The organism is Sporomusa sp., assembly GCF_035561155.1.
Taxonomy (GTDB): domain Bacteria; phylum Bacillota; class Negativicutes; order Sporomusales; family Sporomusaceae; genus Sporomusa.
This window is the reverse complement of record NZ_DATMYD010000001.1, coordinates 1-57,671: the sequence shown is the minus strand read 5'-3', so window position 1 is coordinate 57,671 and position 57,671 is coordinate 1. Positions and strand designations below refer to the sequence as shown.

The window sequence follows — 57,671 nt, the reverse complement described above, 5'->3', positions numbered from 1 at the left end:
GGAATATAGAGAGGCTGACGGGCGGTCTTTTCAAGTTGTAAAGGGCGGCCAGGAACATAATTTGATAAGAGTTCATTAGAATAAACAACGCCTATTATGTCGTCTAAGCTGCCACGTGCCAGCGGAAAAAATAGATGATTAGCGTTTCTGATAATGCGGAGATTGTATTGGTCGTTATCCTCAATATCGAGCCATTTGATTTGGGTACGGGGAGTCATGAGCGCACCTACCCGCATATCGCCGAGCACAAAGATATTTTCAACCATTTCACGTTCGGACTTTTCAAAGACTCCGTGCTGTGCTCCCTGTCCGATTAACACTCTGACTTCTTCTTCCGTGACCGGCGGTTCTTCTGGCGGTTTAGCTCCTAACAGCTTCATCACCATATTAGTGGAAAGGCCTAAGAGATGAACCAGCGGCCGGTTGATACGCACAAACGCTGACATTGGTCTGGCGACGGCTGTAGCGATTTTCTCAGGATTATTAAGTGCCAGTTTCTTGGGGACCAATTCACCGATTATGAGTGACAGATAAGTGATGGTACCCACAACAAGAGCAAGACTGATGGCATTACTGTGACCACTAAGAAAGGGGATCGTATTCAATAGGGAAGCAAGAAACATTGATAATTTAGCGCCACCAAAAGCGCCTGTAAGAATACCAATTAGTGTAATGCCGATTTGCACGGCAGATAAAAGCGGTGTAGGTTCTTCAGTTAATTTGAGCGCTGCCTTGGCACCTTTACTGCCGCTAGCAGCCATGTTTTCTAAACGGCTCTTCCGGGAAGATACGATAGACATTTCAGTCAAAGCAAATAAACCGTTAGCAAAAATTAAAACCAGAATAATTATGATCTCGGTACTAATCGAGGCTATGTCCAAAATTACGATAACACTCTCCCTGTAATGAAATAATATGTACGATTACGATTATATCATATCCTTTTATACTGGGTATCAAACTCACGGCCAGTACATAATTATCACAACTACTCCTCCTTAAACAATTTGCCCGCTAGCTATAACAGCAGCGGGCAAACATTTTACAACTCATCTACCACGGTTTCCGTCTTTTTGCTTCTTTTCATAACATACGCAATTAGCCCTGCAACTGTTATAATTATGAGTGAGATAATCAGCAGATCATCCTTATGCTGTGTAAACATTTCTACAGCTCGGGGACCGAAATAGTAAATTAGTACCCCCTCAAGTAAAAAGCGTTTACCGCGTCCAACTAAAGAAATGATCAGAAATAGCGGCAGATTTATCTTTAGCGCCCCAGCTGTTATACTGACGAACTTGTATGGAATAGGGGTCAAAGAGGCTAAAAATACCGCCCAGAGAGCATTTTCTTTCACTGTACAATATATTTTATCCATATATCGTTCAGGTATAAACTTGCGAGCTGCTGGCAGCCCGATCTTTAGCCCCAGCATGTAGCCGATCAGACCGCCCAAGACCGAGATGAAAGTGGCTGCTAAGCCATAATATATAGCATTTTGCGGGTTGGCTAACGCTAAGGGGATGAGAAGCAGGTCAGGTAATACCGGAGAAATAAAAGACTCCGTGAATGCGGCAATTAAAAGACCGGTGAGACCCCATTCCAAAAGTATTTCTAAGATTGCTTCCATTGACACGCTCCCATCTGGCATAGTTTTCCTATCGCATGATTTTAATAACTAAAAAGCGAAACACTTTAGCATGGCATAGTGAATCCATACTAAAGGTCTCGCTTATTGGCATTTACCAATGGTAGGGCCAGGCAAAACGCCGGGTGTTGACCCTATCCTCACAAGTGTTGTACTTGCGAGCTACTCCCCTTTAGATCATAGCATGAGTTGATACTAGTTTATCCTACAGAGGTATATCAGTCAAGGTATTGTATGATGGTAAGATGGATTTAACCAAATAAAAAAAGAACTTGCATGCACGCAAGTCCTATTTTTATTTGGTGGAGATAAGCGGGATCGAACCGCTGGCCTCTTGAATGCCATTCAAGCGCTCTCCCAGCTGAGCTATATCCCCATAATCGAACTAAGTATATTACATTTGTAATTATACTTAGCCAGTGACATAATGTCAAGTATGGCTTTCTAAAATAGGTTTATAAAATATTCTGCCTTGATTTGGCAGGTACTTACAGTATTTATGCAGAATATTTCTGCATAATACTGTACCGTAGAAAGCGGTAATGGAAAGACCGTATATTGGCAGACTCAGATGCATTTTGTTTGGGACATAATGCATCATATTGAATACCGGCAGGAAAACGAAAAATTATCCTGTTCATGAAGAAATATGTGAAAGAAGGAACTTGATGGTATGCTCATAAAAGCCGGTTTATTGATTGATGGTACAGCTGGGCCAGCTCAATCAGCCTGTTACCTGGCTGTAAAAGACGGACTCATTGCCGGCGTAGGCAAAGCGGAAGAGTTTGCTGCTGATCAAGTAGCAGCAGCGGTTGATTACTCTGAGTACACAGTTATGCCTGGTCTTATTGATCCGCATGTGCATTTATTTTTGGAGGGCATCTCTGATCTAAAGGCCCGTACTTTGAGGTGGAAAGAAGACAAAGACACAACTCTTATCAGGGCGGTTAAAAACCTGGCTCTGACGCTTAAACAGGGTGTAACTACTGTCCGCGACTTGGGCGGGTCATATGAGATTAATTCGCTTTTAAAAAAAGCTGTTAAACAGGGAGTGGCTTCTGGTCCTCGGGTGCTGACTTCCCGTCAAGCTATCTCAATTACCGGCGGTCATTTCCATTATGCTGGCGGGCGGGAAGCTGACGGGCCGGAAGAAATGATCAAAGCAGTACGAGAGCAAGCCAAAGGCGGTGCTGACTGCATCAAAATTATGATGACAGGTTGTGTTAATTTTGTTCGCCAGGATGCTGGCATTGTTGAATTGTCGCTGGCCGAGGCTCAAGCGGTGGCAAATGAGGCGCGGCGCCTAAAAAAGCCGGTTGCTGTACATGCCAACGGCGTGGACGGTGTGCGTCAGGCGTTGGTTATAGGGGTAACCACTTTGGAGCATGGTGCGCTCATCGATGAAGTTACCGCGGATTTAATTTCGGAGAGCGGGGTGTACTGGATACCAACCTTGGTACCGTTTGAACGAATGCTAGATTATGGCCGAAAGCATCAGACCCAAACGCTCCCCCCTGGCGGTATTGAGGCCGTGCTCTCACGTCACCAGGCCATGGTCTTACGGGCATATCAGGCTGGAGCTAAAATTGTTGCAGGCACTGATGCCGGTGCACTTGGTGTTGAGCATGGCGATGTGTGGCGAGAAATTTGTTTGTTGGCCGACTGCGGTCTGCCGCCAGCAACTGCATTGCATGCAGCGACTGGCCTGGCGGCTGAGGCAGTGGGCATGGGTAAGGAACTAGGAACGCTTGAAGCAGGCAAACGCGCAGATTTCCTGGTACTGGCAGGTAACCCGTTAACAGACATAGCCTGTGTTCGGAAAATTGTAAAAGTGTTCAAAGATGGGAAGGAGTACTCTAATGATTGAATTTATTGGCAGCCTGGCCGGAATTCTTACTACAGTGTCTTTTTTTCCACAAGTGTACAAAACAATCAAAAGTAAATCGGCAGGAGATTTTTCGACTGCATGGATCGTCATGATGACTACTGGTGTGTTTTTTTGGATGGTGTACGGCTATTACATCAACAGCATGCCTGTATTTCTCGCTAATATTGTAACTTTTCTCTGTATGGCTGTATTGTCATGGATAAAGTTTTCTGGCAGCCAATGTGATAAGCTGCTAATTAAGCATAGTGATGGAGCTGGTGACAAGTGAATGAAGCAATTAATGAGTGTAAGGCTGGGTTAGCCGCCAACGGTTACCTAGCTGATGACAATTTGGCTGCAGCCCTGTATTTGGCGGAAAACCTTGAAAAACCACTGCTACTGGAAGGGCCGGCCGGTGTCGGCAAAACCGAGTTGGCGAAAGTGTGGGCTCGTTTGCGCGGTTGCCGGATGATTCGTCTGCAATGTTACGAAGGGCTTGATGAAAGTAAAGCGTTATATGAATGGAACTATCAAAAGCAGCTGCTTTATATCCAGATAGAAGCCTTGGCTGAGCGGGGGTGGGAGACTGGACGACAGCAGATTTTTGACCAGGAATTTTTACTGAAACGCCCGTTGTTAACAGCACTTACCTGCTCTGAGCCGGTTGTGCTGTTAATTGACGAAATTGACAAAAGTGACCAGGAATTTGAAAGTTTTCTTTTAGAGGCTCTCTCAGACTGGCAGGTAACTATTCCTGAACTTGGGACGATAAAAGCTGTTACCCGCCCACATGTTGTGCTGACCTCCAATAGCACCCGTGAACTGGGCGATGCTTTACGCCGGCGGTGTCTTCATTTTCATATTGATTATCCTGATTTCGAACGGGAAATCGCCATTGTCGAGCTCAATGCCCCGGAGGTTGACCGTAAATTTACCACCCAGCTTGTCGAATTTATCCAAAACATTCGTAAGCAACCGCTCAAAAAGCCGCCCAGCGTCACAGAAAGTATTGATTGGGTGCAGTCTATGAATCTGTTGGGCGGCGAGTTGACTGTTGAGGCAGTTCGTGTCACGTTAACTGCGTTGCTTAAATATACCAAAGATCGTGATCTTGTTGCAGACAAGCTGGCTTATTTAATAAAGCCATGAAGCAAATGATTGTTGACTTTGTCCGGCTATTGCGGGAAGCCGGTCTAACGGTAACGACAATGGAAGCAGCCGACGCTCTGAAGGCAGCCGAAATTACCGGTTTTTCCCCGTTGCTGTTACGGGGCGTGCTTGAGACAACACTTGTCAAAAGCATGTGGGAGCGTCCGGTATTTACCGCGTTGTTTGATTTGTATTTCGACCTTGCGCCGCCGCCGGAACTAGTCAAGCCTGAGCAGGAGGCGCTTACGATCAAGGGCGCGTCTGCCGATGGTAGCGGACTTAGTTCGGCTGGTGCCGGAGGAAGTGCCGACAGCTTACTGGAAACCATTGAAAACCTGCCGTCTGCCGTCTTAGAAGCTCTGGCAAGGCAAATTACGTCTGAAATGCCGCTTGATAATGCTCAGCCTGAGGAAATCTCAAGTAAACTGCGCCAGGTCCAGGTAAAGCTTAGATGGTTTGAGGCCATTAACAAGGTTGAACGCAGTTATGCCACCGGACAAATGAAAGAGAGCGCTTTTCAAAAGTGGCAGAAAACATTTGCCCAGTTAGAAGCACTTATTCGCAGAGAGCTTGAGCGCAAAGCCGTTAGGCAGTTTGGCCGGCAGCATATTATCAAGTTGGTAGAGTATGCCAATATCCGCCGCCGCGAATTCGATTGCCTGGCAACTGCCGAGATCGCAGCTGTCGAACAAGAGATTGCAAAATTGGCGAAAAAACTGGCCGAGCATCCTGGTATCCGTATGCGCCGTGCTAAACGCGGCAAAATTGATATTCGCCGTACCTTTCAGGAAGTGGTACGCACAGGTGGCTGCCCCTTGCGTCTCAAATACCGGGATAAGGTAAAAAGTAAAGTTGATTTATGGTTGTTATGCGATGTTTCTAACTCAGTAGAGCGGTTTAGCCGGTTTATGTTGCAATTAGTGCAGGCGGCGCACCGGCGCTACGCCAACATTCGTTCTTTTGTCTTTGTTGATGAGGCTGTGGAAGTTACTGAATGGTTTAAAACCCAGGATGTTAATGCCTTTTTACAGGCCAGACACCTCAGAGATCGCTTTAATCGCCGGGTAGGGCTGTCGCGTTATGATTTAGTGTTTGAGCAGATTGCCAGGTATGAGCTCGCCGCGATTACGGCTCGAACTAAGCTGATTATTTTGGGTGACGGCCGCAATAATTGGCATCCGGGGGGCTCTGAAGAACTAGCTAAAATTTCTGATAGAGCGCAAGCGGTGTATTGGCTGAACCCGTTGCCGGAGAATGACTGGCTTGAGGGTGACTGCCTGATGAAAGAATATCAGCGTTTTTGCAACCAAGTTTTTGAATGCCGCAATTTAGAGCAATTGACAGATGTAGCCAACCGGATTTTATAAATCCAGGTTGGCTACATCTGTCAGGCACAATTATTGAAAAGATGGTAATACTAAGATTGTTATAGAACAGCTATAATAAGTTCCAATAAAGATTTGCAAGTGTCTATAAATATAAACTTACAATAATAATGGAGGTGAAGCTGTGGACTGGGCAGTAGCACTCTTTAGTATTATTACTGTTAATCTGCTCTTAAGCGGCGACAATGCCTTGGTTATCGCTTTAGCCAGTCGCAAGCTGGCGCATGAACAACAAAGAAAAGCCATATTTTGGGGCGGTGCCGGGGCTATCGGACTAAGAATACTTCTAACTTTTGCGGCCATATTTTTGCTGCAGATTCCATACTTACAACTGATTGGCGGCTTGGCTCTACTTTGGATTGCTATTAAACTTTTGGCTGGCGAAGAAAGTCACGAAGAATTAGAAGCCAAAAACAGCTTGGGAGATGCTATCAAAACCATTATTGTTGCCGATATGGTGATGAGTATTGATAATGTTATTGCCATTGCTGCAGTTGCGAAAGGTAATATTACTTTACTGGTTGTCGGCCTGGCTATTAGTATCCCCATCATTATCTGGGGCAGCAAAGTAATCAATGCGCTTATGGAGCGCTGGCCGATAATTATTACTATCGGTGCGGCGTTTTTAGGCTGGACTGCTGGTGAGATGGCAACCTCTGATAAAAAAATTATGCCGCTATTAGAGCCATATCCTTGGACACATTGGGCAATACCTGCTGCTTTTGCGGTTAGTGTTGTCATTGTCGGATCGATACTTTCAAAATCAAAGCAGGCAAATCAAGAAAAAAACGACCTGTAGCCAAGGCACAGGCTAGTATTTTTGAACTCGGATTTGCTATTAAAACGTAAAGTCTCCGCCCATATACCAACCCTGCTGTACTTTAGTGGCATTTGTCCAAGTTATTGAAGAGCTGGTGTTTTCGGAACCCGTGTATAAGCTGTACTGCTGATAACGATAGCCTAGAGTAAGCGCGTTATCACGGTGCCCTGCCACACTATAGCGCAGGCCGATTTTTCCGTCCAGCATTTGGCCTGAGCCCAGATGTTCAAAATCTAGATTGCGCAGATTCCACCACCCATGGCCTTGCACCAGCATGAGCGGTGAGTAGCGGATACTCCCGACCAGCGCAAGCTTTGGCGCTAGTTGTTTCGTGCCAGTAAACCCGGCATGCAGTCCCTGATAAACAATAGAATAAGCCGAATTAAGATTAGGCAGAGACGTGGTTGTTCCAGCATAATCCATAATTGAATAATAGCCATCAGTCATCAGATAATGGCTATTTGAATATCCATACCCATAAAAAAATTCAGTATTAGGGCTGCTCGGTAGCCTGACATCGATATTAATAAAGGTGCTGCTGCCTTTTGTTTGAAAAACGCCATAATACCATAAATCCTGCGATTTTGAATAATCCCAGTCAGAATCACTGCCGGTTGCCGGTGTTATTGTGCCTAAAACGCCTGCTTCTACACTTAGCTTGTGTTTAGGGGATAGCTGTTCTTCATAATTGATAGTAGCGTAGTTGCCTGACTGTGGATAATGAAGCTCAGAAGTACCACTGTTGGCTTTTTGTGAATCAGGTAAGCCGGTAGCATAACCCGGGAAGGTAATTCGCCACATTTGCGAGCCGCTGGCTTGCCAGTTACTGATTGATAAAGCCGAGGCTGCTGCTCCAAGAGGCTGTGATAGCATAAGCGTTGCCACCATCAGGGCGACACTTATCGGTTTAAGCACAATGTCACTCCTTACTTTACATAATACATGATAATCAGTAATTCGCCAGGAATGAATAATCCCCTTTTAGCAGTAAGCAGGTAGTTTATGTTAGCTATACTAGACTCTGTTTAGGGCAAGCAGCAACACACTTTTCGCATTTTAGGCAGTCACTATGGGTAAAACCGGTCGCTGTCCCTTTTGCATTATAAGGAGCTAGGTCAAAAGGACATGCTTTGGTACACAAATTGCAGCTGACGCAAGTGTTGTTTACAGTAAGTGGCTTAGAGCTTTTTCGGCTAAACCAATAAATAAGCCCTAGCAGGATACCGACAACGGTGGTGATGAAGATGATGCGCAAAAATACTAAACCATTTCGTCTAAATTGCCCCAAGCGTAGTACATCTGAATGCCGAATACCGACATGATTAACGCTACCATAAAAGTACGGAAACCTGGTGTGCGGAAGGCCGGGATAGGTTTATTCGGTGAAAATTTAGATAGAATATTATCGTACAGGCTACCGCGAGGGCAATAATTACCGCACCAGTAACGGCCTTTAAACGGAGCTATCAGTATAGGCGCCAGCATACAGATAAGGGCAACTAAACCGGCGGCCGGATAAAAATAACCAACTGCTAAATAAGCTAAAAATACTCAGTACATTTTTATGGGTACCTCTTTATTTTAATACCCCCTCCCCTGGGGGGGTCATTATAAACAATAATTGCGTTCAAGGCAAGCAGAAAGTAAAAAAATTGAGATTGCTGCACTACGTTTGCAGTGACAGGAAAGGGTTCATTCTCTCCCAGTCTGTCATTGCGAACGCTGTGAAGCAATCTCAGCTCTAGCACGGTATTTTAATTTTTCGCCCATAAGTCTGAATATATGAATCGCACGGCTGTTCATCATGCCCATAAATAATTGTAGCGCTATGCAGGAAGCCTTGGTTAAAAAAGTAGCGTAAATCATAAATGCGCACATGTTTTGCATGTTGATCAGTATCCTGATATTCGGTAAAGTAGCTGAATGGCGTAAATGATGAAAAAAATTCTCCTAAGACAGTTTTTTGTGCTCCCTGTAGAGCAGGGGATAATGTTTGTTTCAGTAGTTCGGTGTGGAGGGTTAAAACTGGCTGAAGCGCACCAATTTGGCCAACATAATAGTGATTTGCCGTCTCAATGACGAAGTCCCAGCAAAATACGCTTCTAAGCGATGGCATAACCAGGATGCGACTAATTCCGCTGTTAATAAAGTGTTGCCTAAGTAAAATAGTCGCCCTTAGTTTAAGCAGATACCTTAGCAGGGTATATAGCCCGACAGATGCAAAAAATAGCAGCGAGGTTTCACGAGGCGTCAGCCCTTGCAAAAATACCGTAAGCATAATTGTTAAAAGGAATGGGTCAAAAACATTGAGCAGACTGAAACTTTTGCGTTCCCGGCTAAAAGGAAACAAAATCGCTGCTCCGTGAGCATTGAAAAAGTCAATGCAGATATGAGACAGGCCGCCTAAAAATGACCAGATAAAAACCTGAGCAAGCGGTGTGTCTGGCATACATAAGAAAAAACCGGCGGTAATTAAACCTGACCACATGACAAGACCCGGTATCGAATGAGAAAAGGCCCGGTGTTGTCTGAGGTAGGAAAAATTGCCGCGGATTTGTGCAATTATATCAAAATCAGGCGCTTGTGCGCCGATAATACTTGCTAAGTAAAGAGGATCGCCAAAACTTAACGGATGCCCTGATAATCCAGCAACGGCAATGCCCACTAAGGCATGAGACAAAGTATCCATAAAGAGAAAGGCCTCCCTATCTAGGTGACATAACATATCGATACTCGATTATTATATCACACCAGATGGGGAGGCGGTCTATTGGTAATTGGTGGACTACTAACGCATAGGTAGTGAACTGTTATTTTGTATTTTTTTATCAAGAAATAGCCGGTAATAAGCGTAGATGGCAGCCAAAATAGGGAAACCGGTATAGATGACAATACGTTGGGCTTCGTCAAAATACAAGCTGACAATTACGACCAGATTAAGAACAAATGCGAGAATAGGAACTAGCGGATAGAAGGGTGTTTTAAAGCCAAGAGCCTCAATTTTTCCGCCCAGTTTTGTATATTCGCGGCGGAAGTTAATCTGACACCAGGCAATAATCATCCAAATTAAACAGCCTGTCAAACCCGTACTGGACATAAGCCAAAGGTATACCGTATCAGCGGCAAATCTCTCAGTAAGGAGCGACATGCAGGCCAGTACCAGTGTTATCAGTACACCATTATAGGGGACGCCGCTGGCATTTAGCTTCCCGAGCCAGGAGGGTGCCTGATTATCTTGTGCCATCGACCAGAGCAGCCGTGAGCAGGCATACAGTGCTGAGTTACCTGCCGATAAGGCCGAGGTTAGTACCACAAAGCTCATAATATCTTTGGCAAAGGGAATACCTGTTTTTCCGAAAACATAAGCAAACGGGCTTTCTAACACACTTGCTTCAGAAGCAGGAATGTTACCGGCAAGTACAATCATGGCCAGAACGTAGAACATAATGATGCGGACAGAAATTCCTTTAATAACCCGAGGTACGTTTTTTCCCGGTTCTTTGCATTCGCCAGCGGCAATGCCGACAAGCTCAGCTCCCTGAAAGGAGTAAATAACAGCAATCATGGTCAGAAATACTGCTCCAAACCCGTTGGGGAATAGACCACTGCCAGTATCAAAATTAGAAAACCCCAGCCCGGCTTGTCCACTGCTAAACCCAAAAATGAGCCCTGAGCCTGCAATAATAAATGATAAAATAGCAGCAACCTTAATGCTGGCAAACCAAAACTCGGTTTCTCCGTAAGCTTTAACAGACACCAAGTTGAGACCGGCCAGTGCTATAGCAAATACGGTGCACCAGATCCAAACCGCGACATCGGGAAACCAGTTATGCATAATAATGCCGGCAGCCGTAAAATCGGCGGCAATACATATCGCCCAGTTAATCCAGTATAGCCAGCCGGTGGTAAAGCCGGCACCCGGTGAAATAAAGCGGGTAGCATAGCTTTGGAAAGAACCGGATACTGGCATGGCGACAGTTAGTTCAGCAAGGCATAACAACACTAAATACATGATAAGGCCGCCGACCATATACGCCAAAATCGCACCAAATGCTCCGGCTTGGTTAATAGTTTGGCCTGAGCCCATAAATAGTCCGGTGCCGATAGTACCGCCAATAGATATCATGAGCAAGTGGCGGGATTTCATATCACGCTTGAGGCCTTGCTTTTCGGGACATAAGTTAGCCAAATTAACAGGTTGGCTTGACATTGAGAACTTCCTCCTTTAGAGATCAATTTTAAATAATGTCCTCTACCATAATACTCTATCACCCTTTGATTAGCAAGAATTATTAGACAGTACTGGTAATATTACTACATAGTAAATTGTATTGACTGGATACAATTTCTATAATATGATAAAACTAATTAAATACTAATGTAAACCCTAAGGGGGAGTAACTGACAGACACAGTCAACAATCCTGCACCCTGTGCATGGCTGTGTCGTTGGAGCAGTCCAATAGTGAGACCTTTAGTATATCGCCTAATATATACTACACCAAGGTCTTATTGCTATTTAGTTAGGAAAGGACCTTACCGTTGCTGACGGGAAGGTCCTTAATTATTGAGAGGGGGAGTTGACAAAAATTACTTAGTAAGTTTGAATAACTAGAATATCATCAAGCAACATATTTTTGAGGGGGTTATTTCGATGGAACTATTGATAGCGTTAGGCAGTATTACGCTCATTAACCTAATACTAAGTGGTGATAACGCTGTTGTCATAGCTCTGGCTAGTAGAAACCTGCCCCATGATCAGCGTAAGAAAGCTGTACTATGGGGAAGCGCCGGGGCTGTTATACTGAGAATTTTACTGACTATGGTTGCCGCGCTCTTGCTTAAAATTCCCTATGTACAGTTTCTTGGTGGAGTGGCCTTGGTATATATTGCGGTCAATTTGCTTGGTGACGAACATAAGGAAGTTTCCTGTGAAGGTGCCAACAGCTTTTGGGAAGCGTTAAAGGTTATTATTTTTGCTGATTTAATAATGAGTCTGGATAATGTATTAGCTATTGCCGGTGTAGCTGACGGCCACTTAGGATTATTAATTTTTGGTCTTGCATTAAGCATACCGCTAGTGGTATTCGGCAGCCAGATGTTAATGACGCTTATGGATAAATACCCAATTATTATTTATGTGGGTGCAGCCATTCTTGGCTGGACAGCCGCCAAGATGATGGTTGCCGATGCCGTACTTGGCGTGTGGTTTAAACCATATGCGCTCTTGCTTGAGGCCGGAGTAACCTTATTTGTCTTGGCTGTTGGTTATTGGCGTAAAAAACGCGCCGACGAGGCTTGTAAAGAAGTCACAGCCAAGTCCGGTGAGGAGAACCATGGAGCTTGATCCGAGGTTTGCCCAGTCGCTTGTTGATATTGTTGCGGCAGAACTTAATAAAAATGTAAATATTACCGATAATCATGGCGTCATTATTGCCTCATTCAGTAAAGAGCGTGTGTCTCATATTCATGAGGCAGCTGCCCGCATGCTGATAAGCGGCCCTATTCGGGAATTTTCGGTGACAGCTGATGAAGAGTCACAGCTTAAGGGCGTAAGGCAAGGATTTAATGTACCTATTATGTTTGGTGATGGTTGTGTCGGAGTAATAGGTGTTTCCGGCGCCCCTGATACGGCGGCGCCCTATGCCCGGCTGGCAGCCAAATTTGTCGAAGCAGCTTTAGAATCTAATGCCAGGCAGGAAAAATTGGTGCGGGCACTTAAGGAAAAAGAAGAGCTTCAATCCATTCTTTTGAACAAAATAATTAGTGTCCAGGAAGAAGAGCGTAAAAAGATTTCGCGGGAACTTCATGACGAAACCAGCCAGGCACTGACATCAATCATTGTTGGCCTGAGGGTATTATCTGAGCATGTTCATAGTGAAGGCGAACGGGAAAAAATCTTGGAAATGCGGGATTTAGCAGTAAAAACGCTGGAAGATGTTCATCATCTGGCTGTACAGCTTAGACCTGCTCTGTTAGATGATCTGGGGTTGGTAGCGGCTGCGCAAAAGTATGCAGAAAATTATTCCCGGCAATACAATATTGCAGTAGAGCTTAATGTACTCAACCTGTCACGCCAACGGTTTTTACCTGAAATCGAAATTACGTTATACCGTATTTTGCAGGAAGCATTAACCAATATCGCCAAACACGCCAAAGCGACACAGGTCAGAGTGATGCTTAAGAAGCAACGCGCTAAACTAATACTAACTGTCAAAGATAATGGGATTGGTTTCAATGCCGATATTTTAAGCGGTGTTGGCAGTGATACTTGCCTTGGGATTCATGGCATGCACGAGCGAATCGCCTTGCTGTCAGGTGATTTTTATATTGATTCGGCCGAAGGGGAAGGTACAGTAATCACTGTAGAGATACCACTTGGCCGCCGTAAAAAAACAGAAAGCGGTTTGGGCCAAGCCCATTAACCGCTTTCTGTTTTTCATTGAGTGTGAGATTGCCATATTATTGCTTGTGATGACTGTGGGGGTGAGTCAGACCATCCAATATCATCACAAGCATAGATGAAGTAAATATTACTTCTTTTGGCCTGCTTTATAAGCCTTATCCAAAAGTTGAATCACATGGACAACATTTTGGTCCATGTTGTTTTGGACAAGACCGTCAATAATATGCATTCGGCAGGTACCGCAGCTTGTGGCTACCGTATCGGCCTTGGTTGCAGCAATATTGGTGATTTTACGGTCATTAATTTTACGCGAGATCTCATAGTTTGCAAGGCTGAATGAGCCTCCCGATCCGCAACAGCGGTCAGCTTCTTTCATTTCTATGAAATTTAATCCAGGAATTGATTTTAATATTTGGCGCGGTTGAGCTGTTACTTTGATACCGCGTGCCATATGGCACGGGTCGTGCATAGTTACATTGGCGTTAACCGGGCCTAGTTTATTTTTGTCAATTTTGACAACGTCAATTAAGAACTCGCTGATTTCATAGGTTTTTCTCGCAAGTTTTTCTGCGCGAGCCTTCATGGCCGGATCGTCATGGAACAGTTCGACAAATTCGATCTTCCATGCTTCGGTGCATGAACCGCAGGCTGCAATGATATATTCAACATTATACTGTTCGAAAACCTCAATGTTGTGTTTTGCCAAGAGCTTTGCGGATTCCACATCGCCGGACATGTATATCGGAGTACCACAGCAGTGTTGCAGGGCAGGCATAACGATTTCAATGTTGTTAGCCTTAAGGACGTCAATGACAGCTTGGCCAACATCAGTGTAAATATAGTTGAGTGTGCAGCCAGTAAAGAAACCAACTTTCATTTTAGGTTTGTCAACTTTAATGACTTCAGGGTGCTGAGTTCTTAAAGGCGATGCGGCAAAGGGGGCTATTACGCGGCGTTTATCAAGACCAGGCATTGGGAAGCGGGCCACTGCCGCCATAGGGCGGGGCAGTTTTTTAAAGCTCAGCGGGCCGAAGAGGCCGGCCATCCTAAGTGCTAAATCAAACATAGCCCGGTTTTTTAGCAAGTTAAATACTTGTTTCTTAATCGGATGCAGACCACGCGCTTTTACGGCAGCCTGGCGGCCGCGTACAATGAGTTCGTCGGCCGGTACACCGCAAGGGCATTTTACCGTACATGCTTTGCACGATACACATTTGGTCATCCATTTATCAAAGTTTTCACTAATAGGAATCTTGCCGCTTAATACGGCCTCCATAAGCGCCAGCTTACCTCTGGCAACAGCGGTTTCGGTGCCCAATTCCTTATAGATCGGGCACACCTCCATACAGTTGCCGCACTTCATACAGTTGGCAAGCGCGTCTTGGAGATCAGCTAGCAACGCTTTATCGTGCTCATTAATAGCTTGCGCTGTAATAGGCTTATTGGTATCACTCATTTTAACACTCTCCCACTAGTTTACCAGGATTCAAAATGAGGTTAGGGTCAAGGGCGCGTTTGATACTCTTCATAGCTTCCATAGCAACCGGGCCAAACTGATCTTCCATATATTTAAGCTTGCCAAGACCGATGCCGTGCTCGCCTGAAAGGGTGCCGCCCAGCTTAATGGCAGTGCCGAAGATTTCGTCCATGGCTTTATACACACGATCCATCTCTTCTTTGTCGCGAATATCGCAAACAATTGTAGGATGCATATTGCCGTCGCCAGCATGGCCGAAGGTGCCAATAGTAACATTATATTTTTTAGCAATTTCATTCACGGCGCGAATCATATCAGGAACCTTGTTGCGAGGAACGGTAGCGTCTTCGACAAAGGTGGTGGGGCGGAGTTTCGCCAGAGCAGGGAGCGCAGCCCGGCGGGCAGCCCACAGCTTGTCACGATCGGCTGCATCTTTAGCCATCTTCACTTCGTCAGCATTATTGGTCTTTAACACTTCCATAACTTTAGCCGCTTCTTTGTCCACAACCTCAGGAATACCGTCAACCTCGATGAGGAGTACTGCCTCAGCGTCTGTCGGCAATCCTACTTTGGCATAATCTTCAACAGTACGGATTGTGGGGTTATCCATAATTTCCAGTGTTGCTGGAATAATCTTGGCAGCGATGATAGCAGCAATGGCATTTCCAGCATTGTCGAGGTTTTTAAAAATGGCCATCATGCTCTTTCTTGCCTCAGGAGCTGGTACCAGCTTAACAATAATCTTAGTAATTACGCCTAAGGTGCCTTCAGCACCGGTAAAGAGCTTGGTCATATCATAACCGGATACGTCTTTTACATTTTTTCCGCCGACATTCATAACCTGTCCGTTGGCCAGAACAACTTCAAGACCCATTACATAGTGTTTGGTTACACCATATTTGAGTCCACGCAGACCGCCGGCGTTTTCAGAAACAGTGCCACCTAACGTAGCAGTTGTTACTGTGCCAGGATCAGGCGGGTAAATGAGGCCATAAGGTTCAACTGCTTTATTAAGGTCAGACACAATGAGACCAGGTTCGGCAACAGCCACTAGGTTTTCAGTGTCGATTTCTATCAGTTTGCTCATTCGGGTCATGAGGAGCACAAGGCCGCCTTTGGTGGGGACAGTACCGGCGCTCAAGTTAGTGCCTGAGCCACGGGTATATACGGGTATTTTCTCAGCGTTGGCCAGTGCTAATACTTTGGCTATTTCTGCTGTAGTCGCGGGTTTGACAACTGCGTCAGGCATGTGAGAAAAACCGGGAGTAGCGTCATAAGAATAGCAGTGCAGGTCCTCCACGCTTGTCAGCACGTGTTCATCGCCAACAATTTTCTTGAGCGCGTCGATATGTTGCTTTTGCATTTGCTCATGCTCCTTTATTTTTTAAATTTTCACAACTTATAAGACGTAGTGCTTTTATCATTATTCTCGCTAAACTTTGCATAAAAGTAAATCAGGCACTTACCTTAAATTAGAGTAAGAAAGTGCCGTAAGTAATTGTAGGGAAAAACCTGACAAGAAGTACTAAGTTTCACATGTTGATCAGCTTGTATTGCAGGGCATAGTTAACAAGCTCTGATTTTTTTCGCACATTTAATTTATTCATGATTCGTGACCGGTAAGTGTCAACCGTCTTGGCGCTTAGCGACAATTGTTCAGCAATTTCGCTATTAGTATGCCCCTGCGCCAGTAGTCTAAGTACTTGTCGTTCCCGGCTGCTTAACAGGGTATATGGATCGCGCTGATCGCTTTTTTCGTCATTTACCCGCAGGAGACTGGTCAAAAGCGTTTGCGACATGGTTTCATTCAGATACTTTTTGCCTGAGTGAATTTTTATGATGCCTTCGACGAGTTCAGTGTCTGCCGATTTTTTTAAGACATAGCCGTCAGCGCCGGCCCGCATAACTTCTTTAATATACTCATCATCATCATACATCGTGAGGACAAGGATACGGCAGGAGAGACCACGGGACTTTATTTCTTTAATACAATCGACACCACTCATAACCGGCATAGATATGTCCAGAAGCAGCACATCAGGGCGAAGTTCCTCTACCATAGTAATCGCCTGTTGACCATCCCCGGCTTCACCAATCACTTCAAATAATGGCGAACAGTTCAGCAGTGCTTTAAGTCCGGAACGCAACACGGCGTGGTCATCAGCGATAACAATACGTATTTTTTCCATTGCGTATTCTCCCCTTTAAAATGCATAATATGTCAATTTTATGTAAAATTTTTAAGTTTTCCCCACACGCAAGTACATTATTATGTTACAATGATATAGTATGAAATATCAATTAATATTTGCCAGAACGGAGTCGGTTACAATGCTTGCCGAGTTATTATTGTATTTGTCGCTAGTTTCCTTTATCACAGGCGTACTGTCGCCATTTGTCACTAATAATAACAAAATAGTCAACTATGTTGCACATGGAATGGCAGCGCTGGGATGTCTGGCGGTCGTACTGTGTGCAATTTTTGTTTTTGATGGCGGCAAAGTCGCAGTAGTCACGCCGTGGGTTATGCCCACAGGGCCAGTGCATATTCGACTGGATTATCTGACTGCGTATTTTTTGCTGACCATCGGGATTATAGGCTGCGCGGCCAGCGTTTACGCTATTGGCTATAGCCGTGAATATTACGGGGATGGCCGGCGCTACCAGGTAATGGCGTCACTTTATTGCGCTTTTTTGTTATCGATGGTTTTAGTGGTTAGTGTCAGCCATGCAGCAGCATTTATTGTTGTGTGGGAGCTTATGGCAGTTACTTCTTTTTTTCTGGTTAACTATGAGCACGAACAGAGCGAAACCAGACGGGCAGCGTTTGTCTACATCGTTATGACACATGTAGGGACAGCTTTTATTATCACGGCTTTTTTCTTATTAGCGAACAAGGCTGGCAGTCTGGATTTCAACAGCTTGGCGCAAGGCGCAGGCAGTCTTGATGCTTGGACCAGGAATGTGGTGTTTTTATGCGCGCTTATTGGGTTCGGGGCCAAAGCAGGAATGATTCCCTTACATATCTGGCTGCCGCGGGCGCATCCGGCAGCGCCTAGCCATGTGTCAGCTTTGATGTCTGGGGTTATGATTAAGACAGCTATTTATGGGTTATGCCGCTTTTTCCTTGAGTTTCTGGGAGTGGGGCCGGTATGGTGGGGGACGCTTGTTCTGGTGTTGGCCATTGTCTCATCTGTGCTCGGGGTTTTATATGCACTCATGGAACATGATTTGAAACGTCTGTTAGCGTATTCCAGTGTGGAAAATATTGGCCTTATCCTTCTGGGAATAGGGGCCGGTCTAATATTTACAGCTAAAGGCCTGGGAATACTGGCGGCTCTGTCCTGGGCGGCCGCGCTATATCATGTACTTAACCACGCACTATTTAAGTCACTGCTGTTTATGGGGGCAGGGGCGGTGCTTCAGGCTACTCATACCAAAGATATTGAACATTTAGGCGGTCTTATAAAAAAGATGCCCTATACTGCATCCTGGTTTTTAGCCGGGGTTGCCGCTATTTCGGCGTTGCCGCCTTTAAACGGTTTTGTCAGCGAATGGCTGACCTTTCAGGCCATGTTTTATGTGCCACAGGCTTTAACCGGGGCATCAGGGAAGGTATTTGGCGCTGTTTTAGTCGCGCTGCTCGGTCTTACAGGGGCTTTGGCTGCCGCTTGTTTTGTCAAAGTATTTGGTATTACCTTTTTGGCTAAGGCACGCAGCATTCATGCTGAGCAAGCCCAAGAAGCGAGTAAGGCTATGCTTGCTCCCATGGCGATCCTCTCGGGGTTATGTGTTCTTCTCGGGCTATGGCCAGAACTGGTGATTAATATTCTCAAGAAAGTTTTGTTTGGTATTGCGGGGATTGACGTTGCGCAGGCCTTTAGGGGTACTGCGTGGCATGTAGCACAGGTCCAGACCGGTGGCGTCAATGCAAATCTGGAAATGCCTGTGGTGGTGGCAATTGCTTTTTTGGGCGGGGTAGCCGCAGTGGCGTTATATCGGCTGTATGGTAAGCCGCAGGTGTCTGAAGGAGAAACCTGGACTTGCGGTATTGTGCCAACAGCCAGGATGGAGTATACGGCTACCGGCTTTTCTAAACCGATCAGGCTGGCTTTTCGCGCTATTTTGCGACCACAGCGGGAAACACTTGCCGATTTGAGCCCGAACAGCTACTTTGGACGGCGGCTGAGTTATCATGTAAGCATTACCGATATCTTTAGCGCCATTTACCACCCTATTAATAAAGGCATCATTACTGCTGCTCAGTTCATGAAAGCAATCCAGGCCGGCAGCGTACAGCTCTATATCGGCTACATCACGGCAATTACCGTGTTGGCGCTCATCTTAACTACAGGGTGGTGAAAATATGGAACAAGTGGCTATAGTATTGGCCAATGCCGGTTATGCATTACTCATTCTGGCGGCGGCACCGCTGGTGGCCGGGATTGTTAAGGTGGTTAAGGCTGGTTTGCAAAATCGGCGCGGTCCAAGATTGCTGCAACTATATTTTGATTTGTTTAAGTTGTTGCAGAAAGACAGTGTAGTGTCGCCTACCACATCATGGATATTTATATTGGCGCCGTACATCTATTTTACCGGCGCTTTTGGCGCGGCTGCGTTTTTGTCGTCAGGTGATTTATTTGTACTTTTGTATCTTTTGGCTGCCGGGCGTTTTTTTCTGGCACTGGCTTCGCTTGACGCAGGGAGTGCTTTTGGCGGTATGGGCGGCTCACGGGAGATGTATATCAGTGTGTTAGTTGAGCCGGTACTGCTCTTGACGCTACTTACCATAGCCGTGCGAGCGGGATCGACAGGATTGGCTGCTATGGCAGGCGCTGCTGCGGTCACGCCGTTTTCGCTGCCGTATATTTTTGCCGCCATGGCCTTCTTAATTATATTAGTGGCCGAGACAGGACGAATTCCCGTAGATAACCCTGACACTCATCTTGAACTTACCATGATTCATGAAGGTATGGTGCTCGAATACTCCGGGCGTTGTTTAGGATTGGTTTTCTGGGCATCTGCTATCAAGCAGCTGGTATTTATCATTTTATTTGTTACGCTGTTTTTGCCTTGGCAGCCAGGTGGCTTATCCCCAGTCGCGTCAGTTCTTTGGATAGCCGGCAAGGTACTGCTGACTGCAGTTGCTCTGGCAGCCATTGAGACCAGTACCAATAAGATGCGATTATTTAAAGTGCCCGGATTTATGGGTGTGGCCGGAATGCTGGCGCTTTTAGCGCTGGTCGCGCAGTAGGGGAGGAAACGGGCAATGAATTTGCTTATTATAATTTTACTGTTTTTGGCGCTCTTGTTGAGCAGGGTTACTAGTCTTAAGACTGCGGTTAATATTCTGTTGGTTCAATCGGCCTTGGTGGCGTTGTCATGTGCTATTGTCGCTGTTGACACTGGGGAGGCGCATACATATATTGCTGCGGCACTTACGCTTGTTATTAAAGCCGGACTTATTCCTTATGCACTCTACCGTATAGTCTCCATGCTGCGCCGGGAGCGGGAAGATAATCCGATTTTGAGTCCCAATTACTCGGTCATGGCAGCAGGCGCTATGATTGTGCTGGCATATGGTCTGATTGACCGGGCACTGCCAGGCGTTGTCAGCCGGGATGCACTTGCTGCTGCAGTGGCCATGACATTAATCGGGCTGACAATGATAATGACCAGACGGCAGGCGGTATTGCAGATAGTCGGTTTGATAACCATGGAAAATGGCCTGTATTTGGTAGGGCTTTCAGTAACTACAGGCTTGCCGCTTATTATTGAGCTTGGTGTTTTTTTGGATGTGATGGTGGCTGTAGTAGTACTGGTGATTCTAACTTACCGGCTCAAACGCTCATTTCGGTCAACCGATACTAGTGTGTTAAAAAAGTTAAAGGGATGATACTATGGGGCAATTGATCGTTCTGGCGCTTCTGCTGCCTATTTTGACCGGAATTTTTACTATGACACAGTCTGGGCAGAAAGCCATTCGCCTTATCAATGTAACAGGGGGCAGCTTACTCAGTCTGATTCTATTCGTTGTTGTTTACCAAGTGGCAGCAGTTGGGATAATTCATGATGGCCAGCTCTATGTTGACCAGTTGAGCGCCGTTGTGATGCTTATAGTGGCTGTACTCACATTTACTGCGACTTTATTTTCTTTGTCTTATATGGAACAGGAAATCACACAAGGCCATGTAACGCTAAACATGCTAAAACGCTATTATGGACTCTTCAACTTATTCGCTTTTACTATGCTCTGTGTACTTGTAGTTGAAAATATGGGGATGCTATGGGTGGCTGTCGAAGCGACTACATTGAGTTCGACATTACTGGTAGCTTTTTATTTTGATCGGGCGGCCTTAGAAGCTGCCTGGAAATATGTAATGGTGTGCACTGTCGGCATTTGCCTGGCACTATTAGGTACTATTCTTCTCTACTACGCGCAAGTGAACGCTGGCGTGAGCGGAGGACAGGCTTTAAGCTGGCTGGCACTGCAAGCTGTCAGCGCCAGACTTGATCCTGGTATGGTTAAACTGGCGTTTGTATTTATTCTAATCGGGTACGGCACCAAAGCCGGTTTAGCACCAATGCATACATGGTTGCCTGATGCGCATAGCCAGGCACCTTCGCCAGTTAGTGGACTGCTGTCCGGAGCACTCTTGAGTTGCGCGTTATATGCCGTGATTCGTACGATGATTATTGTTAAGGGCGCGGTGGGAGCTGCTTTCCCTGAACAGTTCCTGATAGGGTTCGGGTTGCTGTCAATTGTGATTGCGGTGCCATTTATTCTGGTGCAGCATGACCTCAAACGGCTATTGGCCTATTCAAGCATTGAACATATGGGGTTGATTACATTAGGGATCGGTTTAGGGACTCCGTTAGCTATGTATGGCGCGCTATTGCACATCATTAATCACGCGGTAACCAAATCTTCGCTGTTTTACTTGGCCGGAGCCGTTATTCAACAGTACGGCACTAAGCATATCATGCGGATTAAAGGGTTGGTGAGTACTGCACCTATTATGGGCGCTATGTTCGTGGCCACCGTGCTGGCGATTGCCGGGCTGCCACCGTTTAGTATTTTTTATAGTAAGCTCACTATTGTATGGGCAGCCTTCCAGTCAGGAAACCCTTGGCTGGGGAGTATAATATTGCTCTTAATGGCCGCAATTTTTGCTGGTATGATTTATTATACCTTGCAAATGGGCTTTGGCTCGCTGCCACGCCGCGTCTCTGTTGGTTACCGGCTAGGTAAGCCGGGAATGGCAGCCGTGTCGGCGTCCATGGTTATCATGCTGGCAGTCGGCGTGTATTTGCCGCCTTGGCTGGATACGCTGATTACTCAGGCAGTGAAAATTATGATAGGAGGAGGGGGACTATGACCGGCACATTTCAGAAAATTCCTGTAGCAACCCTCCGAGCGTCTGCCACTTTGGCCAGCCGCGGCGGGCAATATCGATTGAGTGCCATGTTTGCTAATGATGAACGCAAGATAAATGGCTGTTTTGCCATTTATACAATCTTTAGCAGTAAAGAAGAGGGTGCTTTTAAAACAATAAAAGCGATCATAAAACAAGGCGAGCCGCTTGAGTTTCCATCACTCACGCCAATAATGGCGGCTGCAGCCTGGTATGAACGGGAAATTCACGACTTATTTGGCTTGACGCCGGTTGGTCATCCTGATTTAAGGCCGCTGGTGCTGCATGAAAACTGGCCTCGAGGGCTGTATCCGCTGCGAAAGGATTTTACGCCTGATACGTCTGTGCCTGAAGGTGTGAGTGAGTACTTGGTACCGCCAGTACAGGGTGAGGGGGTATTTGAAGTGCCGGTTGGACCTATCCATGCCGGCATAATTGAGCCAGGCCACTTCCGGTTTAGTCAGGCTGGCGAAAATATTATCAATATTGAAGCTAAATTGTTTTTTACGCATCGAGGTATTGAAAAAGCTGTTGAAGGTCTGCCGTTTACTACGGCGCTATATCAGGCTGAGCGCATTTGCGGCGCATGTTCGGTTGCCAATACGCTTGCCTTTGTTCAAACGGTTGAAACCCTGGCTGCTGCTGAAGTTCCGGCTAGGGCAGAGTGCCTTAGAGTGCTGGCTGCAGAGCTTGAACGACTTTATAATCATGTAGGGGATATTGGCAATCTATGTGCTGGTTTAGGTTTTGCTCCTGGCATAAGTCACGGCTCTCGCCTGAAAGAACAGTTAATGCGTCTCAATGAGCGGCTGACAGGCAATCGTTTCTTGCGTGGCTGGATTTGCTTAGGTGGCGTTACTATGGATATAACAAGAGACATGATATACGATATTAAGCAAACACTTTCTGAGCTTACCGGTGATTTCGCCGGGGTCATGGGGCTCTTGCGTAATAATGATGCATTTTTAGACAGGGTTAACAATACCGGTCTGCTGCCACAGCAGGCTGCGGTTGATTTGGGTGTTGTCGGTGTAGCTGCCCGCGCATCTGGCGTTGATGGTGATGTACGGCGGGATTTTCCCTATGCTGCATACCGGCGCCTTAGTTTTAGTGTACCTGTATATACGAGCGGCGATGTAGCCGCCCGCCTGTGGGTGCGGGCTGATGAAGCCGTCGAGTCGATCAAAATTATCGGTCAGATACTGGAGGGATTGCCTGGCGGCAAACTTACGTCTGAATTGCCGCCCATCAGCGCCTACTCGACAGCGTTTGGGATGACTGAATCGGCGCGTGGTTCTAATTTGCACTGGCTTATGGCTGGAGAGAACAGCACAATTTACCGCTATGTTGTCCGTTCGGCTTCATACCCGAACTGGCCGGCGCTTACAGTGGCTGCTCCGGGGAATATCATCCCGGATTTTCCCCTGATTAATAAAAGTTTTGAACTATGCTATGCGTGTCTTGACCGGTAAAGGGGGATAATATGCTTAACCTTCTCAGAAAGATAATAAATACAAGGCGAGTAACCGAAGAATATGACAGCAGTGCTGTACCGCCCCGGTTCAGAGGCGAGGTGGTGCAGGACGAGAGGCAATGCCAGAACTGCCAAAACTGCCGCGAGGCTTGCCCGACCGGAGCAATAGTGTTTATTGGCGATAAGTTAACAATCAATAATCATGCCTGTATTTTTTGCGGGCGCTGTGTGGCCATTTGTGAGCACAACGCATTAGCCCACACGGCCGAATACCGGCTGGCTGAGCTACGTGGCCACCTGTCTGAAAAAATCAGGGCAACTCTTAAACGTTCACTTCACATCCGTCATGTTGACGTTGGGTCTTGTAATGCGTGTGATTGGGAAATGACGGCGCTTAATAACCCTGTCTATGATTTACAGCAATACGGTATTGATTTCGTGGCCTCGCCTCGTCATGCCGATATGTTAATGGTTACCGGAGTAGTGACTCGTAATCTAACTCAAGCGCTAACAATGACATATGAGGCAGTACCATCGCCTAAACTGGTAATGGCCGTAGGAGCTTGCGCTGCCAGCGGCAAAGTTTTTGGCAGTAGCTATGCAATTCGTGGCGCTGCTGATACAATAGTTCCTGTCGATATCTATGTGCCAGGCTGCCCGCCGCGTCCGGCGGCTCTCATCTACGGACTGCTGCTGGCGCTTGACCGACTAGGAGGTAACCACAAGTAATGAACATTTTTGATATAATCGGTCCGGTTATGGTTGGACCGTCCAGCTCCCATACTGCAGGGGCGGTACGTTTAGGCAACGCTGCTCAGGCTATTCTGGGACAGCCGGTTGCGGAGGCTGTAATTGGCCTGCATGGCTCATTTGCCCAGACCGGCCGGGGGCATGGCACTGATTTGGCGCTGGTTGCCGGGCTTATGGGCTGGCCGACTGATGATTTGAGGATTCCGCAGGCCTTTGACTATGCCAGGGAAGCCCGGCTTAAGTATTCTTTCCGCAATATTAATGCTGGTGATGCCGCGCATCCTAACTTTGTCAGGTTTTGGCTGATCGGACAGGGAGGAGCTGAGAGTCAGGTGTCCGGAGCGTCCATTGGTGGCGGGCGGGTTGTAATTAGTGAGGTGGACGGTTTTCCGCTCGAGTTTACCGGCGATTTCCCAACAATTCTTACACTGCATGAAGATCGTCCCGGTGCGGTGGCGGAGGTTACAGGCATCTTATCCAAGCGCGGCGTTAATATTGCTCAGATGCGCGTATTCAGGAGAAATAAAGGCGGCTTGGCCAGTATGGTGCTAGAGACTGACCAACCGGTGGACCAGGCAGACATTGCCGCTGTAGCCGGGCTGCCGATGATTAAATCTGTACGCTGCATTAATGCCATAGGCTGACAAGGAGTGATAAACAATGTCATTAGATAAATTGTCACTTGAGGAATGGATTCAGTCTGCTGAAGAAAAATCAGTTCCTTTTGCTGACTTCTGCGTAGATTTTCAGTCAAGGCAGATGGAATTGCCGGCGGCTGAAGTAATGACGCGAATGGAAGCGATACTTAGTGTTATGGAAGAGTCAATTGCTGCCGGGCTTAAAGGACCGCGCTCCAAAGGCGGGCTGGTTGGCGGTGATGCGCAGAAGCTGCAACAATACGACCAAAGCCAAAAGAAGAACATAATGGGGAGCTTTATTAGTAAAGCTGTGACTTATTCATTGGCGGTCGGCGAAGCTAACGCCGCCATGGGACGGATTGTGGCCGCCCCCACGGCAGGCTCAAGCGGTGTACTGCCGGCAGTCCTGTTTACACTAAGAGACGAATACGCACTTAGTCAGACTGAACTGGCTAAAGGGTTGGTAGTCGCTGGTGCAATTGGTATGGTTATCGCCTCACGGGCATCTCTCGCCGGAGCGGCCGGAGGGTGTCAGGCTGAATGCGGCTCAGCCGGTGCTATGGCAGCTGGCGCAATAGTATCACTCCTGGGTGGTACGCCGGCTCAGGCCGGACATGCTGTAGCGATTACCATTAAAAATATGCTGGGCCTAGTGTGCGATCCAGTGGCTGGACTAGTCGAAGTGCCTTGCGTAAAACGCAATGCCGGAGCTGTGGCTCAGGCTATTGTTGCTGCTGAAATGGCGATGGCTGGAATTGAAAGTGTTATTCCCGTAGACGAAGTCATTGATGCTATGGATTCGGTTGGTCAATCGATGCACTGTTCGCTTAAAGAAACAGCTCAGGGCGGTTTGGCAGTTACTCCAACCGGCTTAGCGTTAACAGAAAAAATTTTTGGCAGTACTAAATAGGCAGGTTTTTTCCAAATAAACATAGAATGTCCAAAAGAAAACACAATTAGAGGAGGCTGCAGCATGAAAACAGTTGTTAGTTCTGACCGTGCCCCGCAGGCCATAGGCCCCTATTCCCAGGCTATTAAGGCCAATGGCTTTTTATTTGTATCTGGCCAGATACCGCTTGACCCCATTACTGGGCAAATCGTCTATGGAGGCATAGAGAATCAAACCCACCAAGTACTCGCTAACCTTAAGGCCATCTTGGAAAGAGAAGGCCTAACGTTTGCAAATGTGGTCAAAACATCGGTGTTCTTGAAGGATATGGACGATTTTGCCGTAATGAACAATGTCTATAGTCAGTACTTTACTGAGGAGCCGCCCGCACGGGCCTGCGTTCAGGTGGCAAAGCTGCCACGTGATGTCAGTGTAGAAATCGAACTGATCGCCGTATACCCATAAATTATAAAAGCCGAAACCTTTGAGTTTCGGCTTTTTCAATACTATTTGCTTTTTTCAGTAAGTCCGATACGTTCAGCATAGTAGCCTTGCCGGATGAATAGGATAAGACCAATGAGTATGACTGCCAGGCTCGTGAGTTGGGCGGACTTTAAACCAAACATAAGTGTGCCGTAGTCCCCCCGGAGAAACTCAAGAAAAAACCGGGCTGTCGAATACAAAACAGCATAAAGGATAAAAACTTGTCCTTTGGCATGATTGGTTGTCCTAAAGATTAACAAGAGAACAAAGATAACGACGTCAATTTGACCTTCCCACACCTCAGCCGGCCATAGTGGCTTATCGCCATATACCTGATAGGCCAGGGTTGTTGAGGGGTACACGATGCCAAAATTGCCGCCGGTAGGGTGGCCAAAGGCATCTCCGTTCATCAGATTGGCCATGCGGCCAATGGCTTGGCCGATGATGACCGCCGGAGCGGCTACAATATCAGCGAATGCCCAGGTATCAATTTTATGGATTTTAGTATAAATGATCCCGGCAATAGCCCCTAGCAAAACACCACCCTGGATAGCCATACCGCCCTGCCAGACAAAGGGGATTTCAAGCAGGTGGTGCTGGTAATAGTCCCAGTCAAAAAAGAATACATCCCACAGGCGGGCACCGACAATGCCGGCTAAACCGCAGTAGATGCCCATATCAGGCACATGCTGGTGCCAGCGTCCATCCTGTTTGGCAAGGAAATAGGCAGTGCCGGTAGCCAGGATGATACTCAGGCTCAAAATCAACCCATACGCTCTGATGGGAAAATCGCCGATAAAAAAGAGGTACTGATGCATAGTGTGTTGAACCTCCACAATTAAATAATATTAATAAGCGATAAAACATATATCTGTTATAACACTAGAGAGGAGACTATCATGCCGAGAAGACTCATAATTTTGGCAGTAACAGTAATTGCTATGACGATTGCCATTGGATTTGTCGCCATGCAGCCCGACAGTCTGCCAGGGATCGAAAACAATAAACCGTCTGCAGATACCGGCGTAACAGTTGGGAAAACGCTGTCTGGGTTTTCGCTTATCGCTCTGGACGGAAAGACGACAAAAGTTACTCCGTCAGGACAGATTATAGTACTAAACTTTTGGGCAACCTGGTGCCCGCCCTGCCGTGAGGAGATGCCTGAGCTGAATAAGTTTGCCCAAAAACATGGCGATAAAGTATCATTCTATACTGTCAATATTCAGGAAAGTGCTGAAAAGGTGGCTGAGTTTATAACTCAGAACAAATACACTATGAATGTCCTGTTAGACAAAGACGGCGAGGTGGCGAAAACTTTCCGCATTAATGCTATACCCACAACTCTGGTGGTTGATAAACAAGGTATTATTAAATACCGAAAGTCAGGCCCGGTCACCGCGGCTGAACTGGAAGGAGTGCTGAATGGATTATAACCTCACCCTGGTAACTGTCTTTGGCGCAGGAGTAGTTTCTTTTTTATCGCCGTGCGTGCTCCCAATGCTGCCGACATATACCGCGCTTCTGGCAGGGACTGGGGCTCAGACAGAGGCTAGCGCCGGCCGCTGGACCTTCTTTGTTAATGCCATTAGCTTTCTTAGCGGATTCACCTTAATATTTGTGGCCATGGGCGCAACCGCGTCCTATATCGGTGAGCTATTCTTTGAGTACCAGGAGGCTATTCGCAAAGTAGGGGCAGTCTTCATGATTATTATGGGACTACAAGTCCTTGGTGTGCTAAAAATTCCCGGCCTTGACCGGGAATACCGGCCGCTGTTACATGGCGCTTTTGCCGGTCCCTTCGGGGCCTTCTTGCTAGGCCTGGCGTTTACTGCCGGCTGGACACCATGCACTGGCCCGATTTTAGCTACTGTGCTTATGTATGCCGGTTCAACGGCTACGGTTAGTCAAGGGGCTTTTTTACTGTTTAGCTATGCTATGGGGTTTTGTCTGCCGTTTTTAGTGATAGCTATAGTAATTAACCGCTACATCAATAAAGTACAGCATGTATATAAATGGCTGCCGCTTATTCAGCAGGTAGCGGGAGGCGTACTGATTGCAGCAGGCGTCCTTATTTACTTTGATTTAATGCAAAAAGGATTAGGCGTCATTTGGGGTATCTTTAGCTAGACGATCATTTGAGGAAGGAAATCATCTGCTTAACGATTTGTTCGACTTTATGTTTGTCGTCTTTATTATCAGTTACATCACCTAAACATTCAATCGCATTGTTTTCTAAAATATAAATACCGATTTTTTCGATAGCGGCCCTAGTTGCCGAAAGTTGAATGAGGACATTGCTGCACTCTTGACCTTCTTCAACCATGCGTTCGATTCCGGCAAGATGCCCCTTGACGTTCTTCAGACGGTTTAATACTTCGGCCTGAGTCGAGCTATTGGCCATAACTATACCTCGTTTTTCTCGTCCCGGGAGGGGCGGTCATCTAAATAAGCTGTTTAACCTTAAAGTCCAGTGCATCACACGATATCAGATAGTAGGCGGCACCGTTAATGATACCGGTTGCCGCATTTTTTATTGATTCGCTGTGCAGGTGGCCATAAATGCAGATCTCTACATTATATTTAGCGATCAAGCCAGCAAAGCCTTTTTCAACATTACGGTCATAAAATGGGGGAAAATGCAGCATAAGGAGGATGCGGGAAAACCCGGCAGCGCGGGCGGCCAATAGTGAAGCCTCTACCCGCAAAAGCTCACGGTCAAAAATAGGCTGATCTTCAGCTTTAAACAGCGGGTCCTCCGGACATGTCCAGCCCCGGCTGCCACAGATGGCCCATTCACCCGCGATGGCAAAGTTATTATTGAGGAACTCAATTTTACCCTCAACGGCTTTAGTCATTTTGCTTACTGACTGCCACCAGTAGTCATGATTACCTCTCACTATGATTTTTCTTCCCGGCAGGCTGGCAATAGCGTTCAAATCGATAAGCGCATCAGGCAGTTTCATGGCCCAAGAAATGTCGCCGGCAATAAGGACAACATCTTCTTCAGATACCTGCTCCTGCCAACTTGCTCTAATCTTATCCCAATGCCCTTCCCAGTGTCCTCCGAAAATGCTCATTGGCTTAGCAGGAGGATTTCCTGACAAATGAGTGTCAGCTATGGCAAATATCTTCATAAAAAAACAGCTTCCTCGTGTTTATTTGTGGCAATGCCTGGAATATATTTTATCCAATATTGGAGCGAATAGCAATGAATATACAGCAAGTACTACAAGAGTTTGGCAAAAATCCAGGTATAAGGGCTACAATGTAAAAAGATCCCGAATCTCAGCTTCATTCATCTTGGTTAAGAAGTTTTCACCAGGCTTGATAAGAGTGTCAATCAGCTCTTTCTTTTTCTGTTGCAGTATGTATATTTTTTCTTCAATAGTATTTCTGGTAATCAGCTTATACACCTGAACGGAATTTTTTTGGCCAATCCGGTAGGCTCGGTCGGTGGCCTGATCTTCGACAGCCGGGTTCCACCAGGGGTCATAATGTATTACCATATCTGCCCCGGTAAGATTAAGCCCTGTGCCGCCTGCTTTGAGTGAGATAAGAAAAACAGATTTCTCACCAGAATTGAAAGAATTGACAAGATTGAGTCTTGCTTCGGCCTTGGTTGTTCCATCCAAATAATGATAGCTGATTTTCATGGTCTCAAGTTCCTGCCTAATTAAAGCCAGCATGCCGGTAAACTGTGAAAATAATAAGACTCTGTGTCCGCCGTCTGTAGCGTCTCTTAATAATTCCTGCAGCATCTCTAGCTTGCCGCTGCCGTTTTGGTAGTTTTCAATGAATAAAGATGGATGGCAGCAGATTTGCCGCAGCCTGGTTAACAGCGACAATATCTTAATTTGACTCTTTTCAAAACCGTTGGCGCTAACTTCAGCCTCAAACTCTGATTTGGCTTTTAAAAGCCAGGCAGCATATAGTTTAGCTTGGGCCGCAGTCATTTCATTAACCATCTTACTCTCGATTTTTTCCGGCAGTTCTTTTAGAACCGCTTTTTTCATACGCCGCATAATAAACGGCTTAATATGGCGCCCTAAATCCTGCAGAGCCTTCTGATCGCCATTTTTGATTATAGGAATTTCGAACCGGCTAGTAAAGGTTTTGTGCGTGCGTAAATAGCCGGGCATAAGAAAGTCGAAAATTGACCATAACTCTGTCAGTGTGTTTTCAATTGGTGTACCGGTGAGAGCAAAATAGCTTTTAGCCTTAATTTGTTTTACTGATTTGGCGTTTAAGGTGTTGGGGTTTTTGATATGCTGGGCCTCATCAAGAAAACAGTATTTGAAGTTCAGTTTCTCATAGAAATCTATATCTCGCTTGATAAGACCGTATGAGGTGATGACTATATCGGCGCTGTCAATATCTTTGAGCTGTTCTAAGCGTTCATTAGGTTGTCCGGAAATAACGATTGTTTTTAAGCTGGGCGCGAACTTTAAAACTTCTTCTCGCCAGTTATAAACAAGTGAGGTCGGCGCAATGACAAGTGACGGAACTATGGTAGTTTCTTTTTCTGAAAGAATAAAAGTGATTACCTGTAAGGTTTTTCCCAACCCCATGTCATCGGCTAAAATGCCTCCCAGACCGTAATTGGCCAGTGACTTAAGCCATTTGAAACCTGTTTTCTGATAATCTCTGAGTTTCCCCTGGATGCCTAGAGGAATCGAATATTCAATATCTTGTGGCTCACGGATATCCTGTACCATGTGCTTAAAGGCACTACTGCGCTCAACGGCAAAGTCCGGTGTTTCGCGCGCTAGGCTGTCTAGGTATAGGGCGCGGTATTTTGGCAGCTCCACAATCTGTTTTTCAATATCGGCCGGACGCAGACTCAATTCAGCAATTAGATTGGCAGCAGTTTGAAATTCGGGGGAATCAAGCGGTATAAATGAACCGTCTGGCAGGCGATGATAGCGTTTTTTTAGCTTATAGGCAGCTAACAAATCAAGTAATTCTTTGGGAGATATGTCTTCAAGCTGGAGCGAGAACTCCAGCATGTCGGTTTCCGTGTTAAGTCTTACGCCAGCGGCAATTTTGCCGGCAGGCTTGATTTTAATCTGGTGCAAATCATCCGAATAAAGAATCTCGGCCATATTTTGGAGTTCTGGTAATGCTTGCTGCAAAAAAGTGTAGGCCGCTTCTTCTTCAGGTAGAACCAGCCTGTCTGCTGACCAGGAAAAACCGTACTGCTGAAAAATGTTTAATAAATCCCTTTCTTGGGCAGTAGAACGGAGCAGCCACTTGCCCGCAATAGAAGCATGGCTTGTGTCTGTATCGCTACCAGGGTTTATGGTCAAATCGCCGTAGCAAAACTCAACCTTAGCGCTTATTCCAGCGCCAAGCCTATCAAGATATATGCGCTTTTCCAGTTGTTCTTTATGAAATTTATTGTAGACGGCGGCATCTACTTTAACTGAAGCAATTGTTTCAAGAGCAGGCAGTGTACCTGACACAAATTCGGACACTGTAGCAGCCGGAATATGCAGCTCAGGTTTCCTGTTTTCGTTAAAGCAGTTTAGTAATCGTCTTACATAACTCGCAAAAAGAGCATCAACATGGTAAATAGTCTTGTTATGATAAATGTATCGGAAATCGACATCAAGCCCGTAAAATACATCGCCAGACAAATTCATGGACAGACGCAGCCCGCCCTCAATGGCCTTAACTGCAAGGTCTACCGGCGGCCGGCTGCTCTGAATCCTAACCCCCGGCGTCGTTTGGTCATTAATCACTACTGTAAATGGCTGAGAGTGCATTATTTCAAAAAAACGAACAAGGCTTGAATGAATTAGTTTAAACCGGCGGGGTTCACTAAAAGCAGAATTTGAATGAATCCCGGAGAAAGAACGGTAATTCCATACAGACCGCTGGTTTTCTTCATCATAGGCATGCTGCAGTAGTTTAACTAATGCTTCAGACACCTCGTCAAATACAATTTCCCTTGGTTTCAAAGTAAAGTTTTTACCGAAAACAATTTCTTGATTGGAATTTAAGGCTGTAAGTAGCTGTGGTATATCTTTTAGGACGTACATCCGCTCGGTGCCAATCGTAAATTCCAGATAGCTTGTCTTTTGGGTATTGTACAAATAGAAGCCATAAGTGGGCGCAAGTTTTACAAGAGCAGGTTTACTTGGTTTATTTGCACTGGTTCCACTATCGTTGGTTTGAAAAAATTCCAGCAATTCACGGGTTGACCGGGTTAAAGTCACCTGGCCGGGAGTGCTAAAGTATTGGTTCCAGGTGTGTTGAATCCTTTTCAATACGGCCACAACATGCTTGCAAGCGCCGTCATAGTTGTAAAATGCCGGGCAATCACAGGCATAATGCTTGATTTTCTGCTGCTGGGAAAATGTCACAGATACAATATAAAGATGTTGCCCAAGAACCCGGGCTTCAAAAGTGTTGTCTTCAAGTGAGAAATGCAGATTTTTGACACTGTTATTGCGGTAATAGTGGCATCCTCTTACATAGGAGGCGTGAGAATCTGCTTCTGCTTTAATTTTATCTTCTGTTAACATCGTAACTCCTTCCGCTTCGTTATAACTATAATAAATTATCTTAATGCAGATAAAAATCCTGCACGGCGATTCCCCCGGCTTAACGATAGGCATACATTATATCGACGGCGTATTCGCTTAGATTATTTTAAAAGCGGGGTTGAAATATGATTTACCGTAACCCAGGCAGCTGCTTCCGGAATCTAGTGGCCGGAACTGAAACAAAAGTACCTTTAGCGAATGGCAAGTATGTTACGGCGATTAACTTTGATAACGCGGCCACCACGCCGCCGCTTTGTTCAGTATTAAGAGAAATTGCCCAATTTGCTCCCATGTATGCTTCTGTACATCGTGGTAAGGGTTATAAGTCGATTGTATGCTCTGACCTTTATGAACACGGGAGGGAGGTCGTCCGGGAGTTTGTCAATGCCGATAAACGGGACGTTGTAATTTTTACTAAGAATACGACCGAATCAATCAATATGCTAGCCTATGCCTTAGCTGCTGATGAAAAAGAGCAGGTTGTTTTATCAACGGACATGGAACATTTAGCTAATGACATGCCTTGGAGGGATAAATTCACTGTAGACTATATAGCATTAACAAGGTCAGGCAGATTATCGCTAAAGAGTTTGGAATCAAAGCTCCAGGCATATGAGGGTAAGGTAAAACTTGTGGCCGTTACTGGTGCTTCCAATGTTACCGGTTATATCAATCCAATTCATGAAATTGCCCGGTTGGTCCATACATATGGAGCCAGGATTTTTGTGGACGGTGCCCAGTGGGTGCCGCACACTTCTGTTAATATGAGGCCATATGATTCTGCAGAACACATTGATTACCTAGCTTTTTCTGGACACAAAATGTATGCTCCGTTTGGCACCGGGGTTCTTATTGGGCCTAAAGAAACCTTTGCCAATACCATTCCGGTATATCAGGGAGGTGGGGCAGTAGGTTTGGTATCGCAGCAAGCTATCGAATGGGAGGCTCCTCCTGCCAAGTGTGAAGCAGGGACTCCCAATATGATGGGTGTATTGGCTCTTATCACCGCAATAGATACGCTGTCAAAACTGAATCTCGACGACATCCACAGTTACGAACAGAAACTGATTGACTATGCCATAGGCGGGCTGTCAACCATCCCCGGCATTACGTTATACAGTATCAGGGATGGGACTGAAGAGAGAGTAAGCCTGGTATCTTTCAGCCTGGAGGGACTGCATCATAGCCAGGTGGCTGAAATCTTATCCCGGAAAGCTGGGATTGCCGTTCGTAACGGTTTGTTCTGCGCCCATCCTTATGTAGAAAAACTACTACGACTAAGTGATGAAGAAATCAAGTATTATCAAACCCATGACGACAAGAGTCTGCCAGGACTAGTACGGATTAGTTTCGGCCTCTACAACACTATCAGAGAGATCGATATTTTTCTTGAACTATTAACGCACATTGCCAGGCACCACCAATTTTACGCCCATAAGTATGGCTACGTATTAGAGCCTAATCGCTCGAACGGCGATAAAAAAGAGGAGTATCCCTACTGCTAACAACAAAACCACTTAGATCCCGAGTTCGCGGATTCTGAGTGGTTTTGTTGCTTAGTTAACTTCGCATTCATTTAATTATTAGAAGTGACTGATTTAATCCATTCCTCCAACTTAGCCAATACTTCCCCCCGGGCTGTGTCTACTTCCACCCCGCGCCATTCTTGGCCTGTCTCGCTGTCAAACCACAAATCCTTTTGCGAAAAATTTCCGGTAGGATAGAGTTTTTCTTTGGCGGCATCAAAGATACCATCAAGCATACTTTGTTTAATACTTTTCCTGATCGTACGGCAGCCGGCCTTTTCGGTAGTAGCAACCTCTATACCGTCCGGGCCGCTGCTAAGCTCAACATGGGAAAGCAGCCTGCCTTGCTGGCCGGCAGTGGAAATAGCCTGCTTGGCATATGCGGCGGCCTGCTCCCGTTTAATACTGTCATCATCTACAGTGACTCTAACATTGCCGATAATAAGCTTATACATGACGCACCTCCTTATGACTATTGTATGATTCTTTACCTGATATAGAACAGCTTTTGACAGTATGGCCATAAGTTGACTTTTGCAATTTATTGCTATATAATGGAACATACAAATCTGTAGAGGCAGAATAGTAAGTTTATAAGTGCAGTTCAGAGAGTTGGCGGTCGCTGCGAGCCAACCTGTACTATAGCTGAACTCGCTGCTGAGGAGCGACTGTGAACTTTTAGCAGCGGTCGACGCAGGCCTGCGTTACAGGCGAAAGAGTGGATGACAACTGTCATCAAGCAGGGTGGTACCGCGAGAAACCTCGTCCCTGGCGTTAGCCACGGGACTTTTTTACTATCTGTCCGAGGGGGATTGAATTACTCGATGAATGAAAAATACACGCCGCGCGAGATTGAGGCCAAATGGCAAAAACTCTGGGTTGAAAATGATGCTTTCAGCACAACTATTAACCGCCAACGTCCAGAATACTATGTTCTGGAAATGTTCCCTTATCCGTCAGGCAACCTGCATATGGGTCATGTACGTAATTACTCAATTGGCGATGTTGTTGCCAGATTTAAGGTAATGCAAGGCTATAATGTGCTGCACCCTATGGGGTGGGATGCTTTTGGCATGCCAGCCGAAAACGCCGCTATCAAGCATGGCATTCATCCATCGTCTTGGACATGGGAAAATATTGCTAACATGCGCCGCCAGCAGCAAGAACTGGGCTTATCCTATGATTGGGATCGTGAAGTGGCTACCTGTCACCCTAAATATTACCACTGGACCCAGTGGTTGTTTTTACTGTTCCTGGAACGAGGGTTAGCCTATAAAAAGAAGGCAGCAGTAAACTGGTGCAATGACTGCAATACTGTACTGGCCAATGAACAGGTTGTTGACGGTCGCTGTTGGCGCTGTGACTCGGTTGTTATTAAAAAAGACCTTGAACAATGGTTCCTTAAAATAACAGATTATGCAGATCGTCTCTTAACCGACTTGGCTGACCTCAAAGGCTGGCCTGATCGCGTAAAAACCATGCAGGAAAACTGGATTGGTCGCAGCGAAGGCGCCGAATTTAGCTTTGCTGTACCTGAGATTGACGGCAAGATTGCCGTATACACCACCCGGCATGACACTGTTTTTGGCGTAAGTTATATTGTGTTGGCACCTGAACATGTGTTGGTGGACAAGCTTATCGACGGTAAACCGGAAGAGGCGGCTGTCAAAGCCTTTATTGAACGCGTCCGTGGCCAAAGTGAGATTGCCCGCACCTCAACTGAGACTGAAAAAGAAGGCACTTTCACTGGTTCGTATGCCATCCACCCCTTTACTGGCGAACAAGTGCCTATTTGGGTAGCTAACTATGTATTGGTGGAATATGGCACAGGCGCTGTAATGGGCGTACCGGCCCATGACCAGCGCGACTGGGAATTTGCCGGCAAATATGGATTAACCAAAAAGGTTGTAGTTCAGCCAGCCGGCAAAGAGCTTAATCTAAGTGATATGACCGGAGCGTTTGACGGTCAGGGAACTATGGTCAATTCCGGAGAGTTTAGCGGTCTGGACAATGAAACAGGCAAAGTTAGGATTGCTCAATGGTTTGAAAAGCAGGGTATTGGCAAACGCCGCGTTAATTACCGGTTACGCGACTGGCTCATTTCCCGCCAGCGTTATTGGGGTGCTCCTATTCCTGTCATCTATTGCCCGGACTGTGGCACAGTACCTGTGCCCAAAGACCAACTTCCTGTCTTACTGCCTGAAAATGTTGATTTTGCCAGTGGGTCAGTATCTCCTCTGGCCAAAGCTGAAGAATTTATTAATTGTACTTGCCCAAAATGCGGCGGCAAAGCGCGGCGTGAAACAGATACCATGGATACCTTTATCTGTTCGTCCTGGTACTATTTCCGCTATACCAGCCCACATAGCACCGATGAACCGTTCAATCCGGACAAAGCTAACTACTGGATGCCTGTTGACCAATACATCGGCGGTATTGAGCATGCTATTCTACACCTTTTATACTCGCGCTTTTTTACCAAAGTGCTAAAGGATGCAGGTTTGGTTAATGTCAATGAGCCGTTTAAGAACCTGCTGACTCAGGGCATGGTTATTAAAGACGGGGCCAAGATGTCGAAGTCTAAAGGCAACGTAGTTTCACCTGAAGAAATTATCGGCAAGTACGGTGCTGATACTGCCAGAATGTTTATCCTATTTGCAGCGCCACCCGAACGCGACCTGGAGTGGAGTGATCAGGGGGTAGAGGGTGCATACCGGTTCTTAGGCCGTTTATGGCGGATTGTTGACTATTATGCACCGCTCGTCAAAGCTGAAGCGGCGGACTATGATCCCAAACAACTGAGCAAAGAAGAAAAAGAGCTTCGTCGCATCCTGCACGTTACCATCAAGCGGGTAACCGAAGATATTGGCCAGCGATTTAATTTCAACACAGCCATCAGCGCCATTATGGAACTGGTGAATGCAATGTATGCACTCAAGGAGCAGGGAGTAACGCCTCAAGCAGGTTTGGCACGAGAAGTAGTGTCAGGGCTCTTAAAGATGCTTGCGCCGTTTGCGCCGCATATAACTGAGGAGCTGTGGATGGAAACCATTGCAGAGGGTAGTGTGCACAAGCAGTCGTGGCCGACCTTCGAGGCTGCAGCTATGGAAGTGGAAGAGGTTGAAATAGTACTTCAGATTAACGGTAAGGTCCGCGACAAAGTTGTTGTTCCGGTTGGCCTGAGCGCTAAAGAGCTTGAAAAGACAGCCCTCGGACAGGGAAAAGTTCAGGAACTCATTGCCGGTAAACAGGTTGTTAAAGTAATATCTGTACCGCAGAAGCTGGTTAATATTGTTGTAAAATAGCAATAATAATATGAGGAGGCGGAAAAATGAGTGAGTTAAACATAGTAAGCATGGGTCAATTCAATGATGCTGTACTCAAATCTGACAAACCTGTTTTGGTAGACTTTTGGGCGCCCTGGTGCGGTCCTTGCAAAATGGTTGGGCCTGAAGTTGAAGCGGTCGCTAAAAAATTTGAGGGAAGAGCAGTTGTGGCCAAGGTGAATATTGATGAACAGCAAGACTTGGCTAGTCAATACAACGTTATGAGTATTCCTACACTGATCGTTTTCAAAAGCGGCAGTGAAGTGGGTAGGATTACCGGTTTCCGCCCTCAAAAAGATATCAGCGATACGTTGGAAAAAGCATTATTATAAAGTAAGCTTGAAACTCCTGGACTGGAAATCCAGGAGTTTTTTATTGCATCTGAACTTGTATTTGTCTGTAAAATTTGCCATAATTAAACTGGACTGAAACAGATATCCATTTCCTGAGAGTAGTAGGAAAGTTTGAGATGTCAGCAGGGAACAGCCTGAGACATGTCGAAATTGTTATTAAACTTAATTTCGAAGGAGACATAAACAAAGATGATAGGTTGCACTAAACTGCTTTGCGGCACAGCTACAGTGTCGGACATAGTAAAATATGGCCGTAGTTCTCGACATTTGCCGCCTCAGATGCTTCAATTTTCTTCAGACGCAACACCCATCGTCGTATGGAACTCGACTAACCGCTGTAATCTGAATTGCCAGCACTGTTATATTTGTGCTGAAGACCGTGACTATGCCGGAGAATTTACAACTGCCGAAGCCAAAGCCTTTATTGACGACTTGGCAGGGATGAAGGTACCGGTACTTCTGTTTTCCGGTGGGGAACCGCTTGTTCGTTATGATCTGTTTGAACTCGGTGCATATGCTATTGAAAAAGGGATTCGCCCGGTTATCTCGACAAATGGCACTCTTATTACGCCTGAGATGGCCAAGCGTATCAAAGCTACCGGATTCCAGTATGTCGGTGTCAGCGTAGACGGCAGCGAAGAGGTGCATGACTATTTCCGGGGCAAAAAAGGCGCATTTCAAGAAACACTTGCCGGGATTCGTAACTCAATCGCGGCTGGTAATAAGACAGGCATCCGCTTCACTGTAAACAAACTTAACTATCATACTTTGCCTGATATTTTAGATATTGTTGAACGCGAGAAAATTCCCCGTTTTTGCATGTATCATCTGGTATATGCAGGACGAGGACGGGAGATGGCTGAACTTGACACCACTCCGGAACAGAAGCGTCAGACTATTGAACTTTTGATTGAACGGACGCTTGATTTCCACCGGCGTGGGATCGAAGTTGAGATTCTCACTACTGACAATCATGCCGATGGTATTTATATCCTGCAATACTTTGAACGCACTCAGCCTGAACGCGTGCCAGAGATTAAAGAACTTTTGTCCATGCATGGCGGCTGTTCAGCTGGGCAGAAAATGGCTAACGTCGACCCGCAGGGAGAGGTTCATGCCTGTCAATTCTGGGGGCACAAGTCACTGGGTAATGTTCGTAAACAGCCATTTAGCCAAATTTGGCAGAATAATCAAGATGAATTCTTGTGTAAGCTTCGTGATAAACAGAGTCATGTCACCGGCCGCTGTGGTGAATGCCGGTATAAGAGTTTTTGCGGTGGCTGCCGGATAAGGGCCGAAGCCGTATCTGGCGACCTGTGGAGTGAAGATCCGGCCTGCTATCTTACTGATTACAAGGAGTAACTACATGATAATCTCATGGAATACCACTCAGCAGTGCAATATTAACTGTGTGCACTGTTATCGTGATGCCGGTGCTAAACGGGCAGACGAGTTAAGCACAGCCGAAGGAAAAAAACTGCTCAGCGAGATCGCGAAAGCTGGCTTTAAGATTATGATCTTAAGCGGCGGCGAACCCATGCTGCGGCCTGATATCTATGAACTCATCGCACATGCTGCTTCGGTTGGTCTCAGACCTGTTCTCGGCACTAACGGTATTATGCTTACCGGGGATGTGCCTGCTAGGCTCAAGTCTGCTGGACTGATGTGCGCCGGTATCAGTGTGGACAGCCGCGACCCTGAGCGCCATGATACCTTTCGTGGGCTTAAAGGGGCCTGGCACCAGACTATGGAAGGTATAAGGACCTGCCGGGAAGCTGGCTTGCCTTTTCAAATCCATACCACAGTAAGCAATTGGAATGAAAACGAAGTGACTGATCTTACTGACCTTGCTGTTGAGCTTGGTGCTGTGGCTCATCATATCTTTTTTCTGGTGCCTGCAGGGCGAGGGAAAGATATTGAAGATACGACATTGAAGACAGCCCAGTATGAAGCGCTGTTGACACGTATCCTTGATAAGCAGGCAGTCACTTCGATTGAGCTAAAACCTACATGCGCTCCGCAATTTATGCGCATTGCCAAAGAACGGGGCGTACCCATGCGCTATACCAGAGGGTGTCTGGCCGGAACCACATATTGCGTAATACTGCCTAACGGCGATGTGCAGCCATGTCCGTATCTACCGTTGAAAGTAGGCAATGTGCGGGAAACAGCCTTCGATGTTATCTGGCAGGATAGTCAAGTATTCAAGGAGCTTCGCCATGAACCTCTCAAAGGTGGTTGCGGCTCTTGCGGTTTTGATCAATTATGTGGCGGCTGCCGTGCTAGAGCATATTATTACTCTGAAGGAGATTATCTGGCCGAAGAACCCTGGTGCAACCGGGGAATTAGAGAAAAATAAACAAATGAAAGAGAGATTGCTCTACGGCATTCTCTCTTTTTTTATGTCCTGATAGTACAGGGGGCCAAGGCTGACTTATAGGAATGGTGACTTATTCTAGTAATGAATAAACGCTCCCAAGAATGGAAATCTAATAAAGCCGAATGTTTAGCGCGGATATGCAAAGCTTTAATCTCCGGGAGGTGGCTTTATTGAGGTGGAACAGGTACCTGGAAAAAAACAGTCTTAAGCTGATACTGCTGGGGGCACTGGCTGCCGTTGTCGGCTTTGCCATAGCGGGCGGCGGCTTAGCCTATGCTGATAAGGCTTCGTTTTGCAGCAGTTGCCACTCTATGCAGCATGTGGCAGCTACGTGGCAGGAGTCCAATCACCGTCAATTTACATGTGGTGACTGCCATTTACCGCAGGAAAACATCGTCGAAAAGTTGATTGTCAAGAATCAAACTGGAATGCACGACACTTATCATGAATTCTTGCGCGACTATCCTGACACTATTAGGCTTAGTGCGAAGGGCAGGGCAATCGTCAACGGTAATTGCCAGCGCTGCCACGCCTACACAATAGCCAATACCTTCATGTCAACTGGTGGGCAAGAGTGTACTAAATGCCACCGCGGCATGATTCATAATCAAATTGTAGTTAAGGAGGGAGTTCGCGTTGAATAAGACCCAAAAAGTTATGATTGCATTTTTAGCGCTGGTGGTGTTGTTTACTGGTGCAGTTCTCAGCAGGGTGTGGATTTTTAAACCTCAGTCCACTATCAAACTCGTTAAAATTCCGGCTGGTGAATATGACACTGAAACCTGGGGGAAAAATTATCCATTGGAATATGCCGGCTACAAAAAGAATTTGGAGATGTCTCCATCACCAACCGGTTATGGCGGCGGTGTCAAGGTGCAGAAAGCTGAGATGCAGCCTGAACTGTACACCAATTTTAAAGGCAATCCGTTCAGTAAAGACTACACCGAAGACAGAGGCCATCCTTACGCTATGGATGACTTACGTGAATCCAAGCGTATCGGTCCAGCCGCTAAGGCAGCCTGTATTACCTGTAAAACTCCGTATATTGAGCAGTTGTACAAGGAAATGGGGTGGGGCTATGCCAATAAGCCTCTCACCGAAACAATGGATAAAGCTAAGCATCCCGTTAACTGTGCTAACTGTCATGATCCTGAGACCATGGGGCTTAGAGTGCTTAACCCTGCCTTTATCGAAGCCATGCAGCGACGCGGTATTGATGTCAGCAAAGCTAACCGCGAAGAAATGCGCAGCTATGTTTGTGCCCAGTGCCATGCTGAATATTATTTTGAGCCAGGCACCTTTAAGGTTATCTTTCCGTGGGACAACGGTTTAACACCGCAGCAGATGTATGAATACTACTCAGCTAAGCCTAACGGGTTTGCCCAAGACTTTATTCATCCCGATTCCGGAGTGGCTGTTTTAAAGGCACAGCACCCAGACTATGAAGAGTGGCAAAACGGCGTACATGGCAAGTTTGGTGTTTCCTGTGCCGACTGTCACATGCCATATATGCGCAAGAGCGGACAAAAATATACTTCTCACTGGATAACAAGTCCGCTCAAAACACTGGATGAATCCTGTTCACCTTGCCATACTCAGGGAAAAGAGCTGTTATTTAGCCAGGTTAAAGCCGTTCAGGATAATGTTTGGCAGCTTCAGCACACAGCGGGGCAGCAGATTGCCAGAGCGCACGGCGCCATTCAAAAAGCCAGTGGTGTTGCTGCTGCTAACCAGACAGAACTGGCCAATGCCCGCGAACTTCTACGCCGCGCCCAGTGGTACTGGGACTATGTAGCAGCCAGCAATAGTATGGGCGCCCATAATCCTGTCCAAGAACTCAACACCTTAGGCCAAGCCATAGATTTGTCCCATCAGGCCATTGATGCCGCCAACAAAGCGGCCGGCACCAATTCTTTATAAAAACAGAAAAATAACGAGGGCGAGATTGCCACGCTATCGCTTGCAGTGATCCAAGATCAGGATGCCATTGCGAAAGGTACGACGAAGCAATCTCGCTTTTTAAATAATAATAATTTTTAAATTTATCTAAAGTATGACAGGAAACTGATAAAAAAGGCAGAATACCAAATTAAGGATTATTTGCCACTACTAATTTTTTAAGGGGGGCGACTATGGAAAAGCGGGATACCCTTTGGGAATTATTTCAGAAGAAAAATGTCAGTCGGCGCGACTTTCTCAAAACATGCGTGGCCCTGACCAGCATTATGGGCTTATCCACTGAATTTATACCTCAGGTAATTGAAGCAGCAGACAAAAAGCCGTTGCTGCCGGTGATTTGGCTCCACGGTCATGAGTGTACAGGCTGCGATGAATCTTTTATCCGTTCGCAGTCACCTCTGGCGTCTGACCTTGTGTTAAACATGATAGCTCTTGAATACATGGATGTATTAACATCTGCAGCTGGCGAGCCGTTGGAGCACCACCTGGAAGAGACGATCAAAAATTACGCTGGTCAGTATGTCTTAATCTTTGAAGGCGCTGTGCCTACTGCCGAAAACGGTATATACTGCATGGTAGGCGGCAAACCCATTCTTGAAACATTAAAACATGTCGCCCAAAATGCGGCAGCCATTATTGAAAATGGTTCCTGTGCCGCCTGGGGCGGTATTCAGGCCGCCAGACCCAATCCTACTAAATCGGTAGCTGTCAGTGAAATAGTTCGTGGCAAACCTATTATCAAAGTACCTGGTTGTCCGCCGATTCCTGAAGTGCTGACAGGCACGATCATGCATTATGTTTTATTCGGTCAGTTGCCACCTGTTGATAACCAGGGGCGGCCCAAGCAGTTCTTTGGTAACCGCATTCATGATACCTGTTACCGGCGTCCGTTTTTTGACTCCGGCATGTTTGTTGAGAAGTTTGACGATATGGCCAGTAAAGCTGGCTGGTGTCTGTATAAGGTAGGCTGTCGGGGGCCTGAGGCCTATAATTCCTGCGGCAATATGCGCTGGTGGAACGGCATGAGCTATCCTATTCAATCAGGCGCTCCCTGCGTAGCCTGCGCCGCAAATAATTTCTGGGATAATGATCCGTTCTACGAGCGGCTGCCCAATATTCCGGTACCTAATACTATTGCCAACGCCGATAAGGTTGGCGCTATCCTGGCTGGCGTGACTACTGCCGGCGTAGTGGCTCATGGTGTAGCTTCATATGTCCAGCATAAAATGCATGCGTCTAAAGAGGAAAAATCGCAGGAAGTCACGGAAGAACATAAGCCTGAACGCGGTCAGGATAATGAATAGCGGACGAGGAGGAACGGCTTAGATGAAACGCATAGTTGTTGACCCCATAAACCGGATTGAGGGCCACCTGCGGATTGAGATAAAAGTTGATGAAGCCACTGGCAAAGTCGAAGACGCGTTGTCGAGCGGCACTGCATGGCGGGGAATTGAACTGGTATTGAAAGGACGGGACCCGCGTGACGGGTGGATGTTTGCCCAGCGAATATGCGGTGTGTGTACTACCGTGCACGCTTTAGGCAGCTTGCGCGCCGTTGAAGATGCATTAGGTATTGAAATACCTAAAAACGCTAACTATATCCGCAATATAATCGCCGCTTCACAAACGGTGCATGATCATACAGTACATTTTTACCACCTGCATGCTTTAGACTGGGTCAGCCCGGTTGCCGCGCTCAAAGCTGATCCGGCGGCAACAGCGGCTCTCCAGAATACAGTACTGGAGAAATACAGTCTGAAGTTTGAGGGGCCTGTTAGTTTTGACACTAACGCCTATCCCAAAGATTTTCCCAAAGCAACCACCGCTTACTTTAGAGAAATTCAAAACAGGATTAAGAAGGTTGTCGAGAGTGGGCAGCTAGGCATATTTGCCGGTCATTACTGGGATCATCCTGACTACAATGTCCTGCCGCCGGAAGCTCACCTTATGGCCGTCTCTCATTACCTAAACATGCTTGACCGTCAGCGCGAAATTGTCATTCCGCACGTTATTTTCGGCGGGAAAAATCCCCATCCGCATTATATTGTTGGCGGCATGCCATGCTCTATATCCATGAATGATATGAACGCCCCGGTCAACACCGAGCGCCTGGCAGTAGTTGATACATCCGTCAACTTAGGTATAGACCTGGTTAATAATTTTTATGTGCCTGATGTGCTGGTCATTGGCGATCTGTTTATTAAAGCAGGCTTTGTTGACGGTGGCGGTTTGGCCGGACAGCGGGTGCTGTCGTTTGGCGATTTCCCGGACGAGCGCTACAGCGGTATTTCGAACGGAGATTATTTTAAAAATTTATTAATCAAATCTAATGGCGTTGTAGAAAACTTTGGACAGGGTGTGGCTAAGGCTACGTTCTATCCGCTGGAAGGCAAAGATTTAAGCGACCCCAATGTGTTGGCTGAAGGTGTCGAACATGCCTGGTATAGTTATCCAGAGGCCGGTAAAGATCTTCATCCGTGGAGCGGTGTTACCAGTCCTCAGTATACCGGACCGAAGGAGGGAACCAAGACCAATTGGAAATATCTTGACGAAGCCGGTAAATACTCCTGGATTAAGACTCCCAAATGGAACGGCAAGATGGCTGAGGTCGGCCCCTTGGCTAAATATATCGTTATATACACAAAGGTTAAACAAGGTATTATTCAGCAGCCGACATGGGCGGAAAAATTTATTGTCGATCAAATTGATGCCGTGTCAAAATTGTTAAATCTGCCGCCTGAAAAATGGATGCCTACCACTGTTGGCCGGACAGCTGTACGCGGCTTAGATGCCCAATTAAACGCCTACATAAGTAAATATTTCTTTGATAAACTTATTAATAGCATTAAATCAGGTGACACAACAGTAGCTAATACTGCCACCTGGGACCCGGCAACCTGGCCCAAAGAAGCTAAAGGTGTTGGCCTGCACGAAGCGCCCCGCGGCGGGCTGAGCCACTGGGTTACAATTAAAAACGGCAAGATTGACAACTATCAGGCTGTCGTGCCCTCCACCTGGAACGCCTGTCCACGCGACAGCAAAGCCGGCTATGGTGCTTATGAATCCAGCATGATAGAGACTAAAGTAAAGATAACTGAAAAGCCGCTTGAAATACTGAGGGTTGTTCATTCTTTCGACCCATGCTTAGCCTGTGCTACTCATCTATATGATAGCCAGGGTAAGGAGCTCTCAGTAGTCCGCACAGACCCGTATTTGTAAAAAAAAGGAGGAATACCGGTCATGCGTCAAGGCGCTATGAAACCCTATTACCTATTTAGCCCGTGGACGAGGATTTTCCACTGGGTTATGGTAATATGTGTATTTATTCTGTTTGTTACCGGGCTCTATATCGGCAACCCCTTTTTCCTGGGGACACAAGGAATGGAGCCAACCTTCGCCGTTAACAATGTTTTGTCCATGGAAATGATACGCTATATCCATTTTATCGCTGGTTATGTGCTGGTTATCTCCTTTATTCCGCGGATTTACGGCTTTATCATTAATCCAGGCGATAGGTTGCTCCCAAAACCATGGTCAAAGTTATACTGGACCGGGATTATGGATACCCAAATGCACTATATGTTCATACGCAGCAAACATCGGCCCTATTTAAGAAATTCTTTGGCCAGGTCAGGTTATTTAGCTGTGTATCTGATGTTTATCATCGAGGCCATTACCGGTTTTGCTATGTATTACATGGTTGAACCCAACCGGTTTCTGGCAAAAGTGTTTGGGCCTTTTGACAGCTGGCTTATTAATGAATATATGGTACATATCATTCACCACTTTGTTGCTTGGTTTATCATCCTATTTGTCATTGTGCATGTGTACATGGCTATCAGGGCTGACTTTATCGAAAAAGGCGGCGAGATATCGGCCATGTTCTCGGGTGTCAAATATATGGAGGAAGAGCCTGACGATTTAGGCGACATAATAGACACTAAGAAAAGTAAGGCAAAATAGGAGCTTCAAATATGGAAAAGATTATTGTTCTAGGTGTCGGTAATATTTTAATGCAAGATGAGGGGTTTGGCGTCCGGGTGGTTGAAGAACTCACCCGGCGCTATATATTTCCGGATAACGTTCAGGTTCTTGATGGTGGCACGCTGGGGATGGAGCTTCTGCGTTTTATCACTGGTGCTGACCGGCTACTCATCATAGATGCCGTAAACGGTGGCGGTGAGCCTGGCGAATTGTATCAGTTTGCCAATGAGGAAGTCAAAGCTTATTTCAAAAATAAAGTGTCGATGCATGAACTGGGGATTCAGGACGTGTTAGCCGCACTGGAGCTTTTGGAACAGCCTGTGAATGATGTTGTCGTTCTCGGCATTCAGCCAGCTGTCATTGATGTTGGTCTTGAACTGAGTGAAATAGTGCAGCCAGGTGTTGTTATGGCTGCGGCTAGAGTGCTTGATATTTTGCGATCCTGGGGTATAAACTGCCTGCCGCATACATAGTATTACAAATGCGGGAGGTGGGGCTGTGGATTACCGTATCCTCAACGTTGTCCTTACTCTAAAGGAAGAACCTGAGATATTTCAGGCCGAAGACTACCGATACAATCAGGAAAACAGCTGCCATGAGCTATTGATTACTGTCTTGGGCCAAAAACTATGGGTAGATACCCGGGCAGTCAAGTTAAAGAAAGTGACAGGTGCCATTTTTTGCTGGAAGGAATATGAGCAAGGTCAATATGTTGAGCTTAACCCATCAAATACCGTCTGCCCGGAATGCGGCTGGTGGCAGTGCCATTTATGCGGCTCCTGCCACTGTAACAAACCTGCTAAAAAAGGATGATGTCAAAGTAATTTACAGCACTTGCAGGAAAAAAGGTTTTTTGCGCGTATATTGTATACTATAACCTTGACTAATTCTTTTCTAGGAGTGGTGATCATGCTGCGCGGTATTCGTGGTGCAACAACTGTTACAGCCAACATTCGTGAAGAGATCTTTGAGCGCGTGGCTGAGCTTCTTTCGGCAATAGTCCAGGAAAACGCGATAGATATTGAGGATATTGGCGCTGTAATCTTTAGTTCTACCCCTGACTTAAATGCGGCTTTTCCAGCGGCCGGCGCAAGAAAGCTAGGCTGGACGCAGGTGCCACTGTTTGGAACACTGGAAATAGAGTCTCCAGACGCTGTGCCGCTCTGTATACGCGTATTAATTCTCTGGAATACTGATGCCCAGCAACGGGATATCAAACATGTTTACCTGCATGACGCTGCTAGCTTGCGTCAAGATATCAAGCTATAAAAAAGAGATTGCTAATATTAAGGCCTGCTTTGTCAAAATACAAAGCAGGCCTTAATAATTCACTCACAGATGTTAATGCTATTACCGAGTGAGTCGCGATTGAGAGGCTCACGTCCGGTTTGGGTTTGTGTCTGTATGATAAAATTGTATGATGTAAGCTGGAATTTTATTATCTTATGGTTATTTATATAGATTTTTATTGCAAACATCTGCTGACGATGTAATAATATATGGGTGGCAAAGGGGGATGGCAGGTTATGGCTTTAACTAATAAATTGGTATCGATTGTTGTGCCGGTATTTAATGAACAAGATAATATCGACAACTTTTATCAGGAAGTTGTTAAACATATGAAACAACTGGCATATGATTTTGAACTTATTTTTATCGACGATGGCTCGAGTGACGCTACACCGCTCATTCTAGAGCGGTTATCCAATGCGGATAAGAGGGTGCGAGCACTAATTATGGCCCGTAATTTTGGCCATCAGGTGGCCTTGACCTGTGGCTTGGATCATGCAAAAGGGGATGCTGTAATTACTATGGATGGCGACATGCAGCATCCGCCAGAGATGCTCCCGCAGCTAATTGCCAAATGGGAAGAGGGTTTTCAGGTAGTCCAAACAGTAAGGGTGAATACTGAGGGTGTTTCCTGGTTTAAAAGCTTTACTTCAGGAATGTTTTATAAATTAATGAATGCTATGTCCAATGTACGGGTAACTGAAGGCGGTTCTGATTTTCGATTACTGGACAGGAAAGTGGTAGATAGTTTTTGTCGTTTTCGGGAACGTGCCAGATTTATTCGCGGCATGATTAGCGCGATCGGTTACCGTCAAACCAAAATAGAATTTGTTGCCCCAAAACGATTTGCAGGGCAATCTAAGTTTTCTTTAAAAAGAATGCTGCATTTTGCCCTTGACGGTATTACGGCCTATTCTAAAACTCCACTCCGTTTTGCATTCTATGTCGGCATAGCAATGGGATTTGGCAGCATTATTCTGACCCTGCACGTTCTCTATATCAAACTATTTACCAGCGAGGCTGTGCCAGGCTGGACAACAATTACCGCCAGTATTTTACTCTTAGGCGGCTTGCAATTAGCCGGGATCGGTATTATCGGCGAATACATCGGGCGGATTTTTGAAGAGGTAAAACAGCGTCCACTCTACTGGCTCAGGGCCGAGCTCAGCCAACAAAAGGAAAAAAGCGACGAATAAAATTTTTTAGTAAAACTGTTTTGTTGCCCTAATAATTGTAAAAATAACACGATTTTGGGCAGGAATTTTTAAATTTAAACAGAATATAACATATTGAGCATGTAGAAAGCCGAATCCAGCTCAAGTACGGGGGAACCAATTTATGGGGTGAAACTTGATAAGCGTCAGCTTTTCAAGTAGGGTGCCTGCAACCCTAACCCGTCAGCTAACCTCGGAGGCCAGCGAGAGGAGAAACCAATTTGCAAAAGTTTTTCGGGTTTATTGTCGCTTTTTGTTTCTTTTTTGGAACCGCTGCTTTCGCCTACGCTTCGGGTACATATGAAGCCGGTGACCAGGGATCAGATGTTGCCGCCATTCAATCACAGCTTAATAACCTTGGCTTTAATGCCGGTGCAGCTGATGGTGATTTCGGCGACGTAACGGTCAACGCTGTGAAAGCTTTTCAAAAGGCCCGTGGCCTTGAAGCCGATGGCGTAATCGGACCGCAAACCTATCGTGCCCTAATGGGGCGGGATATCCCTGTTAGCCGTGATTCTTCCACAACTTCAGTACGGCGTATCATTCAGACCTCGATGCGTTATACAGGAGTGCCTTATGTGTTTGGTGGGACAAGCCCGAGCGGTTTCGATTGTTCAGGTTTTACTCGCTATGTATTTGCGCAAAGCGGTGTGTATTTGCCGCGAATGGCTGACGAACAGTTTGAGAGTGGACGAGCTGTATCGTATAGCCGTCTCCAGCCTGGTGATTTGGTGTTCTTTAGCACCTACGCTCCAGGAGCATCCCACAGTGGCATCTATATGGGTGATGGTAAATTTATAAGCGCTACGTCTAGCCGCGGTGTTGCCATTGACCGTATGGACAGTAGCTATTGGGGTCCGCGCTACGTCGGTGCCCGCCGGGTGATGTAAACTAACAGAAGGGAAGGCATTGTCGGCCTTCCCATTTTTATTTAATCTAAGTCTATATATTTTGCAGGATTTTTTTATAAATGCTTGTATTTAACTATAGTAATTGACACAATATAAGTGGTCATGTTACGCATTATTGCAGTGGAGATATATTTATGTTTACTTTTTACTGGCGCAAGTTCATAGTGCCCTACTGGCTACTGGCTCTAACAGCGGTAGTGTGTTTTATAGTTGCCAGTGCAGCCGGTTTGGCGGCGCCGTTGGTAGTCAAGCTGCTGATTGATGATGCGCTGTCTGGTGGCAATATCGCGTTTTTGAACTTTATCACTGCCGGGATATTGGTGTTGTACCTTATTCGTGGTTTGTTTTCCTATTTTTACGGTTATGGTATGGCTAAGGCTGGTAACAAGATGCTGGCTAGGCTGCGGCAGGATATGTTTAGTAAACTGCAGTCATTGGATTATGCATATTTTATGAAGATGCCGTCTGGAGACCTTATTTCGTTGTTTACCAATGACCTTTTGTTTATTCAACAGGCGATTACTGTAGGTATTCCTGACGTCATTGTTGAATCGCTTAATCTTTTAGCCATTATGGCGATCATGATTTATTTTGATTGGGAATTGGCGATGGTTACTTTTGCCACCCTGCCCTTTATTATTGTAGCAATTAGCTGCTTTAATAATAAGATTGGCCGTTTAGGGGCGCTTGTTGAGCATACTTTGGCTAAAGTGACGGCCATTATTCAACAGTCGGTAGTATCGGTTATGATTGTGCAGAGTTACGCCCGGGAAGATTATGAGTATCAAAAATTCAGCGACAAGATTCAGCAGGCAGCTGGCGATTTGCTTAAAGCCCAACGCTTAAGCGCGATATTGGTACCGCTGGTAGAGTTTCTTGCCGCTATCGGTTTGACGATTATCGTTTGGTACGGCGGGCGGGAAGTTATTAACGGGGACCTTACTATCGGCGGCATGTTTGCTTTCCTTGTCTACATCATCAATGTGCCTATGCCTGTACGCAAAATCAGTCAGGCCCTGACTCAACTTAAATTGGGCTTAGTTGCCTGGGAACGTATTAGCAGTCTGCTTAACGAGCAAATGCCAACAGTGGCCGATGGTCATTACGAGTTGCCCCAGGCTCAGGGACGGGTGGAATTTAAAAACGTTTCCTTTGCATACCGGGAGGGTCAACAAGTACTCGATAATATTAATGTGATAGCGCAGCCAGGCGAAGTGATAGCCATCGTCGGGCCGAGCGGTGCAGGAAAATCTTCGTTTGCCAATCTGCTTTTGCGGTTTTACGACCCGGGGACTGGCGAGATCTTTTTAGACGGTGTCAATATTAGGGATCTTAAGATTAGTTCACTGCGGCGGCATATCGGTTTTATCCAGCAGGAGCCTATATTATTCAATACTTCAATCTTGGAAAATATTCGTTATGGTCGTCCGGCCGCTACGATGAGCCAGGTTGACCAGGCAGCCAGACTGGCTAATGCGTATGACTTTATTATGGAGTTGCCGCAGGGCTATAACACGGTTGTCGGAGAATTAGGGGGCAATCTTTCCGGCGGTCAGCGGCAGCGTATCGCGATCGCCCGGGCTATCATTACCGAGCCAGCGATACTGCTCCTAGATGAACCGACTGCCGCGCTTGACTCTCATACTGAAAAACAGGTTATGGCCGCGATCAGGCAGGCGGGGGCTGGACGAACAAGCTTTATCATCACCCATCGCATGTCTACGATCATGGCTTCTGATCGCGTGGTGTATTTAACCGGTGGCAAGGTAATAGAAACAGGCACCCATCAGGAGCTCATCGCTCAGGGCGGTTTGTACGCCAGGGCGTTCGAACTGGGTGACCTTAAAGTACGTATAAATGAGTAAAATAATGGAAATAACTTATAGCGGCAGATAAATTTGCCGCTATATTTTTTTATCCTGTTAGAAAGTGATAACTTTCTCCTTGATAAGGGCAACATCGGCTTCCGCTTTCGCCAAAGGCTCGGCGCAAGCCGTGTTTTCTTTATTTGAATAAGAATAATCTTATTAAGGGACAGGCAAGAGTTGACAGTTGTAAGATAGCCTGATAACATCTACATAGGAATATTCTTATTAAAAAAATTAGGGAGATGTAAAATGAAAATAAAAGTGCTTTTTATGGCTATAATTATATTGGGTGTTATGCTTGTTTCTGGCTGCGGTCAAAAAGCGGCTGCACCAGGAGACTCGGCTGCGCAGACACCAAAGATGAAAGTATTAGCCAGTGTTTATCCAGTGTATGAATTTGTTCGTCAGGTGGGCGGGGAAAAGGTTGAAGTAGCGATGCTGGTTCCGGCGGGAGCTGAGCCTCATGAGTGGGAACCGTCAGCGAAGGATTTGGTCAATGTTAAAAATGCCAAACTGTTTTTCTTTCATGGTGCCAACCTTGAACACTGGGTTGCTAAAGTTACAGCCAAAGATGTGATTGGTAGTACAACCCCTGTTGAAGTCAGTAAAAATATTAAACTACAAGAGGGCCGTGCCCATAGTCATGATGCTAAACATGAAGAAAAGGTTAAGCATGAAGAAGAAGATGAGACTGATCCTCATGTCTGGCTTGATCCCCTCCTGGCTCAAAAGGAAGTAACAAATATTGCTGAGGCACTTGCTGTCACCGACCCTGCCAATGCGAACTACTACAGGGAGAATGCTGTTAAGTACAATACTGAACTCCAGAAAATTCATGAAGAATATCAGAACGGTCTGCAGAATGCAAAAAGCCGGATTATTGTTACGAATCATGCTGCGTTTGGTTACCTGGCAGCCCGCTACAATCTGGAGCAGGTAGCTATTATGGGTTTATCGCCTGATGCCGAGCCAACTCCGGAAAAAATGGCTGATATCGTGAAGCTATGCCGTGAACAGCAGGTTAAATACATATTCTCTGAAACGATTGTTAGCCCCAAAGTAGCCGAAACACTTGCTAAAGAAGCCGGTGCCAAAGTGCTTGTGCTACATCCGCTTGACGCACTTACGCCTGATGAGCTGAAGCAAGGCAAAAATTATCTCACGCTCATGAGTGAAAACCTCACCAATCTAAAACTGGCTATTGTGCAGTAGAAACAGAGGGAGAACGCATATGACTCTTAATAGTGCAATAAACGCCGTGACTGTAGTCAGCCGACTTAAAGATAAAGGCTACCGCATAACAGCACAGCGTCAGGCTTTGGTGGAGAAGCTGATAGAGTCAGACAAAGCTTTATCGGCCTCAGAGATTTGGGAAAAGCTTAAGGTACAATATAAAGAGATAAGCTTAGATACTGTCTACCGTAATCTGCACGTGCTAGTGGATTTAGGAGCACTTATCCCAATAAACGCTATGGGAAAAGACAGTGTGCGCTATGAATTGGTGTTCACAAGCCACCATCACCACATTGTCTGTGTTAAATGTGGGAAGTCTCAGTGTATTGACTTCTGCCCCGTAGATCCTCAGCTGATTATAACGTTAAAAAAACATGGCTATGAATTGGTACGCCACAACCTGGAGTTATTTGGCGTATGCCGCCAGTGCAACGCTTCTTAAGGAGTCTATTATTATTATGACTGAAATTAAATTAAATAACATTACATTTGGTTACAACACCGAAATGATACTAAACAATATATCCTTTACCGTACAGCAAGGCGAATTTGTCGTTGCGGTAGGACCAAACGGGGCAGGCAAAAGCACTCTGTTAAAGATTATTGCCGGACTGATTGAACCTGTTGCCGGTCATGTCTTGATTGACCATCAAAGTATAAGCGTGGCTGCCCGGCAGGGAATTATTGCTTATGTGCCGCAGCATTATGCCCAAAATACAGCTGCGTTTCCGGCGACCGTAGAGGAAATTGTCGCGCTTGGGCTTGCTAGTACCCCTGGGAAAATAAAAGCCAAAGAAGCTAAACACATTGTTAACCATATGCTGGAAATGGTCGGCGCTGAGCAACTAAAGGGCCGCCGGATTGGCGAACTGTCAGGAGGACAGCAACAGAGGGTTATGGTAGCTCGGGCTTTGGCTGGCAATCCGCAGCTTTTGTTGCTGGATGAACCTACTAGTGGTATTGATTATGCTGCGAGTGCAAGGATTTATGAGCTGCTTGGCCAGCTTAACAGTTCGTTGGGCATTACGATTATTATGGTGTCGCATGATATCGAAAATGCCACCCGCTTTGCAGCCAAAGTGGCCTGCATCAACCGTCATCTATGTTTCTTCGGTGACAGCGAAGAGTTTCGTTCCAGTCATGCCAGCATGCGACATTTATGGTATTATTCCGGGTTCACCGGTTAGGAGGGCGTACTATGCCATTAGTAGAAATGTTTCAATATGATTTTATGCAGCGGGCTTTTTTGGCCGGGATTTTCACTGCCGTCATATGCCCGCTGTTAGGCATGTTCGTTGTAGTGCGCCGACAGTCATTGATCGGTGACGGACTGGGGCACATTGCATTTGCCGGAGTGACGGGCGGATATCTTGCAGGGATTTATCCGGCAGCAGGAGCCTTTGTTTTGACTATTGCCGGGGCGGTAGGCATTGAACTAGTACGGCGTCAGCGTACCCAGATGGCTGACACCGCTTTGGCTGTTTTTTTCTATGCGGGAATAGCGTTGGCTATTATCTTCAGTACCATTACCCGTATGCCTAGCGCTGGGTTGCTAGGGTTTCTATTTGGCAGCATTTTGACAGTCTCTTGGCAGGATGTTATGGTTATTGCCGGATGCGGTCTTGCTGTCATGGCTTTTGTTTTCAGCAATTTCACCAGGCTTATCCTGGTCTCTTTTGACGAAGACGTAGCCAAGGTTGCGGGTATCCGTACCGGTGCGGTTAATATGGCACTAAGTATTGTTACTGCCATAACTGTTGTCACTGGCATGATGGTGGTCGGTATTCTTATGGTAAGCGCTCTTATGATTGTGCCAGTGGCAGCGGCTGAGCAATTGGGAAAAGGCTTTAAGGCTACGATGGCTTGGGCGGTAGGGCTGGCTATATTGTCTGTAGTCAGCGGATTAGCAGCCGCTTTTTATTTAGACATCGCTCCAGGCGGCTCAATCATTATTACTACGATTATTTTTTATATAACAATTGCCGTTATCCGGCAGGTCCGCTATACATGGCGCTGCACCGGACGGACACAAAATTACACTTAACTTGTCTTTTTCCGGATAAATTTGGTATAATTAGGATATCTTTACTATACATAACAAGGAGGTCCTACCGTGAATTATAGCAGACAACAAGCTTGGGAGCTTTTGCGCCAGCATGTGCAAAGCGATGTATTATTGAAGCACTGTCTGGCGGTTGAAATTGCCATGCGGGCTTATGCCGCTAAATTTGGCGAGAATGTCGAATACTGGGGTGCCGTGGGGTTGCTCCATGATGTTGATTTTGAAAAATACCCGAATGACCATCCCCATCATGCGAGAGAAATACTTACTGCTGCCGGGTATAACAGTCAGTTTGCCACAGATGTTGAAACTCATGCCCGTGAGTGGCCTCAGGAACGTACGCTATTGCAAAAAACACTACTGGCTGTTGATGAGTTGACTGGCTTTGTTATTGCCTGTGCATTGGTACGCCCAGATAAGAATCTGGACAACCTGGAAGTAAAGTCGGTAATGAAGAAAATGAAAGACAAGGCATTTGCCCGCGCTGTTAATCGCGAAACCATAATCACGAGTGCAGAAGCTATGAATGTCGATTTGAAGGAACACGTCGAGTTTGTTACTAAGGCGTTAGCTCAGGCAGTAAAAATGCCTGAATACCAGGAGCTGCCGCTAGTAGGTTAACAGAATTAAACATAAACCGGACAGGAGGTGCATACAGATTAATGAGGACAGCTAAGAGGAGAGAGATAATGGCAAAAAACGTTCTGAATAAGCTAACCGTTAATCTATATGAGACTGACATCCGGGAAAAACTCTATGAGCATCTTATGATACTCTTAAAACGCCAGGAAGGGCTAAGTTTGAGGCCGCTTGTGGCGCTATGCATCGGGTCTGACCGCTATACCGGCGATGCTCTTGGGCCGCTTATCGGCACCCATCTTGAAGAACACACCGAATGCAGTGTTTATGGAACGCTTGATCATCCCGTTCATGCCGGTAATTTTGTTGAAACTTTAAACATTATTAATCACCGCTATCACCACCCACTGATTATTGCCATTGATGCCTGTCTGGGTAAATCACATGAGATTGGCAACATTGAGATCTGGCAGGGCGGACTTGCGGCAGGCATTGCGGTTGGCAACAGGCTGCCCACGGTAGGTGATATTTCGGTGATCGGGGTAGTGAATGCGCAAAGCCAGATAGGCTACCTAGACCTCCAGAGTACCCCCTTGTCGAAAGTGATGAAATTGAGCAAAGCCATCAGCGAGGCGCTTGTTGATGCTGTCAACACCGTAATCATTGAGGCTATGCCGGCATGCACTCAGTCTGCCGCTAAATGAATTAAAAAATAAAGAAAACACGGCTTGCGCCGAGCCTTTGGCGAAAGCGGAAGCCGATGTTGCCTTTAGCCAGGAGAAAGTTAACGTTCTATTAGGATAAAAAAGCGAGATTGCTACGCATATGTGCAGCAATCTCGCTTTTTTGAGTTATCTTAATCCTCAGGAAACATTCTGTTCCACAGCATATACAATACTATTAACGTTCCTGCAAAAAATAAGCCAATATCGGCAATGTAACGTTCCATAACAAATCACGCTCCCCGAATTAGCATATATTTCTTATCTGGATTATATTCTACTTGAGGGAGAGGCGCAAGGCCAGACAAATAAATATTTTTTGCTGGCAGGCACATTCGACTTGTCTCCCCCATAAAATTTAACCGACAGACTTTTGGGGGTGAATGACTGCATGGGCCTTTCGTTTATCATGGTATTGGCAGCTTCGGTAATTAAAGGCATCACCCTGTTAGTGTCTTATATCGCCAACAATACCTTTCCCTTGCCGTTGTCGGAAAAAGATGAGCAGATTTATTTACAGCGGCTAAAGAATGGGGATGAAGACGCTCGCAATGTCCTGATTGAACGTAACTTGAGACTGGTAGCTCACATTGTAAAAAAATTTGATAACACCGGTGAAGATGTTGATGACCTTATTTCCATTGGCACTATCGGCCTCATCAAAGCCATCAACACCTTTGATCCGGCAAAAAAAATCAGGCTGGCTACATATGCTGCCCGGTGCATTGAAAACGAAATCCTCATGCACCTCAGAAGCACCCGGCGTATCCGTACTGAGGTCAGTTTGTATGACCCGATTGGGGTCGACAAAGAGGGAAATGAGATCACTCTAATCGATGTATTGGGCACAGCGCCCGACGTTGTAGGTGAAACTGTCGAAAACCTATGTGAACAGGAGCGCTTGAGCCGGGAAATCCACCGGCTGACTGTCAGGGAGAAATGGGTGCTCGAAATGCGTTTTGGTATCCCAAATGGCAGTCGAAAAACTCAGCGTGATATTGCCAAAATCCTTGGGATTTCCCGCAGTTATGTCAGTCGGATTGAGAAACACGCCATTAATAAACTGGGGAAGACACTGGCGGCGGATGAACATCCGCAGAAGTAATTATAAGGGTAGTCTTTTTTACAAACAATGTGAATGCGTTAATAGCCGGTAATCATAACAACCATGAAAAGTGAATAATATCTTCAGAATGAGCCGCGCGTGTACTCAGTGAGAGCCACCCTGTGCATCAAAGAGAGCCACTGTATTCATCATGGGAGCCACCTTTCAATTATTGATGACTCCCATGGATTTTAGATTAGTTAATTCTTAT

The 57,671-nt window shown here is 46.2% G+C and carries 56 protein-coding genes, 1 tRNA gene, 1 riboswitch and 1 other annotated feature (1 of these 59 running past the window's edge); of the genes, 41 read left to right on the top strand and 16 right to left on the bottom strand.

Going from position 1 to position 57,671, the window contains the following annotated elements; genetic code table 11:
- The 3 genes from VN447_RS00285 to VN447_RS00275 all read right to left on the bottom strand — a co-directional run.
- Positions 1-881 carry the 5' portion of a hemolysin family protein gene (locus VN447_RS00285; protein WP_325521627.1) on the bottom strand. 451 nt of this gene lie to the left of the window's left edge, so the window shows 881 of its 1,332 coding nt (coding positions 1-881); it begins with the start codon at positions 879-881; its stop codon lies off the left edge, out of view.
- 161 nt (positions 882-1,042) lie between these two features.
- A complete protein-coding gene (locus tag VN447_RS00280; protein WP_325521625.1) occupies positions 1,043-1,630 on the bottom strand; it encodes a YqaA family protein in 588 nt (195 codons plus the stop codon).
- A 318-nt stretch (positions 1,631-1,948) separates the two neighbouring features.
- A tRNA-Ala gene (locus tag VN447_RS00275) sits at positions 1,949-2,024 on the bottom strand.
- A gap of 297 nt (positions 2,025-2,321) precedes the next feature.
- Between VN447_RS00275 and VN447_RS00270 the strand changes: the two genes are divergently transcribed.
- The 5 genes from VN447_RS00270 to VN447_RS00250 all read left to right on the top strand — a co-directional run bounded on the left by VN447_RS00270 (position 2,322) and on the right by VN447_RS00250 (position 6,848).
- On the top strand, positions 2,322-3,515 hold the full coding sequence (locus VN447_RS00270; RefSeq protein WP_325521623.1) for an amidohydrolase family protein: 1,194 nt from the start codon (positions 2,322-2,324) through the stop codon (positions 3,513-3,515).
- Positions 3,508-3,804 (top strand): SemiSWEET transporter, encoded by a 297-nt coding sequence (locus VN447_RS00265; RefSeq protein WP_325521621.1) that lies wholly within the window; start codon positions 3,508-3,510, stop codon positions 3,802-3,804. The genes VN447_RS00270 and VN447_RS00265 overlap by 8 nt, the downstream gene beginning before the upstream one ends.
- The gene (locus VN447_RS00260; protein WP_325521619.1) at positions 3,801-4,664 is read left to right on the top strand and encodes a MoxR family ATPase; all 864 of its coding nucleotides are present in this window, start codon (positions 3,801-3,803) and stop codon (positions 4,662-4,664) included. The genes VN447_RS00265 and VN447_RS00260 overlap by 4 nt, the downstream gene beginning before the upstream one ends.
- Entirely contained in the window at positions 4,661-6,031 is a 1,371-nt protein-coding gene (locus VN447_RS00255) for a VWA domain-containing protein (RefSeq protein WP_325521618.1), read from the top strand. The genes VN447_RS00260 and VN447_RS00255 overlap by 4 nt, the downstream gene beginning before the upstream one ends.
- Before the next feature lie 142 nt (positions 6,032-6,173).
- Positions 6,174-6,848, top strand: a complete 675-nt coding sequence (locus VN447_RS00250; protein ID WP_325521615.1) for a TerC family protein — start codon at positions 6,174-6,176, stop codon at positions 6,846-6,848.
- Between the two features lie 39 nt (positions 6,849-6,887).
- Here VN447_RS00250 and VN447_RS00245 read toward each other — a convergent pair whose 3' ends face one another.
- The 5 genes from VN447_RS00245 to VN447_RS00225 form a co-directional block, all read right to left on the bottom strand.
- The gene (locus VN447_RS00245) at positions 6,888-7,784 is read right to left on the bottom strand and encodes a hypothetical protein (protein WP_325521613.1); all 897 of its coding nucleotides are present in this window, start codon (positions 7,782-7,784) and stop codon (positions 6,888-6,890) included.
- A 94-nt stretch (positions 7,785-7,878) separates the two neighbouring features.
- Positions 7,879-8,124 carry a 4Fe-4S dicluster domain-containing protein gene (locus VN447_RS00240; protein WP_325521677.1) on the bottom strand — a complete coding sequence of 82 codons (246 nt, stop codon included), beginning with the start codon at positions 8,122-8,124 and terminating at the stop codon, positions 7,879-7,881.
- Positions 8,125-8,129: 5 nt separating this feature from the next.
- Complete coding sequence (locus VN447_RS00235; protein WP_325521611.1) at positions 8,130-8,354, bottom strand: 4Fe-4S binding protein; 225 nt, start codon at positions 8,352-8,354, stop codon at positions 8,130-8,132.
- A 256-nt stretch (positions 8,355-8,610) separates the two neighbouring features.
- Positions 8,611-9,558 (bottom strand): metal-dependent hydrolase, encoded by a 948-nt coding sequence (locus VN447_RS00230; RefSeq protein ID WP_325521609.1) that lies wholly within the window; start codon positions 9,556-9,558, stop codon positions 8,611-8,613.
- A 99-nt stretch (positions 9,559-9,657) separates the two neighbouring features.
- Complete coding sequence (locus tag VN447_RS00225) at positions 9,658-11,079, bottom strand: amino acid permease (protein ID WP_325521607.1); 1,422 nt, start codon at positions 11,077-11,079, stop codon at positions 9,658-9,660.
- Between the two features lie 443 nt (positions 11,080-11,522).
- Here VN447_RS00225 and VN447_RS00220 point away from each other — a divergent pair, with 443 nt between their 5' ends.
- Together VN447_RS00220 and VN447_RS00215 are read left to right on the top strand one after the other, a co-directional pair.
- The gene (locus VN447_RS00220) at positions 11,523-12,215 is read left to right on the top strand and encodes a TerC family protein (RefSeq protein ID WP_325521605.1); all 693 of its coding nucleotides are present in this window, start codon (positions 11,523-11,525) and stop codon (positions 12,213-12,215) included.
- Positions 12,205-13,293: a sugar diacid recognition domain-containing protein gene (locus tag VN447_RS00215; RefSeq protein WP_325521603.1), complete on the top strand. Its 1,089-nt coding sequence runs from the start codon at positions 12,205-12,207 to the stop codon at positions 13,291-13,293. The genes VN447_RS00220 and VN447_RS00215 overlap by 11 nt, the downstream gene beginning before the upstream one ends.
- Positions 13,294-13,401: 108 nt before the next feature.
- Here the strand turns inward: VN447_RS00215 and VN447_RS00210 are convergent, their stop codons facing one another.
- From VN447_RS00210 to VN447_RS00200, 3 genes are all read right to left on the bottom strand, one after another.
- Complete coding sequence (locus tag VN447_RS00210) at positions 13,402-14,730, bottom strand: (Fe-S)-binding protein (RefSeq protein ID WP_325521601.1); 1,329 nt, start codon at positions 14,728-14,730, stop codon at positions 13,402-13,404.
- A gap of 1 nt (position 14,731) precedes the next feature.
- Positions 14,732-16,114: an FAD-binding oxidoreductase gene (locus VN447_RS00205; protein WP_325521599.1), complete on the bottom strand. Its 1,383-nt coding sequence runs from the start codon at positions 16,112-16,114 to the stop codon at positions 14,732-14,734.
- Between the two features lie 169 nt (positions 16,115-16,283).
- Complete coding sequence (locus tag VN447_RS00200; protein WP_325521597.1) at positions 16,284-16,940, bottom strand: response regulator transcription factor; 657 nt, start codon at positions 16,938-16,940, stop codon at positions 16,284-16,286.
- Between the two features lie 142 nt (positions 16,941-17,082).
- Here VN447_RS00200 and hyfB point away from each other — a divergent pair, with 142 nt between their 5' ends.
- The 9 genes from hyfB (at position 17,083) to VN447_RS00155 (ending at position 26,382) form a co-directional block, all read left to right on the top strand.
- Complete coding sequence (hyfB, locus tag VN447_RS00195) at positions 17,083-19,113, top strand: hydrogenase 4 subunit B (protein WP_325521595.1); 2,031 nt, start codon at positions 17,083-17,085, stop codon at positions 19,111-19,113.
- Between the two features lie 4 nt (positions 19,114-19,117).
- Positions 19,118-20,005, top strand: coding sequence for a respiratory chain complex I subunit 1 family protein (locus VN447_RS00190; protein WP_325521593.1), 888 nt, complete (start codon positions 19,118-19,120; stop codon positions 20,003-20,005).
- Between the two features lie 15 nt (positions 20,006-20,020).
- Complete coding sequence (locus VN447_RS00185; RefSeq protein ID WP_325521591.1) at positions 20,021-20,647, top strand: NADH-quinone oxidoreductase subunit K; 627 nt, start codon at positions 20,021-20,023, stop codon at positions 20,645-20,647.
- A gap of 4 nt (positions 20,648-20,651) precedes the next feature.
- Complete coding sequence (locus VN447_RS00180; protein WP_325521589.1) at positions 20,652-22,130, top strand: hydrogenase 4 subunit F; 1,479 nt, start codon at positions 20,652-20,654, stop codon at positions 22,128-22,130.
- Positions 22,127-23,638 (top strand): NADH-quinone oxidoreductase subunit C, encoded by a 1,512-nt coding sequence (locus VN447_RS00175; protein ID WP_325521587.1) that lies wholly within the window; start codon positions 22,127-22,129, stop codon positions 23,636-23,638. The genes VN447_RS00180 and VN447_RS00175 overlap by 4 nt, the downstream gene beginning before the upstream one ends.
- Before the next feature lie 11 nt (positions 23,639-23,649).
- On the top strand, positions 23,650-24,369 hold the full coding sequence (gene nuoB, locus VN447_RS00170) for an NADH-quinone oxidoreductase subunit NuoB (protein WP_325521585.1): 720 nt from the start codon (positions 23,650-23,652) through the stop codon (positions 24,367-24,369).
- On the top strand, positions 24,369-25,034 hold the full coding sequence (gene sdaAB / locus VN447_RS00165) for an L-serine ammonia-lyase, iron-sulfur-dependent subunit beta (protein ID WP_325521583.1): 666 nt from the start codon (positions 24,369-24,371) through the stop codon (positions 25,032-25,034). The genes nuoB and sdaAB overlap by 1 nt, the downstream gene beginning before the upstream one ends.
- A 16-nt stretch (positions 25,035-25,050) precedes the next feature.
- Positions 25,051-25,938, top strand: a complete 888-nt coding sequence (gene sdaAA, locus VN447_RS00160) for an L-serine ammonia-lyase, iron-sulfur-dependent, subunit alpha (RefSeq protein WP_325521581.1) — start codon at positions 25,051-25,053, stop codon at positions 25,936-25,938.
- Between the two features lie 63 nt (positions 25,939-26,001).
- Entirely contained in the window at positions 26,002-26,382 is a 381-nt protein-coding gene (locus VN447_RS00155; RefSeq protein WP_325521579.1) for a RidA family protein, read from the top strand.
- Between the two features lie 41 nt (positions 26,383-26,423).
- Here VN447_RS00155 and lgt read toward each other — a convergent pair whose 3' ends face one another.
- Positions 26,424-27,218, bottom strand: coding sequence for a prolipoprotein diacylglyceryl transferase (gene lgt / locus VN447_RS00150; protein ID WP_325521577.1), 795 nt, complete (start codon positions 27,216-27,218; stop codon positions 26,424-26,426).
- A gap of 81 nt (positions 27,219-27,299) precedes the next feature.
- On the opposite strand from lgt, the gene VN447_RS00145 reads away from it, so the two are divergent.
- Positions 27,300-27,833: a TlpA disulfide reductase family protein gene (locus VN447_RS00145; RefSeq protein WP_325521575.1), complete on the top strand. Its 534-nt coding sequence runs from the start codon at positions 27,300-27,302 to the stop codon at positions 27,831-27,833.
- Positions 27,823-28,527, top strand: a complete 705-nt coding sequence (locus tag VN447_RS00140) for a cytochrome c biogenesis CcdA family protein (protein ID WP_325521573.1) — start codon at positions 27,823-27,825, stop codon at positions 28,525-28,527. The genes VN447_RS00145 and VN447_RS00140 overlap by 11 nt, the downstream gene beginning before the upstream one ends.
- A 4-nt stretch (positions 28,528-28,531) precedes the next feature.
- Here VN447_RS00140 and VN447_RS00135 read toward each other — a convergent pair whose 3' ends face one another.
- From VN447_RS00135 to VN447_RS00125, 3 genes are all read right to left on the bottom strand, one after another.
- Positions 28,532-28,801 (bottom strand): metal-sensitive transcriptional regulator, encoded by a 270-nt coding sequence (locus VN447_RS00135; protein ID WP_325521571.1) that lies wholly within the window; start codon positions 28,799-28,801, stop codon positions 28,532-28,534.
- Positions 28,802-28,841: 40 nt separating this feature from the next.
- Positions 28,842-29,534, bottom strand: coding sequence for a metallophosphoesterase (locus VN447_RS00130; protein WP_325521570.1), 693 nt, complete (start codon positions 29,532-29,534; stop codon positions 28,842-28,844).
- 126 nt (positions 29,535-29,660) lie between these two features.
- The gene (locus VN447_RS00125) at positions 29,661-32,927 is read right to left on the bottom strand and encodes a DEAD/DEAH box helicase (protein WP_325521568.1); all 3,267 of its coding nucleotides are present in this window, start codon (positions 32,925-32,927) and stop codon (positions 29,661-29,663) included.
- 146 nt (positions 32,928-33,073) lie between these two features.
- Between VN447_RS00125 and VN447_RS00120 the strand changes: the two genes are divergently transcribed.
- A complete protein-coding gene (locus tag VN447_RS00120; protein WP_325521566.1) occupies positions 33,074-34,453 on the top strand; it encodes an aminotransferase class V-fold PLP-dependent enzyme in 1,380 nt (459 codons plus the stop codon).
- 71 nt (positions 34,454-34,524) lie between these two features.
- Here VN447_RS00120 and VN447_RS00115 read toward each other — a convergent pair whose 3' ends face one another.
- Positions 34,525-34,929, bottom strand: coding sequence for a hypothetical protein (locus VN447_RS00115; protein ID WP_325521564.1), 405 nt, complete (start codon positions 34,927-34,929; stop codon positions 34,525-34,527).
- A 108-nt stretch (positions 34,930-35,037) separates the two neighbouring features.
- Positions 35,038-35,247, top strand: a binding site (T-box leader).
- 51 nt (positions 35,248-35,298) lie between these two features.
- On the opposite strand from VN447_RS00115, the gene leuS reads away from it, so the two are divergent.
- From leuS to sigK, 22 genes are all read left to right on the top strand, one after another.
- Positions 35,299-37,779, top strand: a complete 2,481-nt coding sequence (gene leuS, locus VN447_RS00110; protein ID WP_325521562.1) for a leucine--tRNA ligase — start codon at positions 35,299-35,301, stop codon at positions 37,777-37,779.
- A 26-nt stretch (positions 37,780-37,805) separates the two neighbouring features.
- Entirely contained in the window at positions 37,806-38,132 is a 327-nt protein-coding gene (gene trxA / locus VN447_RS00105) for a thioredoxin (protein WP_325521560.1), read from the top strand.
- Positions 38,133-38,342: 210 nt separating this feature from the next.
- Positions 38,343-39,515 (top strand): radical SAM/SPASM domain-containing protein, encoded by a 1,173-nt coding sequence (locus tag VN447_RS00100; RefSeq protein ID WP_325521558.1) that lies wholly within the window; start codon positions 38,343-38,345, stop codon positions 39,513-39,515.
- Positions 39,516-39,519: 4 nt separating this feature from the next.
- The gene (gene nirJ2 / locus VN447_RS00095) at positions 39,520-40,512 is read left to right on the top strand and encodes a putative heme d1 biosynthesis radical SAM protein NirJ2 (protein ID WP_325521556.1); all 993 of its coding nucleotides are present in this window, start codon (positions 39,520-39,522) and stop codon (positions 40,510-40,512) included.
- Positions 40,513-40,703: 191 nt separating this feature from the next.
- Complete coding sequence (locus tag VN447_RS00090) at positions 40,704-41,177, top strand: cytochrome c3 family protein (protein ID WP_325521554.1); 474 nt, start codon at positions 40,704-40,706, stop codon at positions 41,175-41,177.
- Positions 41,170-42,453, top strand: coding sequence for an ammonia-forming cytochrome c nitrite reductase subunit c552 (locus tag VN447_RS00085; RefSeq protein WP_325521552.1), 1,284 nt, complete (start codon positions 41,170-41,172; stop codon positions 42,451-42,453). Before VN447_RS00090 ends, VN447_RS00085 begins: the two co-directional genes overlap by 8 nt.
- Positions 42,454-42,665: 212 nt before the next feature.
- Complete coding sequence (locus VN447_RS00080) at positions 42,666-43,796, top strand: hydrogenase small subunit (protein ID WP_325521550.1); 1,131 nt, start codon at positions 42,666-42,668, stop codon at positions 43,794-43,796.
- A gap of 22 nt (positions 43,797-43,818) precedes the next feature.
- A complete protein-coding gene (locus VN447_RS00075) occupies positions 43,819-45,711 on the top strand; it encodes a nickel-dependent hydrogenase large subunit (protein ID WP_325521548.1) in 1,893 nt (630 codons plus the stop codon).
- Positions 45,712-45,732: 21 nt separating this feature from the next.
- Positions 45,733-46,455: a Ni/Fe-hydrogenase, b-type cytochrome subunit gene (cybH, locus tag VN447_RS00070; RefSeq protein WP_325521546.1), complete on the top strand. Its 723-nt coding sequence runs from the start codon at positions 45,733-45,735 to the stop codon at positions 46,453-46,455.
- Positions 46,456-46,466: 11 nt separating this feature from the next.
- Entirely contained in the window at positions 46,467-46,949 is a 483-nt protein-coding gene (locus tag VN447_RS00065; protein ID WP_325521544.1) for a HyaD/HybD family hydrogenase maturation endopeptidase, read from the top strand.
- A 25-nt stretch (positions 46,950-46,974) separates the two neighbouring features.
- Entirely contained in the window at positions 46,975-47,289 is a 315-nt protein-coding gene (locus VN447_RS00060) for a hypothetical protein (protein WP_325521542.1), read from the top strand.
- A 96-nt stretch (positions 47,290-47,385) separates the two neighbouring features.
- On the top strand, positions 47,386-47,745 hold the full coding sequence (gene aroH, locus VN447_RS00055) for a chorismate mutase (RefSeq protein ID WP_414714860.1): 360 nt from the start codon (positions 47,386-47,388) through the stop codon (positions 47,743-47,745).
- 257 nt (positions 47,746-48,002) lie between these two features.
- Positions 48,003-48,962, top strand: coding sequence for a glycosyltransferase family 2 protein (locus VN447_RS00050; RefSeq protein ID WP_325521541.1), 960 nt, complete (start codon positions 48,003-48,005; stop codon positions 48,960-48,962).
- 97 nt (positions 48,963-49,059) lie between these two features.
- Positions 49,060-49,197: riboswitch (cyclic di-AMP (ydaO/yuaA leader) on the top strand.
- A 4-nt stretch (positions 49,198-49,201) separates the two neighbouring features.
- Entirely contained in the window at positions 49,202-49,870 is a 669-nt protein-coding gene (locus tag VN447_RS00045) for a C40 family peptidase (protein ID WP_325521540.1), read from the top strand.
- 155 nt (positions 49,871-50,025) lie between these two features.
- Entirely contained in the window at positions 50,026-51,756 is a 1,731-nt protein-coding gene (locus VN447_RS00040) for an ABC transporter ATP-binding protein (RefSeq protein WP_325521538.1), read from the top strand.
- A gap of 252 nt (positions 51,757-52,008) precedes the next feature.
- The gene (locus tag VN447_RS00035) at positions 52,009-52,971 is read left to right on the top strand and encodes a metal ABC transporter solute-binding protein, Zn/Mn family (RefSeq protein ID WP_325521536.1); all 963 of its coding nucleotides are present in this window, start codon (positions 52,009-52,011) and stop codon (positions 52,969-52,971) included.
- Positions 52,972-52,990: 19 nt separating this feature from the next.
- Positions 52,991-53,434 (top strand): Fur family transcriptional regulator, encoded by a 444-nt coding sequence (locus VN447_RS00030; RefSeq protein WP_325521534.1) that lies wholly within the window; start codon positions 52,991-52,993, stop codon positions 53,432-53,434.
- Positions 53,435-53,450: 16 nt separating this feature from the next.
- A complete protein-coding gene (locus tag VN447_RS00025; protein ID WP_325521532.1) occupies positions 53,451-54,179 on the top strand; it encodes a metal ABC transporter ATP-binding protein in 729 nt (242 codons plus the stop codon).
- 11 nt (positions 54,180-54,190) lie between these two features.
- The gene (locus VN447_RS00020) at positions 54,191-55,036 is read left to right on the top strand and encodes a metal ABC transporter permease (protein WP_325521530.1); all 846 of its coding nucleotides are present in this window, start codon (positions 54,191-54,193) and stop codon (positions 55,034-55,036) included.
- A 69-nt stretch (positions 55,037-55,105) separates the two neighbouring features.
- The gene (locus VN447_RS00015; protein WP_325521528.1) at positions 55,106-55,675 is read left to right on the top strand and encodes an HD domain-containing protein; all 570 of its coding nucleotides are present in this window, start codon (positions 55,106-55,108) and stop codon (positions 55,673-55,675) included.
- 68 nt (positions 55,676-55,743) lie between these two features.
- The gene (gene yyaC, locus VN447_RS00010) at positions 55,744-56,337 is read left to right on the top strand and encodes a spore protease YyaC (protein WP_325521526.1); all 594 of its coding nucleotides are present in this window, start codon (positions 55,744-55,746) and stop codon (positions 56,335-56,337) included.
- A 409-nt stretch (positions 56,338-56,746) separates the two neighbouring features.
- Positions 56,747-57,460, top strand: coding sequence for an RNA polymerase sporulation sigma factor SigK (gene sigK / locus VN447_RS00005; RefSeq protein ID WP_325521524.1), 714 nt, complete (start codon positions 56,747-56,749; stop codon positions 57,458-57,460).
- Positions 57,461-57,671: the final 211 nt, after the last annotated feature.

Bases quoted from the DNA above. Each gene is read 5' to 3' on its own strand.
- VN447_RS00115 (WP_325521564.1), bottom strand. From the start codon at position 34,929: ATGTATAAGCTTATTATCGGCAATGTTAGAGTCACTGTAGATGATGAC.
- VN447_RS00225 (WP_325521607.1), bottom strand. From the start codon at position 11,079: ATGTCAAGCCAACCTGTTAATTTGGCTAACTTATGTCCCGAAAAGCAA.
- VN447_RS00200 (WP_325521597.1), bottom strand. From the start codon at position 16,940: ATGGAAAAAATACGTATTGTTATCGCTGATGACCACGCCGTGTTGCGT.
- aroH (WP_414714860.1), top strand. From the start codon at position 47,386: ATGCTGCGCGGTATTCGTGGTGCAACAACTGTTACAGCCAACATTCGT.
- VN447_RS00040 (WP_325521538.1), top strand. From the start codon at position 50,026: ATGTTTACTTTTTACTGGCGCAAGTTCATAGTGCCCTACTGGCTACTG.
- VN447_RS00120 (WP_325521566.1), top strand. From the start codon at position 33,074: ATGATTTACCGTAACCCAGGCAGCTGCTTCCGGAATCTAGTGGCCGGA.
- VN447_RS00235 (WP_325521611.1), bottom strand. From the start codon at position 8,354: ATGCTGGCGCCTATACTGATAGCTCCGTTTAAAGGCCGTTACTGGTGC.
- trxA (WP_325521560.1), top strand. From the start codon at position 37,806: ATGAGTGAGTTAAACATAGTAAGCATGGGTCAATTCAATGATGCTGTA.
- VN447_RS00280 (WP_325521625.1), bottom strand. From the start codon at position 1,630: ATGGAAGCAATCTTAGAAATACTTTTGGAATGGGGTCTCACCGGTCTT.
- VN447_RS00215 (WP_325521603.1), top strand. From the start codon at position 12,205: ATGGAGCTTGATCCGAGGTTTGCCCAGTCGCTTGTTGATATTGTTGCG.
- VN447_RS00035 (WP_325521536.1), top strand. From the start codon at position 52,009: ATGAAAATAAAAGTGCTTTTTATGGCTATAATTATATTGGGTGTTATG.
- VN447_RS00025 (WP_325521532.1), top strand. From the start codon at position 53,451: ATGACTGAAATTAAATTAAATAACATTACATTTGGTTACAACACCGAA.
- VN447_RS00180 (WP_325521589.1), top strand. From the start codon at position 20,652: ATGGGGCAATTGATCGTTCTGGCGCTTCTGCTGCCTATTTTGACCGGA.
- VN447_RS00125 (WP_325521568.1), bottom strand. From the start codon at position 32,927: ATGTTAACAGAAGATAAAATTAAAGCAGAAGCAGATTCTCACGCCTCC.
- VN447_RS00020 (WP_325521530.1), top strand. From the start codon at position 54,191: ATGCCATTAGTAGAAATGTTTCAATATGATTTTATGCAGCGGGCTTTT.
- VN447_RS00075 (WP_325521548.1), top strand. From the start codon at position 43,819: ATGAAACGCATAGTTGTTGACCCCATAAACCGGATTGAGGGCCACCTG.
- VN447_RS00185 (WP_325521591.1), top strand. From the start codon at position 20,021: ATGAATTTGCTTATTATAATTTTACTGTTTTTGGCGCTCTTGTTGAGC.
- VN447_RS00145 (WP_325521575.1), top strand. From the start codon at position 27,300: ATGCCGAGAAGACTCATAATTTTGGCAGTAACAGTAATTGCTATGACG.
- VN447_RS00135 (WP_325521571.1), bottom strand. From the start codon at position 28,801: ATGGCCAATAGCTCGACTCAGGCCGAAGTATTAAACCGTCTGAAGAAC.
- yyaC (WP_325521526.1), top strand. From the start codon at position 55,744: ATGGCAAAAAACGTTCTGAATAAGCTAACCGTTAATCTATATGAGACT.
- VN447_RS00100 (WP_325521558.1), top strand. From the start codon at position 38,343: ATGATAGGTTGCACTAAACTGCTTTGCGGCACAGCTACAGTGTCGGAC.
- nuoB (WP_325521585.1), top strand. From the start codon at position 23,650: ATGCTTAACCTTCTCAGAAAGATAATAAATACAAGGCGAGTAACCGAA.
- hyfB (WP_325521595.1), top strand. From the start codon at position 17,083: ATGCTTGCCGAGTTATTATTGTATTTGTCGCTAGTTTCCTTTATCACA.
- VN447_RS00270 (WP_325521623.1), top strand. From the start codon at position 2,322: ATGCTCATAAAAGCCGGTTTATTGATTGATGGTACAGCTGGGCCAGCT.
- cybH (WP_325521546.1), top strand. From the start codon at position 45,733: ATGCGTCAAGGCGCTATGAAACCCTATTACCTATTTAGCCCGTGGACG.
- leuS (WP_325521562.1), top strand. From the start codon at position 35,299: ATGAATGAAAAATACACGCCGCGCGAGATTGAGGCCAAATGGCAAAAA.
- VN447_RS00050 (WP_325521541.1), top strand. From the start codon at position 48,003: ATGGCTTTAACTAATAAATTGGTATCGATTGTTGTGCCGGTATTTAAT.
- VN447_RS00130 (WP_325521570.1), bottom strand. From the start codon at position 29,534: ATGAAGATATTTGCCATAGCTGACACTCATTTGTCAGGAAATCCTCCT.
- nirJ2 (WP_325521556.1), top strand. From the start codon at position 39,520: ATGATAATCTCATGGAATACCACTCAGCAGTGCAATATTAACTGTGTG.
- VN447_RS00230 (WP_325521609.1), bottom strand. From the start codon at position 9,558: ATGGATACTTTGTCTCATGCCTTAGTGGGCATTGCCGTTGCTGGATTA.
- VN447_RS00175 (WP_325521587.1), top strand. From the start codon at position 22,127: ATGACCGGCACATTTCAGAAAATTCCTGTAGCAACCCTCCGAGCGTCT.
- sigK (WP_325521524.1), top strand. From the start codon at position 56,747: ATGGGCCTTTCGTTTATCATGGTATTGGCAGCTTCGGTAATTAAAGGC.
- sdaAB (WP_325521583.1), top strand. From the start codon at position 24,369: ATGAACATTTTTGATATAATCGGTCCGGTTATGGTTGGACCGTCCAGC.
- VN447_RS00030 (WP_325521534.1), top strand. From the start codon at position 52,991: ATGACTCTTAATAGTGCAATAAACGCCGTGACTGTAGTCAGCCGACTT.
- sdaAA (WP_325521581.1), top strand. From the start codon at position 25,051: ATGTCATTAGATAAATTGTCACTTGAGGAATGGATTCAGTCTGCTGAA.
- lgt (WP_325521577.1), bottom strand. From the start codon at position 27,218: ATGCATCAGTACCTCTTTTTTATCGGCGATTTTCCCATCAGAGCGTAT.
- VN447_RS00220 (WP_325521605.1), top strand. From the start codon at position 11,523: ATGGAACTATTGATAGCGTTAGGCAGTATTACGCTCATTAACCTAATA.
- VN447_RS00190 (WP_325521593.1), top strand. From the start codon at position 19,118: ATGGAACAAGTGGCTATAGTATTGGCCAATGCCGGTTATGCATTACTC.
- VN447_RS00265 (WP_325521621.1), top strand. From the start codon at position 3,508: ATGATTGAATTTATTGGCAGCCTGGCCGGAATTCTTACTACAGTGTCT.
- VN447_RS00080 (WP_325521550.1), top strand. From the start codon at position 42,666: ATGGAAAAGCGGGATACCCTTTGGGAATTATTTCAGAAGAAAAATGTC.
- VN447_RS00205 (WP_325521599.1), bottom strand. From the start codon at position 16,114: ATGCAAAAGCAACATATCGACGCGCTCAAGAAAATTGTTGGCGATGAA.
- VN447_RS00155 (WP_325521579.1), top strand. From the start codon at position 26,002: ATGAAAACAGTTGTTAGTTCTGACCGTGCCCCGCAGGCCATAGGCCCC.
- VN447_RS00065 (WP_325521544.1), top strand. From the start codon at position 46,467: ATGGAAAAGATTATTGTTCTAGGTGTCGGTAATATTTTAATGCAAGAT.
- VN447_RS00255 (WP_325521618.1), top strand. From the start codon at position 4,661: ATGAAGCAAATGATTGTTGACTTTGTCCGGCTATTGCGGGAAGCCGGT.
- VN447_RS00140 (WP_325521573.1), top strand. From the start codon at position 27,823: ATGGATTATAACCTCACCCTGGTAACTGTCTTTGGCGCAGGAGTAGTT.
- VN447_RS00210 (WP_325521601.1), bottom strand. From the start codon at position 14,730: ATGAGTGATACCAATAAGCCTATTACAGCGCAAGCTATTAATGAGCAC.